At 65.7% G+C, this 55,218-nt stretch carries 57 protein-coding genes and 1 other RNA gene (1 of these 58 only partly in view); 27 read left to right on the forward strand and 31 right to left on the reverse strand.

Translation table 11 applies throughout. The annotated features are described in order from the left end of the window. Positions 1-183: 183 nt before the first annotated feature. The gene (locus tag E6O51_RS19415; protein WP_136386679.1) at positions 184-846 is read right to left on the reverse strand and encodes a class II aldolase/adducin family protein; all 663 of its coding nucleotides are present in this window, start codon (positions 844-846) and stop codon (positions 184-186) included. Continuing rightward, complete coding sequence (gene mtnA / locus E6O51_RS19420) at positions 846-1,922, reverse strand: S-methyl-5-thioribose-1-phosphate isomerase (RefSeq protein ID WP_136386680.1); 1,077 nt, start codon at positions 1,920-1,922, stop codon at positions 846-848. The genes E6O51_RS19415 and mtnA overlap by 1 nt, the downstream gene beginning before the upstream one ends. A gap of 134 nt (positions 1,923-2,056) precedes the next feature. On the opposite strand from mtnA, the gene E6O51_RS19425 reads away from it, so the two are divergent. From E6O51_RS19425 to E6O51_RS19490, 14 genes are all read left to right on the forward strand, one after another. Continuing rightward, complete coding sequence (locus tag E6O51_RS19425; RefSeq protein ID WP_136386681.1) at positions 2,057-3,214, forward strand: pyridoxal phosphate-dependent aminotransferase; 1,158 nt, start codon at positions 2,057-2,059, stop codon at positions 3,212-3,214. Between the two features lie 60 nt (positions 3,215-3,274). Then, entirely contained in the window at positions 3,275-3,511 is a 237-nt protein-coding gene (locus E6O51_RS19430) for a PP0621 family protein (RefSeq protein ID WP_136386682.1), read from the forward strand. Next, positions 3,512-5,062 (forward strand): sensor histidine kinase, encoded by a 1,551-nt coding sequence (locus E6O51_RS19435; protein ID WP_136386683.1) that lies wholly within the window; start codon positions 3,512-3,514, stop codon positions 5,060-5,062. Beyond that, a complete protein-coding gene (locus E6O51_RS19440) occupies positions 5,059-6,423 on the forward strand; it encodes a sigma-54-dependent transcriptional regulator (RefSeq protein WP_136386684.1) in 1,365 nt (454 codons plus the stop codon). The genes E6O51_RS19435 and E6O51_RS19440 overlap by 4 nt, the downstream gene beginning before the upstream one ends. A 140-nt stretch (positions 6,424-6,563) precedes the next feature. Beyond that, the gene (locus E6O51_RS19445; protein WP_230976859.1) at positions 6,564-6,821 is read left to right on the forward strand and encodes an MBL fold metallo-hydrolase RNA specificity domain-containing protein; all 258 of its coding nucleotides are present in this window, start codon (positions 6,564-6,566) and stop codon (positions 6,819-6,821) included. 308 nt (positions 6,822-7,129) lie between these two features. Continuing rightward, positions 7,130-7,450: a hypothetical protein gene (locus E6O51_RS19450; protein WP_136386685.1), complete on the forward strand. Its 321-nt coding sequence runs from the start codon at positions 7,130-7,132 to the stop codon at positions 7,448-7,450. A gap of 39 nt (positions 7,451-7,489) precedes the next feature. Then, the gene (locus tag E6O51_RS19455; protein ID WP_136386686.1) at positions 7,490-8,269 is read left to right on the forward strand and encodes an ABC transporter permease; all 780 of its coding nucleotides are present in this window, start codon (positions 7,490-7,492) and stop codon (positions 8,267-8,269) included. Further along, positions 8,247-9,524, forward strand: coding sequence for an ABC transporter ATP-binding protein (locus tag E6O51_RS21955; protein ID WP_168735343.1), 1,278 nt, complete (start codon positions 8,247-8,249; stop codon positions 9,522-9,524). Before E6O51_RS19455 ends, E6O51_RS21955 begins: the two co-directional genes overlap by 23 nt. Positions 9,525-9,530: 6 nt before the next feature. Further along, the gene (locus E6O51_RS19465; protein ID WP_136386687.1) at positions 9,531-10,745 is read left to right on the forward strand and encodes a polysaccharide pyruvyl transferase family protein; all 1,215 of its coding nucleotides are present in this window, start codon (positions 9,531-9,533) and stop codon (positions 10,743-10,745) included. A gap of 107 nt (positions 10,746-10,852) precedes the next feature. After that, positions 10,853-11,821 carry a glycosyltransferase family 9 protein gene (locus E6O51_RS19470; protein ID WP_136386688.1) on the forward strand — a complete coding sequence of 323 codons (969 nt, stop codon included), beginning with the start codon at positions 10,853-10,855 and terminating at the stop codon, positions 11,819-11,821. 321 nt (positions 11,822-12,142) lie between these two features. Then, entirely contained in the window at positions 12,143-12,742 is a 600-nt protein-coding gene (locus tag E6O51_RS19475; RefSeq protein ID WP_211091469.1) for a class I SAM-dependent methyltransferase, read from the forward strand. Beyond that, positions 12,726-14,069, forward strand: coding sequence for a glycosyltransferase WbsX family protein (locus E6O51_RS19480; RefSeq protein WP_136386690.1), 1,344 nt, complete (start codon positions 12,726-12,728; stop codon positions 14,067-14,069). The genes E6O51_RS19475 and E6O51_RS19480 overlap by 17 nt, the downstream gene beginning before the upstream one ends. Further along, positions 14,066-15,418, forward strand: coding sequence for a glycosyltransferase family 2 protein (locus E6O51_RS19485; protein WP_136386691.1), 1,353 nt, complete (start codon positions 14,066-14,068; stop codon positions 15,416-15,418). Before E6O51_RS19480 ends, E6O51_RS19485 begins: the two co-directional genes overlap by 4 nt. A gap of 44 nt (positions 15,419-15,462) precedes the next feature. Continuing rightward, positions 15,463-16,680, forward strand: a complete 1,218-nt coding sequence (locus E6O51_RS19490; RefSeq protein ID WP_168735344.1) for a glycosyltransferase family 4 protein — start codon at positions 15,463-15,465, stop codon at positions 16,678-16,680. On the opposite strand, the gene E6O51_RS19495 is transcribed toward E6O51_RS19490, so the two are convergent. The 6 genes from E6O51_RS19495 to E6O51_RS22420 form a co-directional block, all read right to left on the reverse strand. Then, positions 16,670-17,683 carry a glycosyltransferase family 2 protein gene (locus tag E6O51_RS19495; protein ID WP_136386693.1) on the reverse strand — a complete coding sequence of 338 codons (1,014 nt, stop codon included), beginning with the start codon at positions 17,681-17,683 and terminating at the stop codon, positions 16,670-16,672. The genes E6O51_RS19490 and E6O51_RS19495 overlap by 11 nt on opposite strands. Before the next feature lie 43 nt (positions 17,684-17,726). Then, positions 17,727-18,653 (reverse strand): NAD-dependent epimerase/dehydratase family protein, encoded by a 927-nt coding sequence (locus E6O51_RS19500; protein WP_168735345.1) that lies wholly within the window; start codon positions 18,651-18,653, stop codon positions 17,727-17,729. Then, on the reverse strand, positions 18,643-19,779 hold the full coding sequence (locus E6O51_RS19505; protein WP_211091470.1) for a glycosyltransferase family 4 protein: 1,137 nt from the start codon (positions 19,777-19,779) through the stop codon (positions 18,643-18,645). The genes E6O51_RS19500 and E6O51_RS19505 overlap by 11 nt, the downstream gene beginning before the upstream one ends. Continuing rightward, positions 19,776-20,648, reverse strand: coding sequence for a glycosyltransferase family 2 protein (locus E6O51_RS19510; RefSeq protein ID WP_230976860.1), 873 nt, complete (start codon positions 20,646-20,648; stop codon positions 19,776-19,778). Before E6O51_RS19510 ends, E6O51_RS19505 begins: the two co-directional genes overlap by 4 nt. 28 nt (positions 20,649-20,676) lie before the next feature. Then, positions 20,677-22,479, reverse strand: a complete 1,803-nt coding sequence (locus tag E6O51_RS19515; protein ID WP_168735346.1) for a hypothetical protein — start codon at positions 22,477-22,479, stop codon at positions 20,677-20,679. A 68-nt stretch (positions 22,480-22,547) separates the two neighbouring features. Beyond that, the gene (locus tag E6O51_RS22420; protein ID WP_136386698.1) at positions 22,548-23,000 is read right to left on the reverse strand and encodes a pilin; all 453 of its coding nucleotides are present in this window, start codon (positions 22,998-23,000) and stop codon (positions 22,548-22,550) included. Positions 23,001-23,932: 932 nt separating this feature from the next. On the opposite strand from E6O51_RS22420, the gene rpoH reads away from it, so the two are divergent. After that, positions 23,933-24,784, forward strand: coding sequence for an RNA polymerase sigma factor RpoH (rpoH, locus tag E6O51_RS19530; RefSeq protein ID WP_136386699.1), 852 nt, complete (start codon positions 23,933-23,935; stop codon positions 24,782-24,784). Between the two features lie 73 nt (positions 24,785-24,857). Here rpoH and E6O51_RS19535 read toward each other — a convergent pair whose 3' ends face one another. From E6O51_RS19535 to E6O51_RS19565, 7 genes are read right to left on the reverse strand one after another with little or no spacing between them, the layout of a single operon-like run. Beyond that, positions 24,858-25,244, reverse strand: coding sequence for a type II toxin-antitoxin system VapC family toxin (locus tag E6O51_RS19535; protein WP_136386700.1), 387 nt, complete (start codon positions 25,242-25,244; stop codon positions 24,858-24,860). Then, the gene (locus E6O51_RS19540) at positions 25,241-25,474 is read right to left on the reverse strand and encodes a type II toxin-antitoxin system Phd/YefM family antitoxin (RefSeq protein WP_136386701.1); all 234 of its coding nucleotides are present in this window, start codon (positions 25,472-25,474) and stop codon (positions 25,241-25,243) included. The genes E6O51_RS19535 and E6O51_RS19540 overlap by 4 nt, the downstream gene beginning before the upstream one ends. A gap of 55 nt (positions 25,475-25,529) precedes the next feature. After that, the gene (locus E6O51_RS19545) at positions 25,530-26,129 is read right to left on the reverse strand and encodes an SCO family protein (protein ID WP_136386702.1); all 600 of its coding nucleotides are present in this window, start codon (positions 26,127-26,129) and stop codon (positions 25,530-25,532) included. Between the two features lie 34 nt (positions 26,130-26,163). Next, entirely contained in the window at positions 26,164-27,063 is a 900-nt protein-coding gene (gene cyoE / locus E6O51_RS19550) for a heme o synthase (RefSeq protein WP_136386703.1), read from the reverse strand. A 4-nt stretch (positions 27,064-27,067) separates the two neighbouring features. Then, entirely contained in the window at positions 27,068-28,120 is a 1,053-nt protein-coding gene (locus E6O51_RS19555) for a COX15/CtaA family protein (RefSeq protein ID WP_136386704.1), read from the reverse strand. Between the two features lie 3 nt (positions 28,121-28,123). Then, the gene (locus E6O51_RS19560; protein WP_230976861.1) at positions 28,124-28,756 is read right to left on the reverse strand and encodes a hypothetical protein; all 633 of its coding nucleotides are present in this window, start codon (positions 28,754-28,756) and stop codon (positions 28,124-28,126) included. Further along, positions 28,734-29,468, reverse strand: coding sequence for an SURF1 family protein (locus E6O51_RS19565; RefSeq protein WP_136386705.1), 735 nt, complete (start codon positions 29,466-29,468; stop codon positions 28,734-28,736). The genes E6O51_RS19560 and E6O51_RS19565 overlap by 23 nt, the downstream gene beginning before the upstream one ends. On the opposite strand from E6O51_RS19565, the gene E6O51_RS19570 reads away from it, so the two are divergent. Further along, the gene (locus E6O51_RS19570) at positions 29,467-29,658 is read left to right on the forward strand and encodes a twin transmembrane helix small protein (protein ID WP_136386706.1); all 192 of its coding nucleotides are present in this window, start codon (positions 29,467-29,469) and stop codon (positions 29,656-29,658) included. The genes E6O51_RS19565 and E6O51_RS19570 overlap by 2 nt on opposite strands. Positions 29,659-29,662: 4 nt before the next feature. On the opposite strand, the gene E6O51_RS19575 is transcribed toward E6O51_RS19570, so the two are convergent. The 6 genes from E6O51_RS19575 to coxB all read right to left on the reverse strand — a co-directional run bounded on the left by E6O51_RS19575 (position 29,663) and on the right by coxB (position 34,315). Continuing rightward, the gene (locus tag E6O51_RS19575; protein ID WP_136386707.1) at positions 29,663-30,514 is read right to left on the reverse strand and encodes a cytochrome c oxidase subunit 3; all 852 of its coding nucleotides are present in this window, start codon (positions 30,512-30,514) and stop codon (positions 29,663-29,665) included. Positions 30,515-30,651: 137 nt separating this feature from the next. After that, complete coding sequence (locus tag E6O51_RS19580; RefSeq protein ID WP_330997925.1) at positions 30,652-30,855, reverse strand: DUF2970 domain-containing protein; 204 nt, start codon at positions 30,853-30,855, stop codon at positions 30,652-30,654. Beyond that, a complete protein-coding gene (locus E6O51_RS19585) occupies positions 30,852-31,421 on the reverse strand; it encodes a cytochrome c oxidase assembly protein (RefSeq protein ID WP_136386708.1) in 570 nt (189 codons plus the stop codon). The genes E6O51_RS19580 and E6O51_RS19585 overlap by 4 nt, the downstream gene beginning before the upstream one ends. Continuing rightward, entirely contained in the window at positions 31,418-31,543 is a 126-nt protein-coding gene (locus E6O51_RS22120; protein ID WP_211091471.1) for a cytochrome oxidase small assembly protein, read from the reverse strand. The genes E6O51_RS19585 and E6O51_RS22120 overlap by 4 nt, the downstream gene beginning before the upstream one ends. A 9-nt stretch (positions 31,544-31,552) precedes the next feature. After that, complete coding sequence (ctaD, locus tag E6O51_RS19590; protein ID WP_136386709.1) at positions 31,553-33,136, reverse strand: cytochrome c oxidase subunit I; 1,584 nt, start codon at positions 33,134-33,136, stop codon at positions 31,553-31,555. A 39-nt stretch (positions 33,137-33,175) separates the two neighbouring features. Next, entirely contained in the window at positions 33,176-34,315 is a 1,140-nt protein-coding gene (gene coxB, locus E6O51_RS19595) for a cytochrome c oxidase subunit II (RefSeq protein WP_136386710.1), read from the reverse strand. A 496-nt stretch (positions 34,316-34,811) separates the two neighbouring features. On the opposite strand from coxB, the gene E6O51_RS19600 reads away from it, so the two are divergent. After that, positions 34,812-35,915 (forward strand): M48 family metallopeptidase, encoded by a 1,104-nt coding sequence (locus tag E6O51_RS19600; RefSeq protein ID WP_168735347.1) that lies wholly within the window; start codon positions 34,812-34,814, stop codon positions 35,913-35,915. A 9-nt stretch (positions 35,916-35,924) separates the two neighbouring features. Here the strand turns inward: E6O51_RS19600 and E6O51_RS19605 are convergent, their stop codons facing one another. Genes E6O51_RS19605 through cbiB form a run of 3 tightly spaced genes read right to left on the reverse strand, consistent with a single transcriptional unit; the run spans position 35,925 to position 38,774 of the window. Beyond that, positions 35,925-36,818: a cobalamin-binding protein gene (locus tag E6O51_RS19605; protein WP_136386712.1), complete on the reverse strand. Its 894-nt coding sequence runs from the start codon at positions 36,816-36,818 to the stop codon at positions 35,925-35,927. Beyond that, positions 36,815-37,801: a threonine-phosphate decarboxylase CobD gene (gene cobD / locus E6O51_RS19610; RefSeq protein ID WP_136386713.1), complete on the reverse strand. Its 987-nt coding sequence runs from the start codon at positions 37,799-37,801 to the stop codon at positions 36,815-36,817. The genes E6O51_RS19605 and cobD overlap by 4 nt, the downstream gene beginning before the upstream one ends. Further along, positions 37,794-38,774 (reverse strand): adenosylcobinamide-phosphate synthase CbiB, encoded by a 981-nt coding sequence (gene cbiB / locus E6O51_RS19615; protein ID WP_136386714.1) that lies wholly within the window; start codon positions 38,772-38,774, stop codon positions 37,794-37,796. Before cbiB ends, cobD begins: the two co-directional genes overlap by 8 nt. Positions 38,775-38,812: 38 nt before the next feature. On the opposite strand from cbiB, the gene E6O51_RS19620 reads away from it, so the two are divergent. The 4 genes from E6O51_RS19620 (at position 38,813) to ssrS (ending at position 41,099) form a co-directional block, all read left to right on the forward strand. Then, positions 38,813-40,342, forward strand: coding sequence for a cobyric acid synthase (locus E6O51_RS19620; RefSeq protein WP_230976862.1), 1,530 nt, complete (start codon positions 38,813-38,815; stop codon positions 40,340-40,342). A gap of 32 nt (positions 40,343-40,374) precedes the next feature. Continuing rightward, on the forward strand, positions 40,375-40,569 hold the full coding sequence (locus E6O51_RS19625) for a hypothetical protein (protein ID WP_136386715.1): 195 nt from the start codon (positions 40,375-40,377) through the stop codon (positions 40,567-40,569). 16 nt (positions 40,570-40,585) lie between these two features. Beyond that, positions 40,586-40,882 carry a cell division protein ZapA gene (locus E6O51_RS19630; RefSeq protein ID WP_136386716.1) on the forward strand — a complete coding sequence of 99 codons (297 nt, stop codon included), beginning with the start codon at positions 40,586-40,588 and terminating at the stop codon, positions 40,880-40,882. A 36-nt stretch (positions 40,883-40,918) separates the two neighbouring features. Continuing rightward, positions 40,919-41,099: non-coding RNA, 6S RNA (gene ssrS / locus E6O51_RS19635), on the forward strand. A 41-nt stretch (positions 41,100-41,140) separates the two neighbouring features. Here ssrS and E6O51_RS19640 read toward each other — a convergent pair. From E6O51_RS19640 to E6O51_RS19660, 5 genes are all read right to left on the reverse strand, one after another. Next, a complete protein-coding gene (locus tag E6O51_RS19640; protein WP_136386717.1) occupies positions 41,141-41,551 on the reverse strand; it encodes a DUF1850 domain-containing protein in 411 nt (136 codons plus the stop codon). Continuing rightward, a complete protein-coding gene (locus E6O51_RS19645) occupies positions 41,548-43,584 on the reverse strand; it encodes a TRAP transporter permease (protein WP_136386718.1) in 2,037 nt (678 codons plus the stop codon). The genes E6O51_RS19640 and E6O51_RS19645 overlap by 4 nt, the downstream gene beginning before the upstream one ends. Before the next feature lie 76 nt (positions 43,585-43,660). Then, positions 43,661-44,611 carry a TAXI family TRAP transporter solute-binding subunit gene (locus E6O51_RS19650; protein WP_136386719.1) on the reverse strand — a complete coding sequence of 317 codons (951 nt, stop codon included), beginning with the start codon at positions 44,609-44,611 and terminating at the stop codon, positions 43,661-43,663. Between the two features lie 146 nt (positions 44,612-44,757). Beyond that, positions 44,758-45,951, reverse strand: coding sequence for a CaiB/BaiF CoA transferase family protein (locus tag E6O51_RS19655; RefSeq protein ID WP_136386720.1), 1,194 nt, complete (start codon positions 45,949-45,951; stop codon positions 44,758-44,760). A gap of 2 nt (positions 45,952-45,953) precedes the next feature. After that, entirely contained in the window at positions 45,954-47,147 is a 1,194-nt protein-coding gene (locus E6O51_RS19660) for an acyl-CoA dehydrogenase (RefSeq protein WP_136386721.1), read from the reverse strand. Between the two features lie 144 nt (positions 47,148-47,291). Here E6O51_RS19660 and E6O51_RS19665 point away from each other — a divergent pair, with 144 nt between their 5' ends. After that, positions 47,292-48,092, forward strand: coding sequence for an IclR family transcriptional regulator (locus E6O51_RS19665; protein WP_136386722.1), 801 nt, complete (start codon positions 47,292-47,294; stop codon positions 48,090-48,092). A 73-nt stretch (positions 48,093-48,165) separates the two neighbouring features. Further along, on the forward strand, positions 48,166-48,972 hold the full coding sequence (locus tag E6O51_RS19670; protein ID WP_136386723.1) for a sulfite exporter TauE/SafE family protein: 807 nt from the start codon (positions 48,166-48,168) through the stop codon (positions 48,970-48,972). A 4-nt stretch (positions 48,973-48,976) separates the two neighbouring features. On the opposite strand, the gene E6O51_RS19675 is transcribed toward E6O51_RS19670, so the two are convergent. Then, positions 48,977-49,756, reverse strand: coding sequence for an enoyl-CoA hydratase/isomerase family protein (locus E6O51_RS19675; RefSeq protein ID WP_136386724.1), 780 nt, complete (start codon positions 49,754-49,756; stop codon positions 48,977-48,979). 186 nt (positions 49,757-49,942) lie between these two features. Between E6O51_RS19675 and E6O51_RS19680 the strand changes: the two genes are divergently transcribed. The 4 genes from E6O51_RS19680 (at position 49,943) to E6O51_RS19695 (ending at position 54,842) form a co-directional block, all read left to right on the forward strand. Next, positions 49,943-50,263 carry a DUF485 domain-containing protein gene (locus tag E6O51_RS19680; RefSeq protein ID WP_408003424.1) on the forward strand — a complete coding sequence of 107 codons (321 nt, stop codon included), beginning with the start codon at positions 49,943-49,945 and terminating at the stop codon, positions 50,261-50,263. Continuing rightward, positions 50,263-51,939, forward strand: coding sequence for a cation acetate symporter (locus tag E6O51_RS19685; RefSeq protein WP_136386726.1), 1,677 nt, complete (start codon positions 50,263-50,265; stop codon positions 51,937-51,939). The genes E6O51_RS19680 and E6O51_RS19685 overlap by 1 nt, the downstream gene beginning before the upstream one ends. Positions 51,940-52,045: 106 nt before the next feature. After that, the gene (gene fumC, locus E6O51_RS19690; RefSeq protein ID WP_136386727.1) at positions 52,046-53,446 is read left to right on the forward strand and encodes a class II fumarate hydratase; all 1,401 of its coding nucleotides are present in this window, start codon (positions 52,046-52,048) and stop codon (positions 53,444-53,446) included. A gap of 85 nt (positions 53,447-53,531) precedes the next feature. Next, positions 53,532-54,842 carry a hemolysin family protein gene (locus tag E6O51_RS19695; RefSeq protein WP_168735348.1) on the forward strand — a complete coding sequence of 437 codons (1,311 nt, stop codon included), beginning with the start codon at positions 53,532-53,534 and terminating at the stop codon, positions 54,840-54,842. Positions 54,843-54,958: 116 nt separating this feature from the next. Here the strand turns inward: E6O51_RS19695 and E6O51_RS19700 are convergent, their stop codons facing one another. After that, positions 54,959-55,218, reverse strand: partial view of a GntR family transcriptional regulator gene (locus E6O51_RS19700; RefSeq protein ID WP_136386728.1) — the final stretch only. The gene runs 412 nt beyond the window's last position; only the last 260 of its 672 coding nucleotides appear in the window; its start codon lies off the right edge, out of view — the gene reads right to left on this strand; its stop codon occupies positions 54,959-54,961.

The following is a 55,218-nucleotide window of genomic DNA, read 5'->3' on the forward strand; positions in this document are numbered from 1 at the left end:
GAGGCAGGCGGGTGGCAGCTTGGGCTCCCACACGTGCTTTGCGCACCCCGGCCTGGCAGCTTGCCACCCGCCGCTCTCACCCACGATCCTACGGGGTATCGCAGACACAAGCGGCCTTGGCCGCGATACGGCCTGTGGAAGAGCGACCGCCACAATCGCGGCCGAGGCCGCTCCTACAGGCGGTCAGCTCCGGTCCCGATCCTGGGGCTGCCCGTACCAACTGAAACGCTCCGTCACCTCGGCCATTTCCGCGTCGGACAGCAGCACCGGTTCGCCCAGTTGCAGGGCGCGCCAGTACTGTTCGCACAGCATTTCGAACTCGATGGCCAGCATCAGCGCGTGGGCGCTGTCGCGGCCGAACACCACCATGCCGTGGTTGGCGAGCAGGCAGGCGCGGCGGTCCCGGAGGGCGGCCAGCGCCAGGTCGGAGAGCGCCTGGGTGCCGAAGGTGGCGTAGCCGGCGCAGCGCACCGTGGGGCCGCCGAAGCGGGCGATCATGTAATGGAAGGGCGGAATCTCCGTCCGCCGGCAGGCCAGCGCGGTGGCGAAGGGCGGGTGGGCGTGGACGATGGCGCCGGCCTCCGGGCGGGCGGCGTAGATGTCATGGTGCAGCCGCCATTCGGAGGAGGGCGCACGCACGCCCTGCGGTGTGCCGTCGGGCGCCATGACCACCATGTCGGCGGCGGTGCAGGCTTCGGCCGGCAGGCCGGTGGGGGTGATCAGGTAGCTGCCGTCCGTGCCCAGACGCAGGCTGGCGTTGCCGGTGGTGCCCACGCTCAGGCGCTCCGCGCCCAGCACGCGGACGGTGGCGAGCAGGGCTTCGCGCTGCGGGAGGTTGGCGTCCATCAGGCCGGTACTTCCGCGGCCGGGAAGAGTTCGCGCAGTGCGCCCGGGGCGGCGATGCCGCGCTCGGTGACGATGCCTCGGATCAGCCGGGCGGGGGTCACGTCGAAGGCCGGGTTGATCGCCGGCGTGTCGTCCGGCACCTGGCGCAGGCTCTGCAGCCGGCCGTCCGCGTCCAGGCCGCTCACGCAGCGCACTTCGTCCGCGTCCCGGTCCTCGATGGGGATCGCCGCGCCGGCAGGGCAGGCGAAATCCAGCGTGGAGAAGGGCGCGGCGATGTAGAACGGCACGCCGGCATCCTGCGCCGCGAGCGCTTTGAGATAGGTGCCCACCTTGTTGGCGGTGTCGCCGTTGGCGGCTACCCGGTCTGCGCCGGTGATCACCAGGTCGGCCTCGCCCCGGGCGAGCAGGATGCCCGCCGCGTTGTCGGCGATCAGGCTGTGGGACACGCCCGCTGCACGCAGTTCCCAGGCGGTGAGCAGGCCCTGGTTGCGCGGGCGGGTTTCGGATACCAGCACGTGCACCGGGATGCCGCGCTCGTGGGCCGCGTACACCGGCGCCAGCGCGGTGCCGGCGCCGCAGGTGGCGAGCCAGCCGGCGTTGCAGTGGGTCATCACACGCACCGGGCCGGGCCGTCGCGCGGCGATCTCCTCGATCAGTGCCAGGCCGTGGCGGCCGATGGCGGCGCAGGTTTCCATGTCCTGCAGGCGGATCGCCTCGGCTTCCAGCCACGCCGCCTCGGCGCGGGCGGCCGGTGCCAGCGGCAGCAGGCGCGCGCCCATGCGGCCCAGCGCCCAGTGCAGGTTGACCGCCGTCGGACGCGTGGCGGCCAGGGTGCCCAGGGCCTGCTCCAGCGCCCGGTTGCCGCTGTCGTGGGTCATGGCGATGGCCACGCCATAGGCGGCGGTGGCGCCGATCAGCGGCGCGCCGCGCACCTGCATGCTGCGGATGGCGTGGGCCACTTCGTCGAGGGTCGCCAGACGGCGCAGTTCGGTACGGTGGGGCAGCAGGGTCTGGTCGAGGACGACGGCGCCGTCGCGGTCGCGGCGGATGGTGGAGATGGGCTGGGTGAAGGTCATGCGGACGATTCTATCAATTGCGGCGGGCGGGGGGCCGTGCCGGAGCACGGGTCTGCCCGGAGCGGGCGGCCATTTCCAAAGGCGCGCGGGCTCTGCCACAATCGATCGTCGCCGTTCCCGCCGGTTCCGCCGCCATGCCCAGCTTTCCCGCCCCCATCGTCTCCCGCCTGCCCACGGTGGGCACCACCATCTTCACGGTGATGTCGCGCCTGGCCCAGGAGTGCGGGGCCATCAACCTGTCCCAGGGCTTCCCGGATTTCAACGCGGAGGACCTGCTGTTCGAGCGCGTCGCCCACTGGATGCGGGCGGGCATGAACCAGTACCCGCCCATGGCTGGCGTGCCGGCGCTGCGCGAGGCCATCGCGGGCAAGGTGGAGGCTCTGTATGGCACCGCCTACGACGTGGACGGCGAGATCACCGTGACCGCCGGCGCCACCCAGGCGCTGTTCACCGCGGTGGCGGCGCTGGTGCACCCGGGCGACGAGGTGATCGTCTTTGAGCCGGTGTACGACTCCTACGCCCCGGCCATCGAACTGCAGGATGGCAAGGTGGTGCGCATTGCGCTGTCCGCGCCGGACTACCGGCCCGACTGGGCGGCGGTGGCGGCGGCCATCACGCCGCGCACCCGCATGATCATGATCAATTCGCCCCACAACCCCACCGCCACGGTGTGGAGCGCGGACGACATGGCCAGTCTCGCGGCGCTGACCCGCGGCACGGGCATCGTGGTGGTCTCCGACGAGGTGTACGAGCACATCGTGTTCGACGGCGCGCGCCACGAGAGCTGCGCCCGCCACCCGGAACTGGCGGCGCGCAGCCTCATCGTCTCCAGCTTCGGCAAGACCTACCACATCACCGGCTGGAAGGTCGGCTACGTGGTCGGCCCGCGCGAGCTGATGGCCGAATTCCGCAAGGTGCACCAGTTCAACGTGTTCACCGTGAACGCCCCGGTGCAGTACGCCCTGGCGGACTACATGGCCGACGCCGGCCGCCACCTGGGGCTGGCGGCCTTCTACCAGGCCAAGCGCGATTTCTTCCGCGACGCGCTGGCCGGCTCGCGCTTCGAAGTGCTGCCCTCGCGCGGCACCTATGTCCAGCTCGCGCGCTACCACGCTATTTCGGACGAGCCCGACGCCGCCTTCTGCGACCGCCTCACGCGGGAGGTGGGCGTGGCGGCGATTCCCGTGTCCGCCTTCTTCGCCGACGGGCGCGACGAACGCGTGGTGCGTTTCTGCTTCGCCAAGAACGAGGATACGCTGGCGCGGGCCTGCGAGCGGCTGCGCGGGGTGTAGGGCCGGCTTGCCGGCGTGCTAAACTGCGCCGGCTCATTCTTCCCTGCTCCGCCTGTCGCCGTGCGCAATCTGCTGCTTTTCATTCTCGTCGTGATCGTCGTCTGGTGGGCGCGGCGCGCGCTGCAGAAGCTGCGCGCACCGGGGCGCGGTAACGGCCCGGCGCGCGAGCAGGTGCCGGAACGCATGCTGGCCTGCGACCACTGCGGCGTGCTCGTGCCGGAAAGCGAAGGCGTACGCGAAGGCGACGCCTTCTTCTGCAGCGAAGCGCACCGCCAACTGGGTGCCAGGCGTCCCTGAATGAGCGAGAGGACGCTCGATGGAGGGCTGGACCAGGCCCGCCGTTCCTCGCTGCGCTACCTCAACCTGTTCCGCCTGATCCTGGCCGGGCTGTTCCTCGCCGCCGGCCGGGAGATGAACCTGGGCGGCGCCGCGCCGAACGCTTTCGTCGCAGTCTCCGCGGCCTATCTCGGCGCCGTGCTGCTGCTGGGCTTTCCCGACGCGGTGCGGCGCATCGGCTTCAACCGCATCGTCAACCTGCAGGGCATTATCGACATCGTGGCACTGGCCGCGATGATGTGGGCCAGCGGCGGCTACCGCAGCGGCATGCCGGTGCTGATGATGGCGGTGCTGGCCGGCTCCGGCCTGGTGTCGCGCGAACGCACGGTGCTGTTCCACGCCGCGCTCGCCACCGTACTGGTGCTGTCGGACAACGTCTGGCGTTCCCTGAGCGGCGGCACGCCGGGCGACTTCTTCCAGGTCGGCATGGCGTGCATGGGCTTCTTCGTCATCGCCATCGTCGCGCGCCTGCTCGCCCGCCGCGCCCAGGCCAACGAATCCCTCGCCGCCAGCCGCGCCGCCGAACTCGCCAACCAGCAGGCCATCAACGAGCGCATCATCCGCGACATGCAGGACGGCGTGATCGTGCTGGGGGCCGACGGGTACGTCCGCCACGCCAACCCGCGCGCCTCCGAACTGCTGGGCGTGGCGCTGGCCGAAGGCACCGCCCTGGCAGAGGCCGAGCCTGGCCTGGCCGCCTGCCTGCTCGACGGTACCTGCGGCAGCAGCGGCCTGCGCCGCCTCGGGCGGACCGGGCGCAGCGTGCGCTGCCGGGCCATGGGCGCCGGCGGCGAGGGAGGCGACACGGTGATCTACCTGACCGACTACGACGAGATCCAGCGCCAGATCCAGCAGCTCAAGCTGGCCGCACTGGGGCGGCTCACCGCCAGCATGGCGCACGAGATCCGCAACCCGCTTTCCGCCGTGTCCCAGGCTGCCGAACTGCTGGAGGAAGAAAAGCGCGGCGACATGCAGGCGCGCCTGATCCGCATCATCAACGACAACGCGCGCCGCATCGAGAACATGGTGCGCGACGTGCTCGCCCTCGGCCGGCGCGACGAGGTGATGCCGGACGCCATCGCGCTGCGCGAATTCACCGTCGCCCTGGTCGAGGAATCCTGCCTGGGCAAGGACGAGGAGCGCCAGGTCTACCGCGTCGAGATCGCCCCCTCCCTCACCTTCGCCGCGGACCGCTCCCACCTGCACCAGATTCTCGCCAACCTGCTCGTCAACGCCCGCCGCTACTGCAGCGGCAGCCCGGGCGCGGTCCACGTGTATGCCGAAGAGCCCGAGCCGGGCGCAGTGGCCCTGCACGTGGCCGACGACGGTCCCGGCATCGCCGAAAGCGATCGCGCCAAAATCTTCGAACCGTTCTTCACCTCCCATCCCAAGGGAACCGGGCTGGGCCTGTACATCGCCCGCGAACTCGCCGAAGCCAACGGCGCCGTGCTCGACCTTGCCGCGAGCAATACCGGCGCCCACTTCGTCCTGGCAGGCCGGAGCAAGCCATGAGCATTGAGGACCGCAGAAGCCGTCCCCCCGGCGTCGACGTCCTCGTCGTCGACGACGAGGAGGACATCCGCGAACTCATCGAACTGTCGCTGCTGCGCATGGGCCTGGCCTGCGACACCGCGGGTTCGGTCGGCGAGGCGCGCGAACTGCTCGACGCCAGGCGCTACCGCCTGTGCCTCACCGACATGCGCCTGCCCGACGGCGACGGCCTGGAACTGGTCGAATCCATCCAGGCCCGCCAGCCCGGCCTGCCGGTGGCCGTCATCACTGCCTTCGGCAGCATCGAGACCGCCATCCGCGCCCTCAAGCTGGGCGCCTTCGACTTCGTCACCAAGCCGGTGGAACTCAAGCGCCTGCGCGAACTGGTCGCTCACGCCCTGCGCGGCCCCGCAGAGGGCGGCGCGGGAAACGGCGGGCGCAACCTGGTCGGCCGCTCCACCGCCCTCGAACAACTGCGCGCCCAGGTCGCCAAGCTCGCCCGCAACCAGGCCCCGGTGTTCATCCACGGCGAATCGGGCACCGGCAAGGAGGTCATCGCCCGCCTCATCCACAGCCTGGGCCCGCGTGCGGCGGCGCCCTTCGTGCCCGTCAACTGCGGCGCCATCTCCCCCGAACTGATGGAAAGCGAGTTCTTCGGCCACAAGAAAGGCAGCTTCACCGGCGCCGCCAGCGACAAGCAGGGCCTCTTCCAGGCCGCCCAGGGCGGCACGCTCTTCCTCGACGAAGTCGCCGATCTGCCGCTCGCCATGCAGGTCAAGCTGCTGCGCGCCATCCAGGAGCGCGCCGTGCGCCCCGTGGGCGCCCACAACGAAGAGCCGGTGGACGTGCGCATCCTCTCCGCCTCCCACCGCGACCTCGCGCAACTGGTCGCCGACAATCGCTTCCGCCAGGACCTCTACTTCCGCATCAACGTCATCACCCTGCGCGTCCCGCCCCTGCGCGAGCGCCCGGAAGACATCCCCGACCTCGCCGCCCACGTCCTCACCCGCCTCGCCGAGCGCGAAGGCAGCGTCCCCCGCCGCCTGTCGTCCGCCGCCATCGCCCTGCTGCAGCAGCACACCTTCCCCGGCAACGTGCGCGAACTGGAAAACCTGCTAGAACGCGCCTGCGCCCTGTGCGAAGGCGATGAGATCGGCCCCGACGACATCGACCTGCACCCCACCGAAGGCCTGCTGCGCGCCCTGCCGCGCCACGATGAGCCCGAGGCCGGGGACGAAGCCGGCGCCGAATCCGACGACGAGCGCATCCGCATCCTGCGCATGCTCGACGAGACTCGCTGGAACCGCTCTGAAGCCGCCCGCCGCCTGGGCATGACCCTGCGCCAGTTGCGTTATCGGCTGCAGAAGTGGGGGATGGAGTAGTACGGGAAAGCGCTCGTGGCCCGGATGGGGCGCAGCCTAATCCGGGAGCGGCCGAGGGTTGAATTACCTCAGGGCAATGCTCGCAGACCTTCGTAGCGACGTGCTCTGCGTCGGCTACCTCACCGCGGATATCTCCGCGGGTGCCGCCCCATCAGCGCTACGGTCCCCGTCGCGGCTATGTGGACCTGGAAGGCCGGCGCATCGACATCCGTGCCGGCATCCACACCATCGCCGGCTACTCCGCCCACGCCGACCAGCGGAACCTGGTCCGCTTCATCACCCATATGCGGCACTGGCCGGCGGAAGTCCGGCTGGTTCATGGAGAACCCGCTGCCCATCATGCGCTGGCAGCAGTTATATCCGAAGCCAGCGGCGGCCAAGTACGGTGTTGGGTTTGAGAGGGGCAGCGAGCACCCGTCCCGAACCACTGTCGGACGCGCATCCAGATTGCCTGGTAGTCTCCTGGCTGCAATAATGCTCGCCAGTTCCTCGGCTATTCTCTTGTACAGACCATGCGACTCTCTGCCGATCAGCGACAACGGATTCGACGCGCTGCCGCCCGCACTCTCGGCGGTTCAGCTGCTGTCCGCGTGGTTCGATCGCACCAGGACGATAGTGCCCATCGAGATAGCCTGGACGTGTTAGGGGAACTGGATGGAGCGCCGGCCGAACTGCTCGACCTCGTGTCGGGCGCGTGCAGGACACCATGATGGATAAGCTCCTGCGCATCTTTCTGGCCGCGGCCGGTCAGCGGGCCGGACATGCGCTCAACAACCCTAACCTGGCCCAACGTTTTGGCTTTGTAGCCGCCCAAGACGCGTGGATGGGCATGCGCCGACTGCGTAACCGCTTGGTGCACGACTACGTCGCAAATCCTGCTGAACCAGCTACAGCACTTGCCAAGGCGCGCGAATTTGATTGTCAGTCACGTTGTCACCTTGGACTACGCTACAAAGAATTTGCCGCACGGAACGCATGCATGATCGAGCCCTGCTCCGTTGGCAGCAATGGGATCCATCCTTTTTAGGACTCTTGATCGTTCTATAGGTAGAGCCCTCTGCAACGCATGATCTCTAATTTCACAACGCACCGTTATCTGCTCGGCCAACTGATCCTGCGCGATGTGCTGTTACGCTACCGCGGCGCCATGTTCGGCATATTGTGGATATTCCTGAGTCCGTTGTTGATGCTCGCGATCTTCGCGTTCGTCTTCGGGCATATTTTCCAAAGCAGATGGCCCGAGCAACCGGAAGGGTTGCCTTTCTGGCTGCTGCTTTATTCTGGGCTGATCGTATTCAATATCTTCGGCGAGGCCGTCTCCCGATCCCCGACAGCCGTACGGGCGTATCCGAGTTACGTGAAGAAGATCATCTTCCCGGTGTACCTGCTACCCCTTGTGCCGCTCGGAACTTGCCTGATTCATGCCGGATTAAATTTATTAATTCTTGTAGCAGCGCTGGCCTGGACGGGACATCTTTCGAGCGGCATCCTGCTCGCCCCTTTGTTAATTCTACCCGTCCTGCTTTTTGCTACCGGCCTTTCGTGGTTTCTGTCCGCTTGGGGTGTGTTCATCAAGGACATGACCCAGATCGTGCCCTTGTTCGTGCAGATGACTTTTTTTCTTTCGCCTGTTTTGTATCCCGTTTCGGTCGTGCCCCCCGCTTTGCGTCCCCTGTACGAATACAATCCGTTGGGTGCGGTCATCGAGGCGATTCGGGCAGCAGTCTTCGGTATGCATATCTCCTGGGTTCCATGGATCGTATCTTTGATCAGCGGATCGATTGCCGCAGTGCTCGGTCTTGCGTTTTTCATGCATAGCCGCGATGAATTTGCTGACGCTCTCTGACAATATAGTCATCTCGGCACGGAATCTAACCAAGACTTATCGACTCTTCGATGGTCCCGGTGATCGCATCAAACAATTTCTGAGCCTCGGCTTAAGAAAATATCACAGCGAGTTTACTGCGCTGAATGACGTATCTTTTGATATTCGAAAAGGTGAGACGGTTGGTGTTGTTGGCCGGAACGGTTCTGGTAAAAGCACGCTGTTGCAGTTGGTTTGCGGTATTCTGAAGCCTACCTCCGGGTCGATCACCGTGAATGGGCGTGTTGCAGCGTTGCTGGAGTTGGGTGCGGGTTTTAACCCGGAGTTTACTGGAAGAGAGAACGTTTACTTTCAAGGTGCCCTGATGGGTTTTTCGATGGCGCAAATGGAGGAGCGTTTTGAAGCCATTGCCACTTTTGCAGGCATAGGACGTTTTATTGACCAACCTGTTCGCGTTTACTCCAGCGGGATGTTCGTCCGGCTTGCGTTTGCCACTGTAATTCACTCGGATGCCGATATTCTTATGGTTGACGAGGCGCTTGCCGTGGGAGATGAGAGTTTTCAAAGAAAGTGCTTTGAGCGGATCGAAGAGATCCTTGATCAAAAGAAGATGGTTATCTTCTTCGTTAGCCATAATATCAGGCAGATCGAACGGATCTGCTCACAGGTGTTTTGGCTCGACCAGGGCAGCTTGCGTCTTGGCGGAAAGTCGAACGATGTATGCAATGCGTACCATAATGAGATCATCAAGGATGTGCACGCACAGCAGGTAGAGCGGAGCGGGGCATATAATTGTACGGCTTCTGGTGAGATTGACGTTATCGACATATCGATGTCACATGCCGATACGAGCGATTGTGTTGACGAAGTCGTCATGCACGGTAGCGCGGTTGTGAGTATCAGGTTTCGCTGCCATATACCTGTGACGTCCTTGGACGTAATTGTCGGATTTCATACTGCAGATTCAGTGTATGTTGTGTCGACAAGCTCGTCAGCAGTTCTCGGTCAATCCCGTGATTTCGAGGTAGGTGAGCACATCGTGGAATGCACTGTTCCAGACATGGTCCTGACTCCCGGCGTATACTATGTTCGTCTCGCTTTCTTGGATGGCTACCGCAGGAACATCTGGGACGGACATCGGCTGCATGCTTTCAGGGTTGTGGCAGATTCAGCGGTTAACGTCATGCGGATGCCGCAGCTAAGCCTTGTTGACATACCTTTTCAGTGGTCTTTTAAAGACCCTATGAGTGTCCCCAAAGAAAATTTCCAAGTGTAGCTGATTATGCATCACACCCAGAGTCTGCTGAGAATTGCGTTCATTACCACGGTTGATCGTAATCCGGGCGATGCATTCATTCGTGCGGGCATCGAGTACCTAATTCAGCAGCATATTCCGTACTATCGCGGAATTTACGTCGATAAGCATGAATACCTCGGTGCGCCGACCCAGGGCGGTGGTGGGTCGTTATTCGCAAGTATGGGCAGATTGCTTGGAAAGGGAGAGCAGGGGACGGAGGACCCGTTTCTTAGTGCGGATCTGGTGGTCCAGGCAGGAACGCCTTTTTATTACATTGTGCCGGACGCGGACGGAGCCTACGAATCTTTTTCCAGCAGTCTGACTACGGGCTGGATTGGCGAGGTATGGCTGAAACGTCTTTTCTGCCTTTCTTCTCCGCCGCCCCTTCTCAATCTCGCGGTGGGCACATGCCAGCCTTTTTTCAGTGATGCGTTGGAGTTCGAGCATAGCCCGGCTTTGCTGGATTTCATCCGCAGGACAGTTGATCTCTCTCGGCTTACAACCGTCCGGGAAAAGGTGGCAGAGCGTCTCCTGGAGCGCTGTGGACTGCAAACCCACTGCCTGCCTTGTACTGCTATCTTTGCCGCAGACTGCCATCGCATCTACCCGGAGAAGCCTCGCTTCGTCTGCCTGAACTACATGGAGGGGGGGGCTCACTACAATCTTGGGCAGAAGATAGACAGTGATGGCTGGCAGCGTGCATTCCAGGAAATCCACAGGTTACTAAGCGGGCAGTACCCAGTTGTCGTGATGTGTCATTCTCCTGGAGAAGTGTTGAAAGTGCGCTCGTTGCTGCCGGATGCGGATACCTTTTTCTCGCCTAACTACGAGGACTACCTTCACATGTACGCGAAGGCGAGGTTCGGGGTGGTGAACCGGGCTCATAGCGCCATGGTGCTGGCAGGACTTGGGCGCCCTGCGGTTGTTGTGGGGAACGACACCCGGGTGAGGATGGCGGAGTTGATGGAACTGCCGGTAACCTTCGTTAACGAAGCGACTACTGACAGGATAATTGCTTGGTGTACGGATTTTGCTGCGCGCCCAGACGCATGGAGGGAAAGGCTTTGCGCCATCAAGGTCGCGAGTCGGGAAAAATACCTTCAGCTTCTCGGAGCGTGTTTGGAAGACATCGTTGAGAATGTGCAAGGTGGGGAAGGGTACCTGCGTAGCGACTCCACAAAGACAGTTCATCGCCGTTGAATAAATTGATTGTCGTTAACATCTTACGCCGAATAAACCGGCTCCCACTTAGTTTTGAGCATCAGAAAAAGCTTTGCACTTTTTCTTGCATTGCTTTCAGCGCTCCGATGCTGCTTCGTCTCTTCACAATAAAACTGTACTTGAGATTTTTCCGTTCAGAGGCTGAATTAATCGGGGTCTCTTTGCTTGCGCATATGGGGGACATTGTTGCATCCGAGCCTGTCATTCGCCGACTGCGAGCGGATAACCCGAAGGCTTTCATCGTTTGGTTTGTTGGCGCTCCCTACATCGAAATTCCAAAGAATCATCCTGATGTCGACATGGTGATAGGGTTGAAAACTCTGTCGGAATGGATCGTAGTGAGAGGTTTCTGTGCGTTAGATCGGATTATTGATCTTAATCTGTCAGGACGTACATGTTACGTTTGTAGGGTGACTCTTGTAAAGCCAGAAGATGATTCTGGTATAAATATAGAAAACTATTACCTGATGGGTAACCTGCTCACGGTCATGCTTCGAAGCGCTGGATTGCCTGCGTTCGATGAGGGGCCGAAGCTCAATATTCCATCGATGGTATTGCGCGATGTAGACAGATTGACACTCCCTGCACGATTCATATGCATACACGGACTATCGAACGAGAATGCACGGAATTGGAGTGCGGCCAAATGGAGGGAACTTGTCGATAACCTAACTCGGGAACGTGGGTATAACGTCGTCGAGATCGGTCTCGAATCCGTACTTGGCGATTTTGCGCATCCTCGTTACACCTCGTTGTGCGGAAGGCTCTCGATTGTGGCTACGGCCGAGGTTATTCGACGGGCTGATATCTTTGTTGGTGTCGATAGCGGTCCTGCGCATCTTGCCAACGCGGTTGGTGCTTACGGGATAGTTCTCCTCGGCAAGTATCGTAATTTTCCTGCGTATATGCCTTATAGCGGAGATTATGGATGTGGCAGTAATGCTACGATACTTAGATACGATGGATCTCTTGATGAGATGCCAGTGAATATGGTACTTGCCGCATTGAATACGCATATGGAGCTCCGTTCTGAAGTGGCCGTAAAGGCGGGTTAATAGGACAACGAGGTCTCTGGATGCGGCGAAAGGGAGTCGCGTGGTCTGTTTGCACGTCAGTATAGATTCGCAGTCGGGCATCTATCAGGGGATAAAGAAAGTGAAGAATGAGCCATGGGCCGAAGCTTGGACTTGAGAAAGCGCTTGTATCGGCATCTGGGGCCACTCGTGCGCGTGCTGAGGGGAAAGAAGGTCCTGTTCAGTTCCCGTGGCCATTGCCTTACTTGCAGGAGAGACGTCACATTCATTGCAACTGGCCCGTGGCTGCGAGATCACCTGCTGTGTCCGGATTGCGGAAGCAAGCCGCGGGAACGGGCCTTGATGCGAGTGCTGGAGATGTTCTTCCCTGATTGGGCGGAAAGAGTCATCCATGAGTCGTCGCCCATAGATCGCGGCGCGAGCGTCAGACTTGGGCGGGAATGCGTTCGCTATATTCCTTCGCAGTTGTTCGGTGACATGCCGCTCGGTGAGCAGAGGAACGGCGTGCGTTGCGAGGATCTGCGGCAGATGACATTTGCTGATTCGAGTATCGATCTGCATGTCACTCAGGATGTCATGGAGCATGTTTTTGAACCGGAGAAGGTGTTTCGGGAGATCGCGAGAACACTCAAACCGGGCGGGGCTCATGTATTTACGGTGCCTCTTGTCAACAAACACCGACCCTCCAGAACCAGGGCGGTAGTGGGTACAGACCGACAGGTCTCTCATCTGCTGCCACCGGTTTACCACGGCAATCCTGTCAGCTCGGACGGCGCGCTGGTTACTGTAGATTGGGGCTTCGACATCTGCAGACATATCTACGAGGCGTCTGGTTTGTTTACCCAGATCGTGCATATCGACGACCTCAGTTACGGCATACGAGCTGAGTACATCGAAGTCCTTGTTACTGTCAAACCAGGTAGCGATGATAGAAAAGAGTAACGCCGTTACGGGAGGCGCCATAGGTACCGCGCCGGCTACCTCATCCAGAGAGGCGGATGAGGTGCGGCTTGTTGCTTTTTACTTGCCCCAGTTTCACCCTATACCAGAGAACGACGAGTGGTGGGGGCGAGGCTTTACGGAGTGGACGAATGTCAGCCGCGCGGAGTCGTTGTTTCCCGGGCACTGGCAGCCCCACCAGCCGGAAGAGCTGGGATTCTATGACTTGAGGCTGCGCGACACGCGTCGCCGGCAGATCCGTTTGGCCAAGGAACATGGCATCGACGCATTCTGTTACCACTATTACTGGTTTTCGGGGACTCGGCTTCTGCATGAACCACTGGATGACATGCTTGCAGACCCCGCCAGTGATATGCCCTTCTGTCTCTGCTGGGCGAACGAGAACTGGACGCGGCGCTGGAATGGCGGTGATCAGGATATTCTGATCGCTCAAAAGTATGCTCAGGACGATGCCGAAAGGTTCATCGGCGACATCGCCCCTTTTCTTCGAGACCGGCGTTATCTGAAGGTTGACGGCAAGTCCCTGCTCATCGTCTACCGCCCCCAATTGATACCCGATATCCGAGCCACGGTGGCGGTGTGGCGACGTCATGCTGTGGCTCTCGGGCTCGGCGACATTCATCTGTGCGCTGCATTGACCTTCGATAATCTGGATTACGCCCAGTTCGGATTCGACAGCGGTGTAGAGTTTCCGCCGCACAACCGTACCGTGCTTGGTGTGCGTGAGGTACACGAATTGATCAATTTCTATCGATCATTCGATGGTAAAGCAATGCTTTATCATGATTTGGCCAACGCCTATTTGTCGCGCGACGTGCGGGGCGCGAAGATCTTTCGTGGCGTGTTTCCATCGTGGGATAACACTGCCCGTAGCCGTAATCGTGCTCTGATCTTCGTGAATGGAACTCCCGGAAACTATGAGTACTGGCTCTCGGCGACCATGAGCCGGATGTGTGCTGAGCAGGTTCCGGCGGACCGCTTGGTATTCATCAACGCGTGGAACGAGTGGGCGGAGGGGTGCCATCTGGAACCTGATCAGAAGTACGGGCGGGCATTCCTGGAGGCCACGCTCAGGGCAAAGCGGGGGCTTTCGATGCTGAAAGATTTTCCTGACAAAGGGATTCCTGAGTGTGTAGCTGGTGGGGTGAGGGCCTTCCTGGTAGATATGGGGAGTCTGTTTAACAAGCATGGCGCCTACCTGGTTGCCAAGTTTCATAAGAGACTCAGGTCGATTCTGAGTCGCAACCCGTGCTTTAAGTCCTTCCTGAAGTCGTCGCTATCGCGGCTCAGTCGTGGTGATCGGTCTTGAGTCTGCCTGTCCATATTGTCGTCCCCGTGTATCGCGGCATAGAGTTGACCCGGCGATGCTTGGAGAGCCTTGCTGCGTCTGGTTTGCCGTCGGATTGTCGAATCACGCTGATCAACGACGCCTCGCCCGAAACTGGCATGGATGAAATGTTGGTGGCGTTCGTTGAGGAGGTAACTTTTTCCGGGCTGTCACGGGGTGCCGGTGTTGACCGTCCAGCCTGGGAATTGCTGCGTAACACGGTCAACCTTGGCTTTGTGGCGAGCGTCAATCGCGGTATGGCACGCTGGCCGGAGCATGATGTGGTACTCCTTAACAACGACACGGAGGTTCCGTCCGGCTGGCTGCAGCGTTTGCGTAGTGCTGCATACCGAGGGGGCCGCACTGGCACGGTGACACCGTTTTCGAATTGTGGTTCGCTAGCAAGTTACCCGAAACCGAACGTGGAGAACGCTTTGCCGGCAAACCTTTCGCCGGATCGACTCGATCGCTTCTTCGGGATTGCGAATGCGGAGGCAACCGTCGACATACCGATTGGGGTTGGTTTCTGCCTGTTCATTCGGCGGGACTGCCTGAAGGACACCGGTGCTTTCGACGAGGAGACCTTCGGGAAGGGTTATGGTGAAGAAAACGACTTCTGCCTGCGTGCCGCGCAACGAGGCTGGGCCCACGTGCTGGCGGCAGACTGCTTCGTATACCACCGGGGCCACGGTAGCTTCGGCCATGAGAAGGCAGTGCGGGTCAGGCAGGCCTACGGCCTCTTGGCTGAGCGCTATCCGCACTATCCTGCACTGATCCAGCGCCATTTTGCTGTCGATCCGGCCCGCCCCTTCCGGCTCCGCACGGACCTCGTTCGCCTTGCTAACGGCACGCCCAGCGTCCGTCTTGTAGTGGGCGTGGCGCTCCCGGCCGCAGATCGGCCTGGGCATGACGAGACTGTACCGCTACTCCATCTGTCGGGGGGGCGTAGCGGATACTTTATCCTGCAATGGCTCAACGAAGGAGAAGCCTTCAAGCTGTGGTTCCGCTTACCCGGCGAGTGGGAGAATCTGCGCGAGCTGCTGCTCGCCATCCCTATCGCGGATGTGCGGGGTAACGATCCGCCTTGGCTTGTGCAGGAATTGTCCGCGCTGACGGGGGTTTCAGGCCGCGTACCGGTTTCGGCGCGATCACTCGATCTCGTTGCACTGCACGGCCTACCGCGGTTCAGGGGCTGGGCGGCGGTGCGGCAGACTTTGGCAACGTTGGTACAGCGCTCGGCCGGTTCACGCTTGCTGAGCCCGTTTGTGGCTGCCTTGCCGGAGGCAGTGAGGGAGCGCTTACGGCATTGGGTCAGGACGAACCGGGCATGAGCGGGAGGTCGGTCCGCCAAAGGGGTGGCAGTGCCGCCCACCGCGTGCTCGTCGTTGCCCACGATGCCATGCTCTATGGGGCCCAGATCTCTTTGCTCGACATTCTGGGACGTATTGACAAGGAGCGCTATGAGCCACATGTCGTCATCCCGTCCGCCGGCCCTTTTACCGAGGCCCTAAGGGCGAGCGGCATCCCGCTAACTTGTGGTGTAGTTCAGCGCTGGATATTTTTTCCAAAGCCTATGACCTTGCGCGCCATACTCAGACGTCCGTGGCGCCGGCTGAATCATCCATATGTGCTGGCATTCTTGTCGTGGCTGTCGCTGCCTTTCAGGGTAATCGTACTGGTTTTGCTCATGCGTAAGCAGCGAGTCGATCTGGTTTATACCAACACGGCAACAGTCCTTGATGGCGCTCTGGCTGCCCGCTTGTGCAGCATCCCTCATGTGTGGCATTTGCGGGAAGGAGTGGCCGGAAACCGCGATCTGTCCAGTCCCTTGCCTCTAAGCTGGCTGCCGGGCTTCGCGCTCTCACACTCGGCAACGGTAATCACCAATTCAGCCGGCCTGGCTTGTCGGCTGTTTGGGAATGCTTCGCCGCCACAAGTGAAGGTCGTACACAACGGTATCGACTCGGCGGCCTATCTGGCCGAACAGCCAGAACCACCCTTGCCAAGTCTGGTCGAGGGTACCCGCTTGGCGGCGGTCTGTGGTGCGCTGCAGGAGCGCAAGGATGTCCTCACCTACATCCGCAGCGCTGCGCGCCTGCGTGACAGCCATCCCGAGCTGCACCATCTGCTCATCGGCCAGGGAAGCGGAGATTATCTCGCTCGGCTTCAGAATGAAATCGACAACAGAGGACTGACGGATCGGGTACATCTGCTTGGTTATCGCAGCGATATGCCCGCGCTGTTGTCGGCTATCGATGTACTGGTCAGCACGGCCGTGGACGAACCCTTCGGGAGGACTCTGATCGAGGCGATGGCGGCTGGCAAGCCGGTGGTGTCAACCCGCAGTGGGGGGCCGGAGGAAATTATCATCCACGGCGAATGCGGATTCCTTGCCGAGGTCGGAGACGACGCGGCCGTAGCCGAGCACTTGGCCTGCTTGCTCGACGATGCGGAACTCTATGCTGCGATGGGCAAGGCGGCACGCGAGCGTGTGTTGCAGTACTTTGATCTGGACACCAGCGTCAGGAAGATCGAACGCATATTTGACGAGGCGCTGCGGACCTCGGAAAACGCACCCGATCTTACTTCCTGAGTGTCGGTAGACCGTGCCGGAGCAGTAGCCGCAATTTGTGCGGCAGAGGGTCGAATACCGAGAAGAAAGCACGCAAAGTTGCACGGCGTTCCCGTACCGCTATATGCCGTTCCTTGCACAGTAGTTTTCGCCGATCCCACAGCGAGCCAAATACTGGTAGGTAGATTTGACTCGGCAATGCCGGTTGGCAAAGCAGCGCCGCAAGCAGCAACCCCTCGAATAGCAGGAGCATCAGGTGCACAGGCATGATCAGATAGATCACGGGCGCCGGGTAGATAATCGCCATGACGAAAGTCTTGTTCCGCTCCGACAGGGCGCGCCGTCGGACGGTTGTGGCAAGTTGCCCAGCGTGGGCCTTGCCACCCCCAAAACTCCGCCCGACGTAGTGACGGTAGCCGGACACCCCGAGTGCCCGTACGGGGTGTCCGGCAAGCCGCGTGCGGCAGCATAGGTACAAGTCTTCTGCGAAAGAACCGAACCATTCGGGGAAGCCGCCGAGTTCGTACCATAGCGCTTTCGGAATCCACAGGCAGGCGCCATGGACTGTGCCGACCTCGTTCCGTAACCGATCGCGGTTTGGTACCGGGTTGAGAAACGGGTCTAGCTGCAGTCCGATGTCCAAGAGATCGCCCGTCTCGGCATCGAACTGCGGCAGGGTGAGGACGGCCGGGCGGGAAAGCCGTTCAGCTTCGGCTCTTAGCGACACCAGTGCATCGACGTGGAGCGCAGCGTCGTTATTCAGCAGTAGCAGAAATTCACCACGGGCGGCGTCGGCCATGCGATTGTTCGCGACGCAGAACCCCACGTTCTCGGTGCTCGCGATCAGATGCACGTCAGGGTGCGTCGTGCGGAGATGATGTGCCGAACCGTCGGTGGATGCGTCGTCGTGGACGATGATCTCTACTTCAAAATCGCAGTCTTGTCGGCGTACGGATTCGATACAGGCATCGATGAGATCGATACTGTTGAAATGAGCGATGCAGACTGAGACGACCGGGGGCATCAGCAGAAAAGCCGGCAGGGAGACGGCAAAGCAAGGGGAAGTTTCATGTCGGGGACGTCACGAGCCATTGCCATGTTCGGCGAATTCCCTGTTCGAGATCGATTTTCGGCTTCCATCCAGTCAGCCTCTCTAGGCGGGTGCAGTCCAGATACACTGCGCGGACGTCGACTTTCCGCGCCGGTTTGCGGATTACTTCTAGGCTGCATTGCGTGACGTGGCTCATCAGGGTGAGAAGTTCGTCGGTCGTGGTGCCGATGCCCGCGCCAAGGTTGTAGGTGCCCTCGCACCGAGCGCTGCCCAGTAATGCAATTACGGCGTCGACTGCATCGTCGATGAAAAGATAATCCCGCACGGTGCTGTCTTCGCCCCAAAGTTCGAATGTCTTGCCACGGCGGGCTTTGTCGAGCAGCGTTCGAACTAGGCCGAAGCCGTTCCGCAACGTCTGGCCCGGTCCGTACAGGTTCGATGGACGCAGGATGGTCAAGGGAATCCCAGCGCAGTGGGCGAAGGAGGAGAAAAAACCTTCAAGCGCCGCCTTCCCTGCCGCATGGCTCGAAAGGGGGTGCGACGGATGCGTTTCATCGACAGGGAGGTATTCTGGGTTGCCATAGATTGCCCCGCCAGTCGATACGAAAAAAAGCCGCTCCGGAGGGCGAGCCGCCATGATCTCCATGAGGCGTGCTGCGGGTAGCAGGTTCTCTATCGCATCGACGGACGAACGCCCGGCAGATAGGCCGGGCGTGGTGGTAGACGCCAGATGGATCACTGTGCCGGCGCGTGCCAGCAACGGTTCTACGATAGATGCGTTGTCTTGGCTGCCCCGATGGAATGTGATGCCGTTGTGAATACCGGGCTGCGCCGTGCGCGACAGGATGTGTACCTCGTTCCTGGTGCCGGCGAGTGCACGGGCGAGCGCTAGTCCGAAGAAGCCGGTGCCGCCGATCAGCAGAATTGGTTTCCTAGGTGCCATGGGGGACAGCTCTTTCCAGCAGCATTTCATAGCCGTCGACACAACGACGTGCCCAATCCTCCCATGTGCCAATCCGTTCGCGCACCCATTCCCTTGCCGCCCCGCCTATACGGGCCGCTGTTTCCTCGTCTTCAGCCTGGAGCAGCGCCTCGCACAGTTCTTTCTGGCTGTCGACGATCCAGCCCGTTTCGCCGTGGCGGATCAGGTCGGTATGTGCGGCGATGCGGCTTGCGATTACCGGCATCCCTGCAGCCATTGCTTCGATAAGTACCTGTGGGCGCCCCTCGTCGTGCCGGCTTAAAGTCAGCATCCCCGCCGCTTGGGGGAACCACTGCCCGCGTAGTTCGGCTGGATTCGTCGCGCCCTTGGCCTCTATCCATGGGGGCAGGGCGAGCGTTTCCTGCATCGGCCCGAGCAGCACGAGGTCGCGACCGTTACCGAAAAGGCCTGCACCCCAATCGAATAAGTCTCCGAGTTTGTTGCGGGTGATGCGCGAAACTACCAGCCATTTGTTTGGCACACTTGGCGCACGCTGTAGTTCGAACCACGCTGGATCGACCCCGAATGGGTTTGGCACGATACGGGCAACATCACCGAAGCGGGCTTGGAGTTCGGTGGACATCCATCCCGTGTTGGGTGCCAAAAGCGTTGGTCGGCCCCGGAATGCATGCCGCAGCAAGGATGTCATACCGGGAAGGCGTAGCAGTCCGAAATCGCTGCCGAGCACGCTTACGTAAGCGGGCTTGCCATCGCGCGGTAGCCCCAGGGCAAGCTGCATCCAGTGTACGTGGTAGATGTCAGCCGGTGTGCGACCGCAGGCAGCGCGCAGGCGTGCCAGGATGCCACGCGCACGCAACAGGCCGGCAACCGGCCGCCGGCGCAGAAGGTGTGCGATTCCGCCGTTGTCCAGCAGGCTGCGTAGCCATCGGGTGTCGCCGGGGCTGTTCGCACTGTTGACCATACCGGGCAGATCGCCCGGTGGCGCCCACAGATCGAGTTGCACTCTTCCCGTGGTGTCCAGGCGCGCCGCCAAATCGTGAATGAACCGCCCTTTCCAGTCTGACGGGTCGGACGGATAAGACGTGGCCGCCATCAATACCTTGAACGGAGCCCCGGTGATGCTCATCCGGGATCGCTCTGACGCGAGGAGTCGGGTCGGTACATCAGTTGCGTGATCTGCTCCGAGATCAGACCCATAGAGAACACGATGAAGCTCGTGGTCAGCATCAGGGCGCTCATGTTGGTAAAGCGGCCGATGGTGGCAAAGGTATAGCCGTACCAGCCGGTTCCGATGAGGAAGAATGCCAGTGCTAGTGGGGCAAACAGCTTGAGTGGTGCATACAGGGTGCCGATCTTGAAAATGATGAGCAGGAAACGCACGCCATCCTTGAGCGGGCGCAGATGGCTGGTGCCTTGGCGGCGGGCCGCGTGGATCGGTTCGTAGGCCACCGCGTAGCCGGCGCGGAAGAAGGCCATGGTGATCGTGGTCGGGTAAGAGAAACCATTGGGAAGCAGGTAGAGGAATTCTCGGAACAGATCGGCGCGTACGGCGCGAAAGCCCGAGGTCAGATCCTCAATGCGGTGGTTCGTCATGTAGGTCGCGAGCCCGTTGTAGACGCCGTTTGCCAAGCCACGCCCGACGTTGGCCTGGGAGCCCCGCTGGCGGGCGCCGACTACCATGTCGTAGCCCTCGTCGAGCTTCGCGAGCAGACGAGGGATGTCGTCCGGATCGTGCTGCCCGTCGGCGTCCATGAAAATGATGACTCGTCCCCGCGCCGCCCGAGCGCCCGATTTGATAGCGGCCCCGTTGCCTTTGGGATACGGGTGGGAAACGATGCTTACGGGGTGCTTGGCACATACTTCGATCGTGTGGTCGGTCGACCCGTCGTTTACCACGATCACCTCGGCACCGGGGCATGCCGAAACCAGCTTTGGCAGCAAGCCGACCAGTGAACCCGCCTCGTTTCTGGCCGGGATGACGATGCTGACATCCACCGGGGTATCCCGTGAAGATGGTGCAGTGCTAGGAAGCTTCTGTGTTTCGTCCGTACCCATTGAGACCATTGAGTTTGTGTCGGAGTTGGGCGTTGCCCGGAGCAAGGGTCAGAGCTCGCTGTAGCAAGGCTCTGGATTGTGCAAGGTTACCTTCCACGAGTAGCGAATAGTCGCCCAGATGCTCCAGGAAACTGGCCCTGACCTCTGCCGGGGCACGTTCGCTGTCTGCGCCGGCAAGGAACAGGCGATGGACGGTACCGTGGTCCAGGCATTGGGACGGATTGATGGCAAGCTTGCCGAGCCGGGATGCCAAGCCTTTGTCTTGGGGCGAATACGGTGTGTACCTGAGCCGGCTTTCGAGTTCTGCAATCCATTCCATGTCCGGTTGTTTCTGCGTGCCACAGGACAGCACCAGAAGATAGACGTATGCGATCTTGTGGCTGGGGTCCAGCTTCGCCGCTTCCAGCAGATGGTAAACAATAGCTTGGGAAGCGAAGTCACCACCTGCGCCGTAGCCAGCGTCCATCAGCGCTGTGCCCGCGGCGAGATTCGCGCGAGGAGACTTAGGATGATACTGGACTTCCATGAATGCGAAGCGCAGCCCATCTGAGAAATGCATGCTACGCATGAAGGTAACCGCCGAGCAGTACAGAAATAGACCGGCAAAAAGGAGCATAGCAACCGGGCGGAAGCTGGAGGGCGGCACGGCCTTGCGTAGCATGTCTAGCAAACCGGCGGCAGCGAGCAGCAGGCCCACCGACGGCAGGTAGTTGCGGTGCTCGAAAGCGATCTCCAGTGGGACGATGGTTGATTCCAGCAGGTGCCCCGCAAGGAACCAGCCGACGCCGAGCGAGAACAGTGGAATGCGTTTGCGCAGCACAATGGCCACCGTAATGGCCGCTACCCAGCCTATGATGGAAAGAAGGGTCGTGGTTGGGTCCAGCAACCCGTTGGAGAGCGGAAAATCATCCAGGAACAGGCCAAACCGGTCAAAGCGAGGGAAGACAATCTGCGCGGCGTAATACCACAGTACGCGCGCCTCGGTCAGCATGCGCTGCTCCAACGTGAAGGTACGCGCCTCATAGGCCCTTTCGAGCCAACCTGTACCGAGCATGAGCGCCGCAGCGAGCACGGCCGCGAGTGAAGCAACGAGCAGTGCGGCTGTGGTGATGGAAGTCTTGCGCCCACGACTCGTCGTCAGTCCGATGACCAGGGCGATGAAGGGTATCGTGAGTGCCGTTTCCTTGGACAGCATGGCGAGCGGCCAACATACGAGCCAGGCCGCAATGAGCCATGCGTAGGACCGTGCTCCCGAAGACCGTAGCCAGTGGAGGTGAGCAATGATCGTCAGCAGACCGAAGCTGGCTGCTAGCAGCGTCATACGCTGGACCGGCATGATGATCGGAACCACGTTGATGGGGTGGAGCAGCCAAAGGGCGGTAATGGCGGCCGTCAATAGTGTCGCAAACGGCTGATGCCGAGGCGATGCATCCCATGGTCCGCAAAGCCTGATCAACAGCAGGAAGACTAGGGCGCCGTTGAAGAGGTGCAACAACAGGTTAGTAGCCTTGAAGGCGAACGGGTCGAGGCCGTGGAAGTAGTGGCTGAAGGCAAAGCTGAGAACACTGATTGGGCGCCCTAGCGGACCGGCCTTCGGTCCCTCGAGAGCGCCGAGAAGTGAAGCGGAGCCTATGTCGTGGATGTGGATGGCGATGTTATTGACGATACTCGGGTAGTCGTCGAATAGGAACGGCCCCTGCATGCCAGGCCAATATACGGCAAGGGCCAGGAGGCCGACCATGAGCGTAAAAGCCTTGCTGTAACGATCCAATGCAGAACTCCAAAAACAAACCCCCGGCGTGTGCCGGGGGTTCTGCCTTGCATTGTGAGCGTGAGCGCTTAATCCCTGCAAGAGCCGGGGAGATACTTGGGGTCGATCCCATCAGTGGCACCAGGGCCGCAGGACCATTGCACCTGCCCGGTTTGTTGATTGCCTGCACCCAACAGACGGATCGTCTTGGCCTGTGCTGCGGTCGGCAGATCTACACTACCAGTGGTGACGATGATTTCGCCGTTGTCTGCGTCGATCTGGTTCCAATCAACGGAAGCGACATATTTGGACTCAAGGTTCTGAACGCCCATCGATTCTTGCGTCGCCTTCATTTCACCGAAGCTGGCATACGCTTCCGCGACGGCGGTGCGGCCGGAAGAGGCGGCCAGGACGGCCTCGGAAACCTTGGCGCGGACAGTGTAATCCTGGTAAGCCGGCAGCGCAACGGCGGCCAGGATGCCGATGATCGCCACGACGATCATCAGTTCGATCAGGGTGAAGCCTTGTTGCATCTTCTTCATGGTGGTTCTCCTTGCTTGGAAGGTTCCGCGGGGCGGCGGAGGTTGCCCCGCTTGGCGGATGTATATGCAGAAGTCGTGCCAGGTTCGAAATCCCTTGGATTCATGCGGCTAAGGGGATAAGCGGTGTCAACACATGACAGCCGCACATGCAGGAGTGGGCCGGAGTGTCAAAAGTTGACATGAAGGTGGGTGTTTCCTGAAGCGGCGTAGCCTGGATACAGGCCGAAGGGCCTGTCCTGAGCCTGCCGAAGGGTCGGAAGCCGGGGATGGTTGCAGGATTTGGATGACGCTCCCGGATTGCGCGGCGCTCCATCCTGGCTACGCTGTCGTGGCGGTATGGGGCTGGCTGGTGGTGGTGATCCGCCCCCGGGAGCGGGTTTTGCCGTGTCAGTCTTCGCGGCGGCTCCAAAACACGGCTTCAAGCGTGCCGGCGTCGAGGATGTTGTCCAGCCAACGTCCAAGCTCTTCCTGGGTGGCGGACAGCTTCGTCTGGCGAGCCGAAGCGGCGGATGATCAGGCGTAGGAGCGCTGCGGCTTTTCCTTCCTGGCGGCCCTCCTGACGGCCGAGTTACAGGCCTTCCCTGCGGCCTTCCGGCAGGCCTTGCCGCTTCCAGTTTTCGGTCCACTTCTCCACGCGTTCGGGGAGCATGGCGTCGATCTCCTGAAGGTCGGTCACTTCCGGGATATTCTCGCCCGGATCCATGCGTTTGAGTGTTACCCGGTTCGGTGGTGTAGGCCGGTTCCGTCGACGGTTCCATGTAGCCCGGATAGAGCCGAAGGTGGAATCCGGGGGCGGTCGCAGGGATTCGGATGCCGCTCCCGGATTCCGCTGCGCTCCATCCGGGCTACGTGGTCGTGGCATGAACTTTCGGCGCCCTTTAGCACTCTCATCGCCCGAGTGCTAAACTTGCTTCCGAGGAGGACACAAGCACATGACCCAAGCCCTGTCGTTTCCCGTTCTCGCCGCTGGCAGCATCGACCAGTACATCCAGTCGGTCAATCGTATCCCCATGCTGTCCGAGCGGGAGGAAGTGGATCTTGCGACCCGCTACCGCGAGGAAGGCGACCTGGACGCGGCGCGCAAGCTGGTGATGTCGCACCTGCGCCTTGTCGTGGCGATTGCGCGCGGTTACCTGGGCTACGGGCTGCCCCATGCGGACCTGATCCAGGAAGGCAATGTGGGCCTGATGAAGGCGGTCAAGCGCTTCGATCCGTCGCGGGGCGTGCGTTTGGTTTCGTTCGCGATCCACTGGATCAAGGCGGAAATCCACGAGTACATCCTGAAGAACTGGCGCCTGGTGAAGATCGCCACCACCAAGGCGCAACGCAAGCTGTTCTTCAACCTGCGCAGCCTCAAGCAGGATACCGGCACGCTCTCCGCCGACGAGGTGGAGGCGGTGGCCGCGCAACTGAAGGTGAAGCCGGAAGAGGTGGTGGAGATGGAAACCCGCCTTACCGGCCGCGACCTGCCGCTGGAAGGCAACGGCGACGATGAGGACGAGCACTTCGCCCCCATCGCCTATCTGCCGGACCCCCACGCCGAGCCGTCCGAGGTGCTGGAACAGGCGCAACTGGCCCATCTGCAGGACGAAGGCCTGAAGAGCGCGCTGGCCAGCCTGGACGAGCGCAGCCGCCGCATTGTGGAGCGCCGCTGGCTCGCCGAAGGCGACACGGCCACGCTGCACGAACTGGCGGCGGAATATGGCGTGTCGGCCGAACGCATCCGCCAGATCGAGGCAAAGGCGATGCAGAAGATGCGCGGGATGCTGGCCGCGGTGGCGTGAGCGGCAGATACGGTTCCATGAAAGACAAAGGCGGCTGCGGCCGCCTTTGTCTTTTGGGGCCGGAGTTCTCCAATTACCAGACGACCTCAGTGCCGAAGAGCTTGAAGGCGGGGTCGATGGTTACTAGTGCAAGCCCGTCCAGTTCGCTTTGTGCGGCAAGCATGCGGTCGAAAGGATCGCGGTGATCCACCCGGTAGGAACCGGCTCTCTGGGCGTGAAGGTGGGTGATGGGCAGGTGCTCGAAGCCGTCGGCAGCTACGAGTTCGCCGAAGCGGGTGATGGCTTCGGTGGCTTCATCCAGCTTGCCCAGGCGGTGCTTGGTGGCAATTTCCCACGCGCTTGCGGCGCTGACGAAGACGGCGTTGGATTCGTCGGCGATCGCCCGTCGTGCCCCGGCGGACAGGCGTGGATCGTCCGTGAACCACCACAGCAGGGCATGGGTATCGAAGAGCAGGTTCATCCCCGTTCCCAGGCGTTGATCTCGTCTTCGGGAAGCGGCTCGAAAAACGCGTCGCCGATGCGGCCCTTCAGGCGGCCGGGCTGGCGCTGCGGCCGGGCCGGCGCCAGCGGCACGAGGCGGGCATAAGGCTTACCCGCTTTGGCCAGGATGATTTCCTGGCCCGCATGGGCTTGTTCAAGCAGGCGGGAGAAGTGTGTCTTGGCTTCGTGGACGTTGACGGTAAGGGGCATGATCCTGTCCTCACAGTGCTTGGCTAACTGGCGGACTAAGTCTAGCACGCCAGGACTACTTGCTCGTCAGCAGCAGGCGGATGTCCGCCGCGATGTTCTCCGCGTTCTCGCCGTGCTTCACGTACAGCCGCAGCCGGCCCTGCTGGTCGAGGATGTAGGTGCCGGCGGAGTGGTCGATGGTGTAGCTCGTGCCGCTGGTGTCGCCGCTCTTGCGGTAGAAGATGCGGAATTCCTTCGCCACTTCGGCGGTGCGGGCGAGGTCGCCGTACAGGCCGAGGAAGCGGGGGTCGAAGGTGGGCACGTATTCGGCGAGCAGCGCCTGGGTGTCGCGCTCCGGGTCCACGGTGACGAAGAGGGCCTGCACGCGCTCGGCGTCCGGGCCGAGCTGGCGCATGACTTCGCCCATGGTCAGCAGACTGGTGGGGCAGACGTCCGGGCACTGGGTGAAGCCGAAGAACAGCGTGACCACCTTGCCGCGGAAGTCTTCCAGCGTGCGCGGTTGGCCGCGGTGGTCGGTGAGGGCGAACTGGCGGCCGTAGGGGGCGCCGGTGATGTCGGTGGCGTGGAAGGCGGGCGGTGGTTCACTGCAGGCGGCGAGCAGGGCGAGGCTGGCGGCGGCGAGCGCAGTGAGGGTGCGGCGGAGAAGGGCGGGCATCGGCAAGGGGTGCAGGGCCGGCGCCGGCCCCGGTTCAGATCGGCAGGTAGTGGTCGGCGAGCAGCGCGGCGAAGAGCGCCGACAGATAGACGATGGAATAGCGGAAGGTGCGCCGCGCGAGCGGGTCACTGTAATCCACGTACAGCTTCCAGGCAAACCCGATGAAGCGCGCGCCCAGCAGCACGGCGGCGGCCAGGTAGAGCCAGCCGCTCATGCGCGTGGCGAAGGGCAGCAGGCTCACACCGAACAGGATCAGCGTGTACAGCAGCACCGACAGGCGGGTGAATTCCGCGCCGTGGGTCACCGGCAGCATGGGCAGGCCGGCGCGGGCGTAGTCCGCGGTGCGGTACAGGGCCAGCGCCCAGAAGTGGGGCGGCGTCCAGGCGAAGATGATGAGGAAGAGCAGCAGCGCGTCGGCGCTCACCTCGCCGGTCGCTGCGGCCCAGCCCAGCACCGGCGGCATGGCGCCGGAGGCGCCGCCGATGACGATGTTCTGCGGCGTGTGCGGCTTGAGCAGCATGGTGTAGACGACGGCGTAGCCGACGAAGGTGGCGAGGGTGAGCCCCATCGTTAGCGGATTGACCAACAGGTAGAGGATGGCCAGCCCGCTGCCGCCGAGCGCGGCGGAGAACGTGGCTACCTCGCCGGTGGTTAGTTCGCCGCGCGGCAGCGGCCGGCCCCGGGTGCGCGCCATGCGGGCGTCGATGCCCTGCTCGATGAGGCAGTTGATTGCCGCCGCCGCGCCGGCCACGGCGGCGATGCCCAGGGTGGCGGCGAGCACGGTGGCCGGTGCGGGCAGGCCGTCGGGGATGGCGAGGAACATGCCGATGACGGCGCAGAACACGATCAGCGTATTGACCCGCGGCTTGGTCAGCACGTAGTAGGCGTGCAGGCGGCGGGCGGAAAGATGGTGGCCGAGGGCGAGGGTTCTCATGGCGTCAGGCCTCCTGTGGGGTCTGCAGCGGCCGGACCGGGGCCGCGTTGCGCAAGGCGCCGGACATGGCGCGGACGGATACGAGGCGGTGGTTGATCCACACCATTGCCACCACCAACAGGGCCGCGCCGGCGTTGTGGGCGACGGCCAGCGGCAGCGGCAGGCTGGCCAGCACGTTGGCGATGCCGAGGCCGATCTGCAGCGCTAGCGCGGCGAGCAGTGCGGCACCGTGGCGGCGGGTGGCCGGGCGGCGCGCCAGGGCGGCGCCCAGCGCGAGCAGGAAGCCGCCGGCCACCAGCGCACCCAGGCGGTGGGACCAGTGGATGGCGGTCAGGGCGGCCAGCGGGAGCAGTTCGCCGTCCGCGGTCATGCCCAGTTCGCGCACCACGTGGAAGGCGTTGGCGTAGTCGGCCTCGGGCCAGTAGCTGCCGTGGCAGGCGGGGAAATCGGTGCAGGCGAGGGCTGCGTAATTCGTGCTGGTCCAGCCGCCGAGGGCGATCTGCGCGGCGAGCAGGGCGAGGCCGGTTGCGGCGGCGATGCGCAGTGCGTGCGGGCGCACGGCCGGTTGTGGCGCGGCGGGTGCCCCGTGGGCGCGCAGGGCCAGCCAGGTCAGCAAGGCCAGCGTGGTGAGCCCGCCCAGCAGGTGGGCGGTGACGATGGCCGGCTTGAGCAGCAGGGTAACGGTCCATTTGCCGAGCAGGCCCTGAAAGACGACCACGCCCACCAGCAGCAGCGCGGTGCGTGGAGCGGCGCCCGACTCATGGCGGAGCCGCCACGCCAGGGCGGCGATGGCGAGGATCAGCAGGCCGAGGGCGGCGGCGAGGTAGCGGTGCGCCATCTCCTTCCACGCCTTGGGCAGGCTCACGGGGCCGTGGGGGGCGGCGGCGTGGGCGGCGCGGATGTCGTCCGCGGCGTGGGCCGGGGTGAGCCGGCCGTAGCAGCCGGGCCAGTCCGGGCAGCCCAGGCCGGCGTCGGACAGGCGCACGTAGGCGCCGAACACCACGACGACAGCGGTGAGCAGCAGGGCGGCGAGGGCCAGCCGGCGGTAGAGGATCATGTCCTATCGGCCCAGCGCGGAATACTTGAGCAGGCGCTGCAGGTCCTTGACCATGCGCGCGGCGTCCGCCCGGGGTGGGAAGCGCATCATGGCGTTGCCCAGCGGGTCGATCAGGTAGATGTGGGCGCCGCTCGCCGCGTCCGGCAGGGCGGCGAGCCAGGCCTGTGCGGTGCCGGCTTCCAGGCGGCCGATGCGCAGCCCGTCCGCGTCCTCGGCCGGCAGGGTGGCAGCATTGCCGGCCCCGGTCTGCAGCCACACGCGGCCAATGCGCCGGCTGTCCTTGCCCTGGGCGAGCCGCACTTGGCGCAGCGTGTGCAGCGCCTCGGCGCAGGCCGCGGCACATTCCGCCGGGCCGGCGTAGAGCAGGGTCCACAGGCCGTCGAAGTCGGCGGCGGCAAGGGGTTGCTGGTCCGCGGCCGGCGGCAGCGCGGTGCGCGGCAGCGGGGAGGGGCCGATCAGCTCTCCGTAGTTCGCCCGCCCGCTCGGCTGCCACACGTAGTAGGCGAGGTAGGAGGCGAGCACCGGCAGGGCGCAGACCGCGGCGAGCAGCAGCAGCGCGCGGCGGGCGCGCGCATGCTCGGCCGGGGACGGCGCGGAGGAGGGGGCGAGGATGTCATCGAACGCGGTGCTGTTCATGAGTCGTTCTCCTTGTGAGTCGCCACGCCTGCCAGGCGGTCAGCGCGGCGGCGAGTGTGGCCATCGCGAACCATTGCAGGGCGTAGCCGCGATGGCGGTCGATTCCCGCATCCGGCCGCGGCCAGTCGCGCACCAGGGCGTCGGGCGCGGGGCTGGTCTGCTGCAGGGTGAAATTCTCCAGCGGCAGGCCGGTGGTTGCGCGCCAGGCAGGCAGAGCCACCGTCTGCCAGCGCCGGCCGTCGGTCTCGGTGTCGGCCAGCGTGTAGCTCTCGCCGGGCAGGCGGACCTGGCCGGTGACGGCGACGCTGTCCGGGGCGATCGCCACGTCCGGCAGCCGGCTTCGGTCCGTATCGGCGGCGATCCAGCCGCGCGCCACCATCACCCAGCGTCCGCTGGCGGCATCGAGGAAGGGGGCGAACACGTGGTAGCCGGCGCGGCCCTGGTGGATGCGGTTGTCCAGGTAGAAAAGGTGCTGCGGATGCCACTGGCCGTGCAATTGCAGCGGAGCCCATTCGGCGGGCTGCGAGGTGCCGAGTACGGCGGGCGGTTGCGCGCTGCGCTCGGCGATGGTCTGCTGCAATGCGGTCTTCTCCGCCGCACGGCGCAACTGCCAGTTGCCGAGCTGTACCGTCACGACGACCACCAGCAAGCCTGCGAGCAGCGGCGCGGCGGCGACGCTACACTGCCGGAAACGATCCGGGAGACCTGCCATGCGCATCCTCGTCGTGCTGTTCCTGGTGGCCATCGTCGCCAGCCTGTTGTCGGCGCTGGGCTTCCTGCTGCGCGACAAAGGCGGGGTGCGCACGGCGCGGGCGCTGGCGCTGCGGGTGGGGCTGTCGATCGCCCTGTTCGCGCTGCTCATGCTGGGCTATGCCTCGGGCCTGATCACGGACAGGCTGTAAGTGCCTACAGCCAGTACACCACGACGAAAAGCAGCAGCCACACCACGTCCACGAAGTGCCAGTACCAGGCGGCAGCCTCGAAGGCGAAGTGGTGCTCGGGCGTGAAATGCCCGGCGATGGCGCGGCCGAGCATCACCGTGAGCATGATGGCGCCTATGGTCACGTGCAGGCCGTGGAAGCCGGTGAGCATGAAGAAGGTGGAGCCGTAGATGCCGCTGTCCAGGCGCAGGTTGAGGTCGGCGTAGGCGTGCAGGTATTCGTAGATCTGGAAGCCGAGGAAGGTTGCGCCCAGCAGGACGGTGAGCAGCAGGCCGAGCTTGAACTGGCCGCGGGCGCCCTTGAGCAGGCCGTAGTGGGCCCAGGTGACGGTGGCGCCGGAACTGAGCAGGATCAGCGTGTTGAGCGCCGGAATGCCCCACGCGCCCATGGGCGTGAACGCGTCGGCCGGCTGCGGCCCGGCGGTGGGCCAGGCGGCGGCGAAGCCCGGCCACAGCAGCGCCTCGTTGTCGCCGCTGCCCAGCATCGGCACGGAGAACACGCGGGCGTAGAACAGGGCGCCGAAGAAGGCGGCGAAGAACATCACCTCGGAGAAGATGAACCAGCCCATGGACCAGCGGAAGGAGCGGTCCACCTGGCGGCCGTACTTGCCGGTTTCCGACTCGCGCACCACCTGGCCGAACCAGCCGAACAGCATGTAGATGAGCACCGCGACGCCGAGGAAGAACACCCACGGGCCGGCGCCGACCTCGTGCAGCCACATCACCGCGCCGCTGCCGAACATCAGCAGGGCGATGGAGCCGAAGATGGGGTACTTCGACGGTTCGGGGACGAAGTACTTTTCCAGTGTCTCGGTCATTTGCGTGTCTCCCGTGTTGCGGCTCGTTGCGACCTGCGTCCCCGGATGGGGCAGGCGAGGGACGGACGGGCCGATTGCCGCCCGTCCGTCCCGCCGACCCTCCCTTCCTCCCCCTCTTCTTGTTCGTCCGGCCGGGCCTAGCCCGGCACGATCCAGTTCACCACCGCCACCAGCACCAGCACGAAGACCAGCCCACCCAGCACGCCCGCCACGACCACGGCCAGCGGGTTGAGGGATTCCGCGTCCTGGCTGTAATCCCGTCGCCGCCGGATGCCGGCGAAGGACCACAGCACCGCCTTCATCGTGGCCCAGAAGCCGGCCTGGCGCGGCCCGGTGCTCACGTGCTGTCCGCTCCGGCCGGCAGCCGGCCCGCGGCGGAGGTGCGGCGGCCCGCCACTTCGAAGAAGGTGTAGGACAACGTGATGGTGTTCACCTCGGCCGGCAGGCCGGGGTCGATGACGAAGACCACGGGCATGGTGCGTGTCTCCCCGGCTTCCAGCGTCTGCTGGCTGAAGCAGAAGCAGTCCAGCTTGCGGAAATACTGTCCGGCCAGTTGCGGCCCGTAGCTCGGCACGGCTTGGCCGGCCACCGCATAGGCGCGCGTGTTGGCGACCTCGTAGGCCACGTGCACCAGTTCGCCCGGATGCACGCGCACCGCGGCCTGCTGGGGGCGGAAGCGCCAGGGCAGGTCGTGCACGTTGGAATCGAACTGCACGGTGACCCAGCGGGATTCGTCCACCTGGGTGTTGGTGGCGGCCGTATCGGGCTTGAGCAGGTCATTGATGCCGGTGACCTCGCAGATCTTTTCGTAGAAAGGCACCAGCGCGAAGCCGAAGGCGAACATGACCACCGCCGAGATCGTCAGGCGGACCAGCAGGCGGCGGTTGTCGGCGGCGTGGGCGCTCATTGGCCGAGTACTCCCGTCTTGACGATGACCACGGCGAAGAAGAACAGCGCCAGCGCGGCCAGCAGCAGGCCGGTGCGGACATTGGCCGCGCGCTTGTCTGCCGGGTTGGTCGGATGGGCCATGGCGTGCCTCTAGCGCAGGACCGGGGCGGTCTCGAAAGTGTGGTGCGGAGCGGGGGAGGGCACGGTCCATTCCAGTCCCTCGGCGCCGTCCCACGGCCGCGCGGTGGCGCGCTGGCCGATGCCGCGCGCGCAGCGCACCGCCACCGCGATGAAGATCAGTTGCGACAGGCCGAAGCCGAAGGCGCCCACCGAGGCCATGGCGTTGAAGTCGGCGAACTGCAGCGCGTAGTCTGGTATGCGCCGCGGCATGCCTGCGAGGCCCAGGAAGTGCATGGGGAAGAAGGTGATGTTGAAGAACACGATGGAGCACCAGAAGTGCAGCCGGCCCAGGGTCTCGCTGGGCATGACCCCGGTCCACTTGGGCAGCCAGTAGTAGGCGCCGGCGAAGAGGGCGAACAGGGAGCCGGCCACCAGCACGTAGTGGAAGTGGGCCACCACGTAGTAGGTGTCCTGCACCTGGATGTCGATGGGCGCGATGGCGCAGATCAGGCCAGTGAAGCCGCCCATGGTGAACACGAAGATGAAGCCGGTCGCCCACAGCATGGGCGGCTCGAAGGAGAGCGCGCCGCGCCACATGGTGGCCACCCAGTTGAACACCTTCACCCCGGTGGGCACGGCGATGAGCATCGTCGCGTACATGAAGAACAACTGCCCGGCCACCGGCATGCCGGTAGTGAACATGTGGTGCGCCCAGACGACGAAGGACAGGATGGCGATGGACGCGGTGGCGTACACCATGGAGGCGTAGCCGAACAGGGGCTTCCGTGCGAAGGCCGGGATGATCTGGCTGACGATGCCGAAGGCCGGGAGGATCATGATGTACACCTCCGGGTGGCCGAAGAACCAGAAGATGTGCTGGAACATCACCGGGTCGCCGCCGCCCGCGGCGTTGAAGAAGCTGGTGCCGAAGTGGCGGTCGGTGAGGATCATGGTCACCGCGCCGGCCAGCACCGGCATCACCGCGATCAGGAGGTAGGCGGTGATGAGCCAGGTCCAGCAGAACAGCGGCATCTTCATCATCGTCATGCCGGGCGCGCGCATGTTGAGGATGGTCACGACGATGTTGATCGCGCCCATGATGGAGCTGATGCCCATGATGTGCACGGCGAAGATCGCCAGGTCCATGCCCATGCCCATCTGTACCGAGAGCGGCGCGTACAGGGTCCACCCGGCCGCGGTGGCTCCGCCGGGCACGAAGAAGGAGCCGATCAGCAGCATGGCGGCCGGCGGCAGCAGCCAGAAACTCCAGTTGTTCATGCGCGCGAAGGCCATGTCGCTGGCGCCGATCATCAGCGGGATCTGCCAGTTCGCGAAGCCGACGAAGGCCGGCATGATGGCGCCGAACACCATCACCAGGCCGTGCATGGTGGTGAGCTGGTTGAAGAACTCCGGCTGCACCACCTGCAGGCCGGGCTGGAACAGTTCCGCCCGTATCGTCAGCGCCATCACGCCCCCGGACAGGAACATGATGAAGCTGAACACCAGGTACATCGTGCCGATGTCCTTGTGGTTGGTGGTGGTGATCCAGCGCATCAGCCCGCCGGGGGCGGGATGGTGGTGGTCGTGCAGGTGGTCCGGGATGACGGCCGACATGCTGACTCCTCCTGCGTGAGATCGTGGGGCGAGGCGGACTCAGCCGCCGCGCGCCGCGGCGATGGCCGCCGGCTGCACGGCCTCGCCGCTGCTGTTGCTCCAGGTATTGCGCGTAAAGGTGATGGCGGCGGCGATGTCCGCATCGGAGAGCAACTGGCCGAAGGCGGCCATGGCCGTGCCTGGCCGGCCGTTGAGCACCACCGCGATCTGTCCGGCGGCCTCGCCGCGCACCACCGGCGAGCCGTCCAGGGCCGGGAAGGCCGGCGGCAGGCCCTGGCCGTTTGGCTGGTGACAGGCCGCGCAGTTGGTCGCATAGACCTGCGCGCCGCGCTCGACCAGTTCGGCCAGCGTGAATTCCCGCGTGTCGTCCGCCGCGCTGGCCGCGCTGGCGGCCTGGCGTTCCGCCACCCAGGCGGTGTAGGCCGCGGCGGACACCACGTGCACCTCCACCGGCATGAAGCCGTGGTCGCGCCCGCACAACTCGGCGCAGTTGCCGCGGTAGATGCCTTCCGCGTCGGCGCGGAACCAGGCGTCGCGGATGAAGCCGGGGATGGCGTCCTGCTTCACGCCGAAGGCCGGCACCCACCAGGAATGGATCACGTCCGCGGCGGTGGTGAGGATGCGCACCTTCCTGCCCACGGGCACCACCAGCGGGTTGTCCACCTCCAGCAGGTAGGCTTCGTTCTTGGGGGCGCCGCCTTCGATCTGCGCGCGCGGGGTGGACAGGTTGGAGACGAAGCGGATGCCCTCGCCTTCGCCCTGCAGGTAGTCGTAGCCCCACTTCCACTGGTAGCCGGTGGCCTTGATGGTGATGTCCGGGTCCGCGGTGTCCTTCATCTCGATCACCGTCTGCGTGGCCGGCCAGGCCATGCCCAGCAGGATCAGCACCGGCACCACCGTCCACGCGATCTCCACCGTGGTGTTCTCGTGGAAGTTGGCCGCCACCGCGCCGCGCGACTTGCGATGGCGGAACACGGCCCAGAACATGACGCCGAACACACCGATGAAGATCACCAGACAGATGATCAGCATCAGCGTGTGGAGGTCGTAGATCTGGCTTGCCACGCCGGTGGCGGGCGGCTGGAGGTTGTAGCGGCTCTGGGCGATCGCAGTTCCGGCGGTGGCGAATGTCAGCGCGAAGAACAACGTTGAACCTGCAATGCGAGCGGCAAGACTCATGTCCCTACCCCCATCGAATGCAGTTTCGGCAGGCTGCTGACGGACGGTGGCCCTCGCCGCCGCGCGCAAGGCCGGGCGAGACCGCTGCCGGATGAGGCTGTCGGGGCCGGAGCGGGTGCCACAGACGTCCCGGGTGCTCGCCGGAACGATCCTCGGACGCGGATGCCGTGTAGTCGTTGTTCGTGATCGGCATCCACGAGGTCGGGACGATCATGCCATAGCGAAATTGGCGCTTGCAACACGGGTATTTGATAAAAATCAACATACTGCGGTGCACAATATGCTAGAGCGCACGTCATGCAAGGCTTTTGGGGTAGCGTTGGGGTTTTCCCGCCCCCGTGCCGGCGCATGGCGGGCCCGGACGTGTTTTCATCAATGCAATGAAATTGATCTGGAGCAAAAGCTGTGACATAGGTGCCGGCTATCGTGAGCCGGTCGTCCGTCCGGTGTGAGAGCCATGCGTCCCTCCTGCTGCGCCCCGTCCCGTCTCGGAATCGTGTATGCCCGTCTTGCCGCCCGCCTCACGCTGGCGGCGGGCGCGGGCTTCCTCCTCTTCATGCTGACCTGCGCGGGCGGTCTTGCCGCCGCGGCCTGGGGGTTCTACCAGGGCTGGGAGGCCGGCGCACCGCAGACACGCGCTGCATGGTGGCTGGGTGCGCTGGCGGCGCTGTTCGGCGTGCGCCACGTGCTGGGGCTGTCGCTGCTGCCGGTGCCGGGGCCCCGCGGCATTCCGCTATCGCACGAGGCCGCGGGGGCGCTGCGCTACCGCATCGACGAGGTCGGCCGCCGTCTCTCCGTGCCGCCGCTCGACGGCGTGTGGATCACCGACGAGATGAACGCCGCGGTGTTGCAGCGCTTCAGCCGCGGCCGCATCGAAACCCACATGATGATCGGCCTGCCGCTGGCGCACTGCCTGTCGCGCCGTCAGTTCCTTGCCGTGCTCGCGCACGAGTTCGGCCATCTGGTGACCCAGCGCCAGGGCTTCGGCGCCCGCGGCGCCTGCCTGCGCGCCTGGTGGCTGCGGGTGGCCGAAGGCGTGGCGACCCGCCATCCTGCGCTCGCCCCCTGGCTCGACCGCCGCTTCCGCCGCTACACGCTGGGCATGCTGCGCCTGTCGCGCCTGGAGGAGTTCGAGGCCGACGCCGTCGCCGCGCGTCTGGTCGGCCGCCGCCTGCTGGGCGAGGCGCTGATCGAGGTGTCGGAGAAGGACCGCTTCCTGCGCGAGGACTACTGGCCCAAGGTGCTGGCGCAATGCGAATCCGCCCCCGAGCCGTGCATCCGCCCCTACCGTGACATGGGCTTGGGGGTGGCCGCGGGCTTCCACGCCCACAGCGTGCTCCATGCGGGATTCTGCGGCAGCGAGGCGGAGGATGCCGGCGCGCTGCACCCCACCCCGGCCGATCGCCTGCGCGCGCTGCGCGTGCCGACCGGCGAGGCAGTGCCGCCGGAGCGCTCGGCCGCGGTGCATTACCTGTCTGCCCTGCTGCCCCAGTTGTCCTGGGCCTTCGACCGCCACTGGTGGAATTTCGCCGGGCGCTCGTGGCGGCGCGCCTACCGCCAGGCCCGCCATGCCCTGGCGGCGGACGACGAGCCGAAGTGATGCGGTTGGTCAGCGCGGGGCGGCTTCGCGCCGCGCGCGGGCCTGTTCCAGATGGACACACAACTGTTCGGCGCCGTCGAGCAGGCGCGGGGTGTGGCGCTGGATCAACTGCGGCGGGATGAAGAACAGGTTGCCGGTGGCGGCTGCGGTCAGGTTCGGCCAGTTGCGCCATTGTTCCAGCCATTCGGGGCGCTCCTCGCCCATGCCGCTGGCGACGATGGCTTCCGGGTCGGCGGCGAGCACCGCTTCCACGCCGATGGTGGCGGCAAGGGGGCCGAGGCCGGCAAACACGTTCTCGCCGCCGCACAGGCGGATCGCGTCGGAAATGACGTGTGTGCCGTTGATGGTCATCAGCGGGCGGTCCCAGATCTGGTAGAACATGCGCACGGTCGGGCGGGCGCCGTAGCGTGCCGCGAGTGCTGCGCGGCGCGCGCGGAAGGACTCGGCCGCGGCATGCGCGACGGCCTCGGTGCCGGCCAGGCGGCCGACGGTCTCCAGGCTGGTGGCCACGTCGGCCAGGTTGCGCGCTTCGCTGACGAAGACCGGGATGCCCAGCGCGCGCAGCTTGTCGAGATTGGCGGGGGGGTTGCCGCTCACCCACCCCACCACCAGGTCGGGGCGCAGCGCGGCGACCGCTTCCAGGTCCACCTTGGTATAGCTGCCCACCTGCGGCAGCCTGCGCGCGGCTTCCGGGTAGTCACTGTAGGCCACTACGCCCACGACCTTGTCGCCCGCGCCGGCGGCGAACAGCACTTCGGTGATGTGCGGCGCCAGGCTGACGATGCGCTGCGCCGGGCCGGGGAGCACCAGTTCGTGGCCGGTGGCGTCGGTGAGGCGGATTTCGGCGGCGGCGAGCGGGGCGCACAGCAGCAGGGCGGCGAGCGCGGTGATGCGGGTGATCATGCGGAGTGTCCTCTCAGGGTATGAAGGGCGTCGGCCAGGCGCCGCCAGCCCGCCTCGTCGGCCGGCAGGCCGAAGCGCAGCGCGGGCGGATCGTCGAACAGGCGCACCAGGATGCCGTGTCGGGCGAGCGCGTCGTGCACCGCGGCGGCGCGCGGATGGGGCAGCCACTGGAACAGGGCGGTGCCGGACGATTCGCCGGGCAGGTGGTGGCGAAGAAGCTCGCGCAGTCGTCGGCCGGCGGCAGCGAGTTCGTCCCGCGCGGCCCGCTGCCAGGCGGCGTCGGCCAGCGCAGCCTGGGCCGCGAAGCGCGCCGGACCGCTCACTGCCCACGGGCCGAGCTGCTCGGCCAGGCGTTCGCGCAGTGCCGCTTCGGCCAGCACGAAGCCCGCGCGCGCGCCGCCTAGGCCGAAGAACTTGCCCAGGGAGCGCAGCACCACCAGATTGGCACGGCCCGCGTGGGGCGCGAGGCTTTCCGCCGGGTCGGCGTCGATGAAAGCCTCGTCCACCACCAGCCAGCCGCCCCGTGCGGCCAGGCGGGAGTGCCAGCCGAGCAGGCGTTCGCGCGTGAAGCGTTCACCGGTGGGGTTGTTGGGGTGGGCGAGCACCAGCACATCGGTGTCGTCCACGAGCGTGTCGACCTCGTCCGCGCGGCAGCGTCGCAGGCTGCGGCCGCGCCAGGCGTGGGGGTGTTCGGCATAGGTCGGCGCGAGCAGGGTGACCCGCGCGCCGGGGATGAGCGCGGGCAGGGCCTGGATGGCGGCCTGGGAGCCGGCGACCGGCAGCAGTTCGGCGCTGCCGTAACAGGCGGCGGCCGCTTCGGCGAGGCCGTCCTCGTCCTCCGGCAGGCGCTGCCAGACGGCGGTGGGCAGCGGCGGCACGGGGTAGGGCCGAGGGTTGATGCCGGTGGAGAGATCCAGCCAGTCCGCCGCGGGAATGCCGTAGCGCCGGGCCGCAGCCTGCAGCCGCCCGCCGTGCTCAAGCATGCGGGGTTCCGCCGGCAAGGGCGGCGGCGAGCGCCAGCAGCAGCGCAATGCCGCCCACCAGCGCCAGCCAGCCCAGCATGCCGCGGCGCACCAGACGGATGGCGCCGCGCAGGCTGCGGGCATCGGGCGGTGCGCCGCAGCCCAGTACGGGACGGGCTTCGGCCCGGCCGTGGTAGATCGCGTTGCCGCCGAGCTGCACCGCCAGCGCGCCGGCGCCGGCCGCCATCACCGGGCCGGCGTTGGGGCTGTCCCACTGCGCCGCCTGGGTGCGCCAGCAGGCCAGGGCGTTGCGGGTGTCGCCGAGCAGGGCGTAGGTCAGCGCGGTGAGCCGCGCGGGGAGCCAGTTCAGTGCATCGTCCAGGCGCGCCGCGGCGCGGCCGAAATGGAGGTAGCGCGGCGTGCGGTAGCCCCACATGGCATCCAGCGTGTTGGCCAGGCGGAACAGCAGCGCGCCCGGCCCACCCAGCAGGATGAACCAGAACAGGGCGCCGAACACCGCGTCGTTGCCGTTCTCCAGCACCGATTCGGTGCCGGCGCGGGCCACGCCTTCGGCGTCCAGTGCGGCGGTCTCGCGGCTGACGATCCAGCCCACCCGCGCCCGCGCTGCGGCCAGGTCGCCGGCGGCCAGCGGTGCGGCCACCGCCTCGCCGTGCTCGGCCAGGCTGCGCCCGCCGAGGGCGAACCACAGCAGGGCGATGTCCACGATCCAGTGGGCGCCCGGGTGCAGGCCGTGCAGCCACAGGGCCAGCGCCACCCAGGGCAGCACGGCCAGTGTCCAGGCGAGGAGGCCGCGCATCTGCTGCATGCGCGCGGTCGATTCCTCCCGCCGCAGCAAGTTCTCGATGGCGGAGGCGAAGCAGCCGAAGCCAGCCAGCGGATGGAAGCGGCGCGGATCGCCCAGCACGCGGTCGGCCAGCATGCCGGCAGCGAGCTTGAGGAACAGGATGGCGGCAAAGGTTGCGGCGGCGGCCATGGGATAATCGGCGTCTTTCGGACCCCGGATTCTACGCGATGCAGACCACCGCCACCCTCATGGTGCAGGGCACGACCTCGGACGCGGGCAAGAGCACGCTGGTGGCCGGGCTGTGCCGGCTGCTGGCGCGCGGCGGCGTGCGAGTGGCGCCGTTCAAGCCGCAGAACATGGCGCTCAACTCGGCGGTGACCGTGGACGGCGGCGAGATCGGCCGCGCCCAGGCGCTGCAGGCGGTGGCGGCGGGCCTCCCCCCGCACACCGACTTCAACCCGGTGCTACTCAAGCCGGCGAGCGACGTGGGCGCCCAGGTCATCATCCACGGCAAGGCGGTCACCAGCCTCGATGCACGTGCCTACCACGACTACAAGCCCACCGCGATGGCGGCGGTGCTGGAATCCTGGGGCCGGCTCGTGGCGGGCTACGAGTGCGTGCTGGTGGAAGGCGCCGGCAGCCCGGCGGAGATCAACCTGCGCGACCGGGACATCGCCAACATGGGCTTCGCCGAGGCGGTGGATTGCCCGGTGATCCTGATCGCAGATATCGACCGCGGCGGCGTGTTCGCCCACCTGGTGGGCACGATGGAACTGCTCTCGCCTTCCGAACAGGCGCGGGTGAAGGGCTTCGTCATCAACCGCTTCCGCGGCGACATGGGCCTGCTGCGGTCCGGGCTGGAATGGCTGGAAGCACGCACCGGGCGGCCGGTGCTGGGGGTGCTGCCCTATCTGCACGGCCTCTTCCTCGACGCCGAGGATGCGCTGGCCGACGCCCGCGCGGAGAAGGGCGAGACCCGCCTGCGGGTGATCGCACCGGTGTTTCCGCGCATCTCCAACCACACGGACCTGGACGCGCTGCGCCTGCATCCCCAGGTGGATTTCCGCTGGATCGGGCCGGGACAGGCCATTCCGCCGGCGGACCTGATCGTGCTGCCTGGCTCCAAGAGCGTGCAGGCCGATCTCGCCTGGCTGCGCGGGCAGGGCTGGGAGCCTGCCATCCGCCGCCATCTGCGCTACGGCGGCAAGCTCATCGGCATCTGTGGCGGCTTCCAGATGCTGGGCCGCCGGCTGGAAGACCCGGCCGGGCTGGAAGGCTCATCGGGCGGCATGGACGGGCTCGGCGTGCTGGACATGGAGACCGTACTGGAGGCCGAAAAGCAGCTCGCCAACGTGTGCGGCACGCTCCGGGTCGACGGCGCCGCAGCGGTGCCGGTGCGCGGCTACGAGATTCACATGGGCGTGTCGCGCGGCCCTGCGCTGGGCCGCCCGGCCGCAACTCTGGACGACGGGCGCAGCGACGGCGCCCTGTCGGAGGACGGCCAGATCCTCGGCACCTATGTGCACGGCCTGTTCGACCACCCGGAAGCGCTCGCCGCGCTGCTCGGCTGGGCCGGTGCGGGCGGAGTGGCGGCGGTGGACCTGGACGCACGGCGCGAGGCCGACCTCGACCGCCTGGCCGACAGCCTCGCCGCCGCGCTCGACCTCGACCGCCTGGCCGATTGCCTGGGCGGCGCCGCGGCTGCGGCGCTGCGCCGCGTTGCCGGCCGTACGAACCCCGCCGGCATGCCCGCTTGACCGTCCCGGAGGGGGCCTCTACCATCGCCGCCATGGAAGAAGAACTCACCCAGCTCGAACACCGCATCGAGGAGATCGTGACCCTGTACGAAGGGGTGAAGGCCGAAAATCGCGAACTGCGCGGCCGGGTGGCGAAGCTGGAGGCGGACAACCGCGCCCACGCCGAGAAACTGCGCCTGGCCACCGACAAGCTGGAAAGCCTGCTCGCCAGGCTGCCGCAGGTCTGATCGGAGAGGGCGGGCCATGGAAACCCTGGACATCAAGCTGCTGGGCAAGGAATACCAGGTCTCGTGCAGGCCGGACGAGCGCGAGGGGCTCCTCGCCGCGGTGGAATTCCTCGACGGCAAACTGGCCGACGTGACCCGCCGGACGGGCTCCACGGGCGAGCGCCTGGCGATCATGACGGCGCTCAACGTCGCCCACGAACTCCTTCAGCAGCAGCGCGAGGGAGGGTTTGACTTGCAGGCGGCGAGGCGTAGAATCGGGCTCATGACGGCACGCTTGGACGGGGTGCTCGCCCAGCAGGAAAAGCTCTTCTGAGCGAATCCCGCGGGCGGGTCCGGGTGCCGGAGGATCAATCCCCTGCAGTGTTCGTCGAAGCCGTAGATTCCTTGAACCAATGTCGAGAGACTTGGTCGCGGACCGTAGTGCCGGCGGTGTGCATGCCCCGATAGGGGAAGCCTGAAGCGGTGGGAATGCGACCACCCTGAACCCTAGGTTCAGGATGCCCGGCAGAGACGGCACAGGCGGGGGGCCAAAAGGGAAGGCGCGATTCGAAAGGGTCGCGCCTTCGTGCGTTTACTGCCCCTCCGCCGGCTCGCCGGGCGCCGGGCACGCGCCCAGCGTGACGGCCGTGGGCTGCGCGGGCGCCGCCGGTAGCCCCGGCAGCCAGGCGTGCAGCGGCTTGCAGCGCCCGTCGACGCAGAGCTCGTAGCCCGCGGTGTAGGCGGAATGGGCCAGTTCCAGGCGTTCCAGTTCGCGCCCCACGGGATAGCGCCAGACGCCGTTCTTCAGTCGCGAGCCCTCCGGCGGCTCCATGCCCGCCCCGGAGCCGCGGACCCGCCCTTCGGCCAGATAGAGGGCGCTGCCACGTACCTGCCAGTCTTCCTCCCAGCGAACCTTCTCGATGGAGTGCGTCCACGCCAGCGTGAAGGCCTGCGTGCCGACGAAGGCCGACAGCAGGCCGCTGGCCAGGCACAGGCCGCTCATACCGCCATTGCGGCCTGGCGCTTGCGCCAGGCGAGCAGGGCGAACAGCACGGCAGCGCCGGCGAGGCCGATCTCGTCGGTGATGGGCAGCGCGGCCACCAGGAACAGCGCGCAGAAGAAGGCCCAGATGCGCAGCGGCCAGCTCACCGGCTGCCACAGGTAGCCGACCGAGGCCACGCCCCACAGCCCGATCGCCACCAGGGCCTTGAGCACGATGTAGGCGACGGCCAGCACGGTGGGGTCCCCCTGTAGCATCAGCTCCGGCGCATACACCGCCATGTAGGGCACCACGAAGCCGGCCAGGGCGATGCGCACCGCCTGCACGCCGATCTTCATCCCCGACACGCCGGCGATCGGTGCCGCGGCGAAGGCGGCCAGCGCCACCGGCGGGGTGAGGTCGGCCATGATGCCGAAATAGAACACGAACATGTGGCTGACGATCAGCGGCACGCCCAGTTCCAGCAGCGCGGGCGCGGCCAGCGACGAGGTGATGATGTAGTTGGGAATGGTCGGGATGCCCATGCCCAGCAGCAGGCACACCAGCATGGTGAGCATCAGCGACAGCAGCAGGTTGTCGCGGCCCAGGGCGAGGATCATGTTGGCGAACGAGGTTGCGGCGCCGGTCAGGGTGAGCACGCCGATGATCACCCCCACCAAGGCGCAGGCCACGCCGACCGGCAGGGCATGGCGGGCACCGTCGGCCAGCGCGTTGATCGCGATGCGCAGCGTGGCGCGGCCGCCCTGGACGAAGGCGCAGACCGCGCACAAGGCGGCGATGATGGTCAGAAAGGCGGTGATGCCCCACTTGAGGAAGCCGGCGCAGGCGATGCCGAGTGCGATCCAGAATGCGTAACGCAGCGCGTTGCCGCGCAGGCGCAGCGCGATCGCCGCGCCGAAGATCAGTACCGCGGTGATCGCCAGCCCGACCGTGCCCGAGAACAGCGGCGTGTAGCCCGAGAACAGCAGCCAGACCAGAATGCCCAGCGGCAGCAGCAGATACCAGCCGTTGCGCACGGCGGCCCACGGGTTGGGGCAGTCCTTCTTCGGCATGCCGTGCAGACCGACCCGCCCGGCTTCCAGGTGCACCATCCAGAATGCGGTGACGAAATAGAGGATGGCCGGAATCACCGCCGCCTGGACGATCTCCACATAGGCCACGCCGATGGTCTCGGCCATGATGAAGGCGACCGCACCCATCACCGGCGGCATGATCTGGCCGCCCATGCTGGCGGTGGCCTCGACGCCGCCGGCGAATTCCGCGCGGTAGCCGAAGCGCTTCATCAGCGGGATGGTGAATTGCCCGGTGGTGACCACGTTGGCCACGCCCGAGCCGTTGATGGTGCCCATCAGCCCGGAACTCACCACGGCCACCTTGGCCGGCCCGCCGCGGGTGTGGCCCACGGTGCCGAGCGCGAAATCGGTGAACAGACGGATCATGCCGGCCTGTTCGAGAAAGGCGCCGAACAGGATGAACAGGAAGATGTAGGTCGAGCTGACGTAGGTCGGCACGCCGTAGATGCCCTCGGTGCCGAAGGTGAGGTGTTCGATGAGCTGGCCGAAGCCGTAGCCGCGGTGGGCGAGATCGCCCGGCAGATATTCGCCGAAGGCGGCGTAGGCAAAGAAGCCCGCGCAGATCAGCGGCAGGGCCGGCCCCATCATGCGCCGCGCGGCCTCGAACACGAACAGCAGCGTCAGCGTGCCGACGACGACGTCGGTCCGGGTCGGGTCACCGGCGCGCTGGATCAGGTCGGCTTCGAACACCCAGTGGTAGAGGGCGAGGACGAATGCGGTCAGCCCCACGGCCCAGGCCACCGGGGCGACTTGGCGGCCGCGCGGCAGCCATTGCGGAAACAGTGCGAAGGTCAGCAGCAGCAGAAAACCCACGTGGACCGCGCGCACCACCTGCGAGGACCACGGGTGGTAGGCGGCGACGATGAGCTGGAAGGTGGAGAACAGGACGGCGATGAGGAACAGGGCGCGGGCTTGCGGGCCCTTGTCCCAGCCGAACGGCGTGATCGGCACGGATTCAGACATGGCGGTTCCCGGGGGATGCGGCGATGGCGCCCGCCCGCAACCGGGCGGCGCAATCGCGGTTGGCTGGGGACGCGGCTTACTTCAGCAGGCCGACTTCGCGGTAATACTTTTCCGCACCGGGGTGCAGCGGCAACGGCATACCGTTCGCCGCCTCTTCCCTGACGATGCCCTTGGCCGCGGAGTGGGCCGCGGTGAGCTGGTCGAGGCGCTCGAACATCGCCTTGACCATGATGTAAACGGTGTCGTCCGGGACGCCGGAATGGGTGACCAGGAGGTTGCGGATACGCGCGGTGGGAATGTCGGCGGTCTGGCCCTGGTAGGTGTTGGCCGGAATCACGCCGGCCTGATAGGCCGGATCGCCGATCCTGGCGACGACCTCCGCCGGCACGGGGACGACGACGATCTGGACCGCGTTGGCGAGGTCGCGCAGCGAGGCGACACCGAGGCCGGCCGACTGCAGGGTGGCGTCGAGTTGGCGGTTCTTGATCAGTTCGACCGATTCGCCGAAGGGCAGGTATTCCACCTTGCCCAGGTCGGCGTAGGACATGCCGGCCCCCCTGAAGATGGCGCGTGCGTTCAGCTCCGTGCCCGAGCGTGCGGCGCCCACCGACACCCGCTTGCCCTTGAGGTCGGCCAGCGTGGTGATGCCCGACTCGGCCGAAGCCACGATCTGGATGTAGTTCGGGTAGATCGCGGCCAGCCCGCGCAGCTTGTCGAGCTTGTTCTTGAAGCCGGCGTCCTCGACCCCGTTCCACGCGTCGGACACCGCATCCCCGAGCGAGAAGGCCACTTCGCCGCGGCCGGCCTGCAGCAGGTTGAGGTTTTCCGCGCTGGCCTTGGTCGACTGCACGCTGGTGCGCGCATTCGGGATGCTGTCGCCGTAGACCTTGGACAGCGCCACGCCCAGCGGGTAATACACGCCGCTGGTGCCGCCGGTGAGGACGGTGACGAACTGCTGCTGGGCATGGGCCGCGCCGGCGGCGAGAAGGGTGGCGGCCGCAAGGCCAATGGTGCGAATCAACTTCATGGTCGTCTCCTACCTGGTTGATCAAACGAGTTGTTATTGGCTTGTCTTTCCGGCCGGTTTCTGCGCCCGGTCATCGGTACGGCTGGGGTACTCTGCCCCGCGTGGCGAATGCGCGCCTATCGGTGTTTGCCCGCAGGCGCAGGTTTTCAGCCTATCGTGCCCTCCCTGCGCAGCGCGGCGATGCGGGCCGCACCCATGCCGGGCAGGCGCGCGAGCACGGCGTCGGTGTGCTCACCCACGGCCGGCGGCGCGTTGCGGTAGACGGGCGGTGTGGCCGACAGACGCAGCGGATTGGCGACCTGCGGGATGCTGTCCACCTCGGTGCGCAGGCCGCGGTGCACGATCTGCGGGTCGGCGAACACCCGCGCCAGGTCGTTGATCGGTCCGCCCGGCACGCCGGCGGATTCGAGTGCCGCCACCCAGTCGTCGGTGCTCCTCGCCACCGTGGTCTGGCGCAGCAGCGGGATCAGTTCGCGGCGGTTCTCCACCCGCGCGGCATTGGTGGCGAAGCGCGGGTCGGTGGCCCATTCGGGGCGTCCGGCCAGCTCGCAGAAGGCGGCCCACTGGCGGTCGTTGCCGATGGTCAGCACCATGTCGCCGTCCGCGGTGGGGAAGGCCTGGTAGGGCACGATGTTGGGGTGGGCGTTGCCCATGCGGGTGGGCGCCCTGCCGGAGACGAGATAGTTCATCGCCTGGTTGGCGAGGCAGGCCACCTGCACGTCCAGCAGCGCCAGGTCGATGTGCTGGCCTTCGCCGCTGCGCTCGCGGTGGGCGAGCGCGGCCAGGATGCCCACGGTGGCATACAGCCCGGTGAGGATGTCGGTGAGGGCCACGCCCACCTTCTGGGGCGGGCCGTCCGGCTCCCCGGTGAGGCTCATCAGCCCGCCCATGGCCTGCAGCAGGAAGTCGTAGCCGGGGCGTTCCGCGTAGGGGCCGTCCTGGCCGAAGCCGGTGATGGAGCAATACACCAGGCGCGGGTTCTCCGCACGCAGGCTCCCGTAGTCCAGGCCGTATTTCGCCAGCCCGCCGACCTTGTAGTTCTCGATCACCACGTCGGCCTCGCGGGCTAGTTGGCGTACCAGTTCCTGGCCGTCCGGGCGGGTGATGTCGATGGCCACCGACTGCTTGTTGCGGTTGGTGGCGAGGTAGTAGGCGGCCTCGCGCCGCCCGCCGGCCTCGAACCAGGGCGGGCCCCAGGCGCGGGTATCGTCGCCGCTGCCGGGGCGTTCCACCTTGATCACCTCCGCGCCCAGATCGCCGAGCAGTTGCGAGGCCCACGGTCCGGCGAGTACGCGGGAGAGGTCCAGCACCCGCAGATGGGAGAGCGCGCCTTGGTTCATGCTCAGCAGAAGGCCTGGATGCCGGTCTGGGCGCGGCCGAGGATCAAGGCGTGGATGTCGTGGGTGCCCTCGTAGGTGTTCACCACCTCCAGGTTCACCAGGTGGCGGGCCACGCCGAACTCGTCGGAGATGCCGTTGCCGCCCATCATGTCGCGCGCCAGGCGGGCGACGTCCAGCGCCTTGCCGCAGGAATTGCGCTTCATGATGCTGGTGATCTCCACCGCCGCCGTGCCTTCGTCCTTCATGCGCCCCAGGCGCAGGCAGCCCTGCAGCGCCAGCGTGATCTCGGTCTGCATGTCGGCGAGCTTCTTCTGCACGAGCTGGTTGGCGGCCAGCGGGCGGCCGAACTGCTTGCGGTCCAGCACGTACTGGCGCGCGGCGTGCCAGCAGAATTCGGCCGCACCCAGCGCGCCCCAGGCGATGCCGTAGCGCGCCGAGTTGAGGCAGGTGAAAGGGCCCTTGAGGCCGCGCACGTCGGGGAAGGCGTTCTCGTCCGGGCAGAACACTTCGTCCATGACGATCTCGCCGGTGATGGAGGCGCGCAGGCCCACCTTGCCGTGGATGGCCGGCGCGGACAGGCCCGTCCAGCCTTTTTCCAGCACGAAGCCGCGGATGCGCTCCTCGCCGTCCGCATCGGCTGCCTTGGCCCACACCACGAAGACGTCGGCGATGGGGCTGTTGGTGATCCACATCTTGCTGCCCGTGAGCAGCCAGCCGCCGTCCACCTTCTTCGCCCGGCTCGCCATGGAGCCCGGGTCGGAGCCGTGGTCCGGCTCGGTGAGGCCGAAGCAGCCGATGGATTCGCCGCTGGCGAGCTTGGGCAGGTACTTGCGCCGGGTGGCCTCGTTGCCGAACTCGAAGATCGGCACCATGACCAGCGAGCTCTGCACGCTCATCATCGAGCGGTAGCCCGAATCCACCCGCTCGACCTCGCGCGCGATCAGCCCATAGCTCACGTAGTTGAGGCCGGCGCCGCCGTATTCCTCGGGGATGGTGGGGCCGAGCAGGCCCAGTTCGCCCATCTCGGCGAAGATCGCCGGGTCCGTGTGTTCATGGCGGAAGGCCTCGGTGATGCGCGGCATCAGCCTGTCCTGTGCGTAGGCGCGCGCGGTGTCGGCCACCATGCGTTCCTCGGCGGTGAACTGCCGGTCGAGCAGCAGGGGGTCGTCCCAGTGGAAGGAAGGATTGCCGGACATGTGCGCCTCTTTGGTTCTGTTGTTCTGCAATGCGGAACTATGTTCTGCAAAAGTGCTATCATCCTGACAAAATTTCCAGCCGAATGGAAGTGTTCGGCTTATGAATTAACGTTGAATTTAGAATTTAGATGGAAATGTTCCGCCATGCAGAACAATGATGCGAGCGTTCCGGGTGCGGGCGATACCGACGGCGACCGCCAGTTCGTCACCGCGCTGGCCCGCGGGCTGGAGGTGCTGCGCTGCTTCTCCGCCCAGAACCGGCTGCTGTCCAACGGCGAACTGGCCGCCCGCACCGGGCTGGCCAAGTCCACCGTGTCGCGCCTCACCCATACCCTGGTGCAGCTCGGCTATCTGAAGCTGGACGAGGCCTCCGGGCGCTACAGGGTGACGCCCGCGGTGCTGGCGCTGGGCCACGCGGCGCTGGGCAACGTCCGGGTGCGGGAGATCGCCCGCCCGCTGATGCAGGACCTGGCCGAGTACGCCCACGCGCTGGTGTCGCTGGCCACCCGCGACCGCCTCAACATGATCTATCTGGAAAACTGCCGGCCGCGCTCGCTGGTGACGCTCAAGGTCAGCACCGGCACCCAGTTGCCGATCACCACCACCTCCATCGGGCGCGCCTTCCTGTGCGCGCTGCCGGCGGCCGAGCGCGACTTCCTGCTGGCGCAGGTGAATCGGCGCGAACCGGAGGACTGGCCGGAGATCGAGGCGGGGGTGCAGCACGCCATGGACGAGTACCGCGCCCACGGCTACTGCACCTCGCTGGGCGACTGGAACCGCGACACCAATGCGGTGGCGGTGCCGCTGACCTGCCCGGACCACGATCTGCTGGTGCTGTCGGCCAGCGGGCCGGCTTTCGCGCTGACCGCCGAGCGCATCGAAAAGGACCTGGGGCCGCGCCTGGTCTACCTGGCGCGCAGCATCGAGGCCGCGGCCGGCACGTGACAGGGGGCGGTCGCAGGCGGCACAATCGCTCGCTTTGCCGGAGCACACCTTCCCCGGCTGGGCGGACAAAGCGATGAGTTTCGATCTGTGGTGGCTGAGCTATCCGGTGCTGGGGGCCTTCGTCGGCTTTTTCGCCGGCCTGCTGGGCGTTGGCGGCGGCGGCATCATGGTGCCGATGCTGACCACGTTGTTCCTGGCGCAAGGCTTCCCGCTCGAAAGCGTGGTGCATATGGCGCTGGGCACCTCGATGGCGGCCATCGTGCTGACTTCCATCTCCAGCCTGCGCACCCACCATGCCCACGGGGCGGTGCACTGGGACATCGTGCGCCATATCACGCCGGGCATCCTGCTGGGCACCTTCGGCGCCACCTTCATCGCCTCGCGCGCCAGCACCGCTGGGCTGGCGATCTTCTTCGCCCTGTTCATGGCCTACGTGTCGCTGCAGATGCTGGCCAACGTCAAGCCCAAGCCCTCCCGCGAACTGCCCGGCCCGCTCGGGCTCGCCGGGGTCGGCGTCGGCATCGGCGGCATCTCCGCGCTGGTGGCGATCGGCGGCGGCTCCCTGTCGGTGCCCTTCATGACCTGGTGCAACGTGAAGATGCAGAACGCCATCGGCACTTCGGCGGCCATCGGCCTGCCCATCGCGCTGGCCGGCACGCTGGGCTATCTGGTCAACGGCTGGGGTACGCCCGGCCTGCCGCCCCTGACCGTGGGCTACGTCTACCTGCCCGCGCTGGTGCTGGTGGCGCTGGTGAGCATGTGGACGGCGCCGACGGGTGCGCGCCTCGCCCACCGCCTGCCGGTGGCCACGCTGAAGAAGATCTTCGCCGGCGTGCTGATGCTGCTGTGCGTGAAGATGCTGCACGGCATCTTCAGTTGAACCCTCAGCGGCCGCTGAACTTCGGCTTGCGCTTGCCGAAGAAGGCGTTCATTCCCTCGCGGTAGTCGTCGGTCGCCAGGAAGTCGAAGGCGGCGCGCTTCTCGGCGTCGCTCAAGGGGCCGCCGCCGGCCAGGCGGTGCACCCACTGCTTGTGCCAGCGCGCCACCAGTGGCGCGCCCGCGGCGATGCGGGAGGCGCTCGCGTTCGCCTCGTCCATGACCCTCTCGTCGTCCACCACGCGGGTCAGCAGCCCTTTCTGCAGCGCCTCGCGCGCGGTGAGGATGCGCCCTTCGAGCAGGATTTCCAGCAGCACCGCCGGGCCGACCAGTTCCAGCAGGCCGGCCATCTCGCCGGGGTACATGGAGAAGCCCAGCTTGTTGATGGGCGCGCCGAAGCGCGCGGATTCGCCGGCGATGCGCAGGTCGCAGCAGCCGGCGATCTCCAGCCCGCCACCGACGCAGGCGCCGCGGATCGCCGCCACGGTGGGGATGGGGCAGCGGCGTACCGCATCCAGCGCCGCGGCCACCAGTTCCTCGTGGTAGTGCAGGGCGTCGTCCACGGTGGCGCGCACGGTGAGGAATTCCTCCAGGTCGCCGCCGGCGGCGAAGGCCTCGCCGGCGCCGGTGAGGATCACGCAGCGCACCGCGTCGTCCTGCCCCAGCCTTTCCAGCGCGGCGCGCAGCTCGCGCCACATGGCGGCGTTGACCGCATTGAGCTTGTCCGGATTGTGCAGCGTGACGGTGGCGATGCCTTCGGCGGCGGCGACTTCGATGCGGCTGTTCATGGGTGGGTCGGGCAGAAAAATAAGATTTTTTTATACGTCAATACGGAACCGTATTGAACTCTTGTAAATGATATATCATCCGCCGCGCTCGACACTCGACACGCTCCGCGGCAGACGGGGCGGTCTTCGGAGGATGGTGGAGGAAGCAAGGATTTCATGCCGTTGTTTTCTCTGGGAGGGAGTGAAGTGTCTAGTTCGATGTATGCGCATATCAGGCGCAATCCGCGCTTCGCGGAACTGGTGGCCAGGCGCACCCGCTTTGCGGCGATCCTGTCGGCCATCGTGCTGGTGGTGTTCTACGGCTTCGTGATGCTGGTGGCCTTTGCGCCCGACCTCATCGCGCTGCGCCTGTTCGAGGGCAGCAACCTGACCCTGGGCATCGCGCTGGGGCTGTTCCAGTTCATCGCCTTCTGGGTGCTGACGCTCGTCTACGTGCGCCGCGCCAACGGCGAGTTCGACGAGCTGAACAACGAGATCGTGCGCGCCGCGTGGAAGGTGGAACAATAATGAACAACACCTTCTCCGCCCGCCTGGGCGCCGGCCTCGCGCTGGCCACCGTCTCCGCCGCGGCCTTCGCCGCTCCGGCCGTCGAGGCCACCACCAAGCAGCCGCTCAACCTGCACGCCATCGGCATGTTCTTCGTGTTCGTGCTGATGACCCTGGGCATCACCTACTGGGCGGCGAGCCGCACCAAGTCGGCGGCCGACTTCTACACCGCCGGCGGCGGCATCACCGGCTGGCAGAACGGCCTGGCCATCGCCGGCGACTACATGTCGGCGGCCACGCTGCTGGGTCTGTCGGCCATGATGTTCGCGCAGGGCATCGACGCCTACATCTACATGATCGCCTTCTTCGTGGGCTGGCCCATCATCCTCTTCCTGATGGCCGAGCGCCTGCGCAACCTGGGCAAGTTCACCTTTGCCGACATCACCTCCTACCGCCTCGACCAGGGCAAGGTGCGCACGATGGCCGCGGTCAGTTCACTCACCGTGGTGTGCTTCTACCTGGTGGCGCAGATGGTCGGCGCCGGCCAACTCATCAAGCTGCTGTTCGGCCTGGACTACAACGTGGCCCTCATCGTGGTGGGCGCCCTGATGATCGTCTACGTCACCTTCGGCGGCATGGTGGCCACCACCTGGGTGCAGATCATCAAGGCCTGCATGCTGCTGCTGGGCGGCACCGCGGTGATGCTGCTGGCGCTCTCCCAGTTCGGCTTCAGCTTCGAGGAGCTGTCCACCCGCGCCATGGAAGTGCACAAGCTGGGCGACAAGCTGTTCGCGCCGGGCAGCCTGCTGGCCGATCCGGTCACCGCCATCTCGCTCGGCCTGGGCCTGATGTTCGGCACCGCCGGCCTGCCGCACATCCTGATGCGCTTCTTCACCGTGACCGACGCCAAGGAAGCGCGCAAGTCCGTGCTCTTCGCCTCGGGCATCATCGCCTACTTCTTCAACGTCATCGCGCTGATGGGCCTGGCGGCCATCCTCATCGTCGGCCAGAACCCGCAGTACTTCGAGGGCGGCAGCATCGGCGGCGCCATCGTCGGCGGCGGCAACATGGTGGCCATGCACCTGGCCCACGCGGTGGGTGGCAACCTGCTGCTGGGCTTCCTGTCGGCGGTGGCCTTCGCCACCATCCTGGCGGTGGTGGCCGGCCTGGCGCTGGCGGGTGCGTCGGCGATCTCCCACGACCTGTATGCGCGGGTGATCAAGAAGGGCACGGCCTCCGAGAAGGCCGAACTGCGGGTGTCCAAGCTCGCCACCATCGCCCTGGGCGTGGTCGCCATCGTGCTCGGCGCCGCGTTCGAGAAGATGAACGTCGCCTTCATGGTGGCGCTGGCCTTCGGCGTGGCCGCCTCGGCCAACTTCCCGGTGCTGATCCTCTCCATGTACTGGAAGGACCTGACCACGCGCGGCGCGCTGTTCGGCGGCTACATCGGCCTGGTCACCGCGGTGGCGCTGGTGGTGCTGTCCAAGTCGGTGTGGGTGGACGTGCTTGGTTTCGCCTCACCCATCTTCCCCTGGACCCAGCCGGCGCTGTTCTCCATGCCGGTGGCCTTCCTCATCGCCATCGTCGTGTCGCTGCTGGACAGGAGCGCGGCGTCGCAGCGCGAGCGGGAAGCCTTCGGCGACCAGTACGTGCGCGCGCAGACCGGCGTCGGTGCTGCCGGCGCCTCGGCTCACTGAGCTGGTTCTGCTGTCTCGAGAACCCCGCCACCCGGCGGGGTTTTTTTTGGCGGATAGAATTGCCGGCACAATGCTCCAACGAACACCCGATGCCGCGGAGACCGCCATGACCGCCACACGTACCGAAACCGATTCCATGGGCGCCATCCAGGTGCCGGCCGACCGTTACTGGGGCGCGCAGACCCAGCGCTCCATCGAGCATTTCCCCATCGGCACGGCGCGCTTCCGCTGGCAGCGCCCGATGATCCGCGCGCTGGGCGTGTTGAAGCGCGCCGCGGCGGAGGCCAACGCCGAACTGGGCGAGCTGCCGGGGGAACTCGCCGCGCTGATCGTGCGCGCCGCCGACGAGGTCATCGAAGGCCGGCTGGACGAACACTTCCCGCTGGTGGTGTTCCAGACCGGCTCGGGCACCCAGTCCAACATGAACGCCAACGAGGTCATCGCCAACCGGGCCATCGAACTGGCCGGCGGTGTGCCGGGCAGCAAGGCGCCGGTGCATCCCAACGACCACGTGAACCGGGGGCAGTCCTCCAACGATACCTTTCCCACGGCGATGCACATCGCCGTCGTCGAGCAGTTGCACGCGCGCCTGTTCCCGGCCGTGGGCGCGCTGCGCAACACCCTGGCCGAGCGTGCGGCGCGTTTCGCCGACGTGGTCAAGACCGGCCGCACCCACCTGCAGGACGCCACCCCGGTGACCCTGGGCCAGGAGATCGGCGCCTGGGTGAGCCAGTTCGACTTCGGCCTCGCGGCGGTGCGCGCCGCGCTGGCGGGGCTGCACGAGCTGGCCATCGGCGGCACCGCGGTGGGCACCGGGCTCAATGCCCATCCCCGTTTCGGCGACACCGCGGCGGCGCGCATCGCCGCGCTCACCGGCCAGCCCTTCGCCAGCGCGCCGGACAAGTTCTTCGCGCTCGCCGCCCACGACGCGCTGGTGCAGACTTCGGCCGCGCTGCGCACGCTGGCGGGCGGGCTGATGAAGATGGCCAACGACGTGTGCTGGCTGGCGAGCGGCCCTCGCTGCGGCATCGGCGAACTGGCGATCCCCGAGAACGAACCGGGCTCATCCATCATGCCGGGCAAGGTCAACCCCACCCAGTGCGAGGCCCTGACCATGGTGTGCGTGCAGGTGTTCGGCAACGATGCCGCGGTGGCCTTCGCCGGCACCCAGGGCAATTTCCAGCTCAACGTGTACAAGCCGGTCATGGCCCACAACGTGCTGGAGAGCATCGAACTGCTGGCCGATGCGTGCACGGCCTTCGAGCACCACTGCGCGCGCGGCATCGAGCCGGTGCGGGAGAAGATCGCCGCCAACCTCGCTGCCAACCTGATGCTGGTTACCGCGCTCAACCGCCACATCGGCTACGACCGCGCCGCGGCCATCGCCAAGCAAGCTCACAAGGAGGGGCTGACCCTGCGCGAGGCGGCGCTGGCTTCCGGCTTCGTCAGCGCCGAGGACTACGAGCGCTGGGTGGTGCCGGCGGAGATGACCACGAACCGGGCGTGAGCGCGTAGCCTTCATGGCGTGGTGATAGACTCGGAGGCCGGCCGGACGCCATGGCGTCGTCCGCCCATGCCGGCAAGGAGTCGTCGTGTCGTTGCTCAACCACCTGCTGCTGATCTTCCTGCTGATCGCCGTCAGCGCCTTCTTCTCCCTCTCCGAAATCTCGCTCGCCGCCGCGCGCAAGGTCAGGCTACGCCAGCTCGCCGAAGCCGGCGAGGCCAACGCCCGGCGCGTGCTGGCGCTGCAGGATAGCCCGGGCATCTTCTTCACCGTGGTGCAGATCGGCCAGAACGCGATCGCCATCCTCGGCGGCATCGTCGGCGAATCGGCGCTGTCGCCCTACGTGGCCGCGGCGCTCGGCCGCATCTACGACGGGCCGTGGCTGGACACGGCGAGCTTCGTCCTCGCCTTCGTCTTCGTCACCTCGCTGTTCGTGCTGTTCTCCGACCTGGTGCCCAAGCGCCTGGGCATGGTGCAGCCGGAACGGGCGGCGCTGGCGACGGTGCGGCCGATGCAGTTCTGCATGACGCTGTTCGCTCCGCTGGTGTGGGTGTTCAACGGGCTCGCGAACCGCATCTTCCGCCTGTTCGGCATCCCCAGCGTGCGCCGCGAGGACATCACCCCGGCCGACATCGTCGCCATGGCCGACGCCGGTGCGCAGAGCGGTGGCGTGCTGGAGCAGGAGCAGCACCTGATCGCCAACGTGTTCGAGCTCGATACGCGCATCATCCCGTCGGCGATGACCGCGCGCGAGAGCATCGTCTTCCTGACCCTGGAGGAGCCGGAGGAGAGCATTCGCGCCAAGATCGCCGGGCAGCCGCACGGCAAGTACCCCGTGTGCGGCAAGGAGGGCATCGACTCGGTGGTGGGCTACGTGGATGCCAAGGACATCCTGCCGCGCATCGTGCATGGGAAGAAGCTGTCCCTGCGCAACGAACCCATCGTGCGCAAGATCCTGGTGCTGCCGGACACGCTGAACCTGTTCGAGGCTCTGGAGCGCTTCCGCGATGCGAAGGAGGACTTCGCCGTCATCGTCAACGAGTACGCGCTGGTGGTGGGCCTGCTGACGCTGCAGGACGTCATGAGCACGGTGATGGGCGACCTGGTGAGCCCCTTCCAGGAGGAACTGATCGTGCGCCGGGACGACAGCTCCTGGCTGATCGACGGCGTGACGCCCATCGAGGACGTCATGCAGGCGCTGGACATCGACGTCTTCGAGGGCTTCGAGAACTACGAGACCCTGGCCGGCTTCCTGATGTACCGCCTGCGCAAGGTGCCCAAGCGCACGGACTTCGTGGAATACGCGGGCTACAAGTTCGAGGTGGTGGACATCGACAGCTACCGCATCGACCAGGTGCTGGTCACGCGCGCCGGTACGCCGCCTCTGGCCGTCGAATGAACGGATACCGTTCGCCCTGAGCTTGTCGAAGGGCGATTGCTCCAGCCGGGCTTCGACAAGCCTGTCCTGAGCGCAGCCGAAGGGCTCAGCCCGAACGGCATTTGGCTGCCGGGGCCCTACGCGGCGCGGTTCTTCGCTTCGGCGACGCGGGCCAGCGCGGTGCGCCCGCTGCCGATGTGTTCGCGCATGCGCAGTTCCGCCCCCACGGCGTCGCGGGAGAGCAGGGCGTCGAGGATGGCGCGGTGCTCGGCCAGGGACTGTTCCAGCCGGCCTTCCGAGAACAGCGAATGGTGGCGCGAGAGCTTGATGACCTTGCGCAGGTCGGTGATCACCTGCAGCAGCCAGCGGTTGTCGGCAATTTCCTGCAGGCCGTGGT

Origin of the sequence: Pseudothauera rhizosphaerae (genome assembly GCF_004801305.1) — a bacterium.
GTDB classification, from domain to species: Bacteria; Pseudomonadota; Gammaproteobacteria; order Burkholderiales; family Rhodocyclaceae; genus Pseudothauera; species Pseudothauera rhizosphaerae.

Excerpts from the sequence above, each read along its gene's own strand:
- E6O51_RS19415 (WP_136386679.1), bottom strand. The coding sequence starts at position 846 with ATGGACGCCAACCTCCCGCAGCGCGAAGCCCTGCTCGCCACCGTCCGC.
- mtnA (WP_136386680.1), bottom strand. The coding sequence starts at position 1,922 with ATGACCTTCACCCAGCCCATCTCCACCATCCGCCGCGACCGCGACGGC.
- E6O51_RS19425 (WP_136386681.1), top strand. The coding sequence starts at position 2,057 with ATGCCCAGCTTTCCCGCCCCCATCGTCTCCCGCCTGCCCACGGTGGGC.
- E6O51_RS19435 (WP_136386683.1), top strand. The coding sequence starts at position 3,512 with ATGAGCGAGAGGACGCTCGATGGAGGGCTGGACCAGGCCCGCCGTTCC.
- E6O51_RS19440 (WP_136386684.1), top strand. The coding sequence starts at position 5,059 with ATGAGCATTGAGGACCGCAGAAGCCGTCCCCCCGGCGTCGACGTCCTC.
- E6O51_RS19450 (WP_136386685.1), top strand. The coding sequence starts at position 7,130 with ATGATGGATAAGCTCCTGCGCATCTTTCTGGCCGCGGCCGGTCAGCGG.
- E6O51_RS19455 (WP_136386686.1), top strand. The coding sequence starts at position 7,490 with ATGATCTCTAATTTCACAACGCACCGTTATCTGCTCGGCCAACTGATC.
- E6O51_RS21955 (WP_168735343.1), top strand. The coding sequence starts at position 8,247 with ATGAATTTGCTGACGCTCTCTGACAATATAGTCATCTCGGCACGGAAT.
- E6O51_RS19465 (WP_136386687.1), top strand. The coding sequence starts at position 9,531 with ATGCATCACACCCAGAGTCTGCTGAGAATTGCGTTCATTACCACGGTT.
- E6O51_RS19470 (WP_136386688.1), top strand. The coding sequence starts at position 10,853 with ATGCTGCTTCGTCTCTTCACAATAAAACTGTACTTGAGATTTTTCCGT.
- E6O51_RS19475 (WP_211091469.1), top strand. The coding sequence starts at position 12,143 with ATGCGAGTGCTGGAGATGTTCTTCCCTGATTGGGCGGAAAGAGTCATC.
- E6O51_RS19480 (WP_136386690.1), top strand. The coding sequence starts at position 12,726 with ATGATAGAAAAGAGTAACGCCGTTACGGGAGGCGCCATAGGTACCGCG.
- E6O51_RS19495 (WP_136386693.1), bottom strand. The coding sequence starts at position 17,683 with ATGCCCCCGGTCGTCTCAGTCTGCATCGCTCATTTCAACAGTATCGAT.
- E6O51_RS19500 (WP_168735345.1), bottom strand. The coding sequence starts at position 18,653 with ATGGCACCTAGGAAACCAATTCTGCTGATCGGCGGCACCGGCTTCTTC.
- E6O51_RS19505 (WP_211091470.1), bottom strand. The coding sequence starts at position 19,779 with ATGAGCATCACCGGGGCTCCGTTCAAGGTATTGATGGCGGCCACGTCT.
- E6O51_RS22420 (WP_136386698.1), bottom strand. The coding sequence starts at position 23,000 with ATGAAGAAGATGCAACAAGGCTTCACCCTGATCGAACTGATGATCGTC.
- rpoH (WP_136386699.1), top strand. The coding sequence starts at position 23,933 with ATGACCCAAGCCCTGTCGTTTCCCGTTCTCGCCGCTGGCAGCATCGAC.
- E6O51_RS19535 (WP_136386700.1), bottom strand. The coding sequence starts at position 25,244 with ATGAACCTGCTCTTCGATACCCATGCCCTGCTGTGGTGGTTCACGGAC.
- E6O51_RS19540 (WP_136386701.1), bottom strand. The coding sequence starts at position 25,474 with ATGCCCCTTACCGTCAACGTCCACGAAGCCAAGACACACTTCTCCCGC.
- E6O51_RS19545 (WP_136386702.1), bottom strand. The coding sequence starts at position 26,129 with ATGCCCGCCCTTCTCCGCCGCACCCTCACTGCGCTCGCCGCCGCCAGC.
- cyoE (WP_136386703.1), bottom strand. The coding sequence starts at position 27,063 with ATGAGAACCCTCGCCCTCGGCCACCATCTTTCCGCCCGCCGCCTGCAC.
- E6O51_RS19555 (WP_136386704.1), bottom strand. The coding sequence starts at position 28,120 with ATGATCCTCTACCGCCGGCTGGCCCTCGCCGCCCTGCTGCTCACCGCT.
- E6O51_RS19560 (WP_230976861.1), bottom strand. The coding sequence starts at position 28,756 with ATGAACAGCACCGCGTTCGATGACATCCTCGCCCCCTCCTCCGCGCCG.
- E6O51_RS19570 (WP_136386706.1), top strand. The coding sequence starts at position 29,467 with ATGCGCATCCTCGTCGTGCTGTTCCTGGTGGCCATCGTCGCCAGCCTG.
- E6O51_RS19565 (WP_136386705.1), bottom strand. The coding sequence starts at position 29,468 with ATGGCAGGTCTCCCGGATCGTTTCCGGCAGTGTAGCGTCGCCGCCGCG.
- E6O51_RS19575 (WP_136386707.1), bottom strand. The coding sequence starts at position 30,514 with ATGACCGAGACACTGGAAAAGTACTTCGTCCCCGAACCGTCGAAGTAC.
- E6O51_RS19585 (WP_136386708.1), bottom strand. The coding sequence starts at position 31,421 with ATGAGCGCCCACGCCGCCGACAACCGCCGCCTGCTGGTCCGCCTGACG.
- E6O51_RS22120 (WP_211091471.1), bottom strand. The coding sequence starts at position 31,543 with ATGGCCCATCCGACCAACCCGGCAGACAAGCGCGCGGCCAATGTCCGC.
- ctaD (WP_136386709.1), bottom strand. The coding sequence starts at position 33,136 with ATGTCGGCCGTCATCCCGGACCACCTGCACGACCACCACCATCCCGCC.
- coxB (WP_136386710.1), bottom strand. The coding sequence starts at position 34,315 with ATGAGTCTTGCCGCTCGCATTGCAGGTTCAACGTTGTTCTTCGCGCTG.
- E6O51_RS19605 (WP_136386712.1), bottom strand. The coding sequence starts at position 36,818 with ATGATCACCCGCATCACCGCGCTCGCCGCCCTGCTGCTGTGCGCCCCG.
- cobD (WP_136386713.1), bottom strand. The coding sequence starts at position 37,801 with ATGCTTGAGCACGGCGGGCGGCTGCAGGCTGCGGCCCGGCGCTACGGC.
- cbiB (WP_136386714.1), bottom strand. The coding sequence starts at position 38,774 with ATGGCCGCCGCCGCAACCTTTGCCGCCATCCTGTTCCTCAAGCTCGCT.
- E6O51_RS19620 (WP_230976862.1), top strand. The coding sequence starts at position 38,813 with ATGCAGACCACCGCCACCCTCATGGTGCAGGGCACGACCTCGGACGCG.
- E6O51_RS19625 (WP_136386715.1), top strand. The coding sequence starts at position 40,375 with ATGGAAGAAGAACTCACCCAGCTCGAACACCGCATCGAGGAGATCGTG.
- E6O51_RS19630 (WP_136386716.1), top strand. The coding sequence starts at position 40,586 with ATGGAAACCCTGGACATCAAGCTGCTGGGCAAGGAATACCAGGTCTCG.
- E6O51_RS19640 (WP_136386717.1), bottom strand. The coding sequence starts at position 41,551 with ATGAGCGGCCTGTGCCTGGCCAGCGGCCTGCTGTCGGCCTTCGTCGGC.
- E6O51_RS19645 (WP_136386718.1), bottom strand. The coding sequence starts at position 43,584 with ATGTCTGAATCCGTGCCGATCACGCCGTTCGGCTGGGACAAGGGCCCG.
- E6O51_RS19650 (WP_136386719.1), bottom strand. The coding sequence starts at position 44,611 with ATGAAGTTGATTCGCACCATTGGCCTTGCGGCCGCCACCCTTCTCGCC.
- E6O51_RS19655 (WP_136386720.1), bottom strand. The coding sequence starts at position 45,951 with ATGAACCAAGGCGCGCTCTCCCATCTGCGGGTGCTGGACCTCTCCCGC.
- E6O51_RS19660 (WP_136386721.1), bottom strand. The coding sequence starts at position 47,147 with ATGTCCGGCAATCCTTCCTTCCACTGGGACGACCCCCTGCTGCTCGAC.
- E6O51_RS19665 (WP_136386722.1), top strand. The coding sequence starts at position 47,292 with ATGCAGAACAATGATGCGAGCGTTCCGGGTGCGGGCGATACCGACGGC.
- E6O51_RS19670 (WP_136386723.1), top strand. The coding sequence starts at position 48,166 with ATGAGTTTCGATCTGTGGTGGCTGAGCTATCCGGTGCTGGGGGCCTTC.
- E6O51_RS19675 (WP_136386724.1), bottom strand. The coding sequence starts at position 49,756 with ATGAACAGCCGCATCGAAGTCGCCGCCGCCGAAGGCATCGCCACCGTC.
- E6O51_RS19685 (WP_136386726.1), top strand. The coding sequence starts at position 50,263 with ATGAACAACACCTTCTCCGCCCGCCTGGGCGCCGGCCTCGCGCTGGCC.
- fumC (WP_136386727.1), top strand. The coding sequence starts at position 52,046 with ATGACCGCCACACGTACCGAAACCGATTCCATGGGCGCCATCCAGGTG.